General features: G+C 66.1%; 51 protein-coding genes (2 of these 51 running past the window's edge). 11 read left to right on the plus strand and 40 right to left on the minus strand.

The genetic code is table 11. From position 1 onward, the window contains the following. Both AB4850_RS23585 and AB4850_RS23590 read left to right on the plus strand, forming a co-directional pair. Positions 1–272, plus strand: the 3' end of a protein-coding gene (locus AB4850_RS23585) for a phospholipase A (RefSeq protein ID WP_414445595.1). It extends 1,066 nt beyond the left edge of the window; only the last 272 of its 1,338 coding nucleotides appear in the window; its start codon lies beyond the left edge, outside the window; it ends in the stop codon at positions 270–272. A 47-nt stretch (positions 273–319) separates the two neighbouring features. Next, positions 320–523 carry a DUF1289 domain-containing protein gene (locus tag AB4850_RS23590; RefSeq protein WP_414445389.1) on the plus strand — a complete coding sequence of 68 codons (204 nt, stop codon included), beginning with the start codon at positions 320–322 and terminating at the stop codon, positions 521–523. A 102-nt stretch (positions 524–625) separates the two neighbouring features. On the opposite strand, the gene AB4850_RS23595 is transcribed toward AB4850_RS23590, so the two are convergent. The 4 genes from AB4850_RS23595 to AB4850_RS23610 all read right to left on the minus strand — a co-directional run bounded on the left by AB4850_RS23595 (position 626) and on the right by AB4850_RS23610 (position 6,825). Beyond that, entirely contained in the window at positions 626–1,267 is a 642-nt protein-coding gene (locus AB4850_RS23595) for an OmpW/AlkL family protein (RefSeq protein ID WP_414445390.1), read from the minus strand. A gap of 66 nt (positions 1,268–1,333) precedes the next feature. Beyond that, a complete protein-coding gene (locus AB4850_RS23600) occupies positions 1,334–2,524 on the minus strand; it encodes an NAD(P)H-dependent flavin oxidoreductase (RefSeq protein WP_414445391.1) in 1,191 nt (396 codons plus the stop codon). A gap of 215 nt (positions 2,525–2,739) precedes the next feature. Further along, positions 2,740–4,332: an ABC-F family ATPase gene (locus tag AB4850_RS23605; RefSeq protein WP_414445392.1), complete on the minus strand. Its 1,593-nt coding sequence runs from the start codon at positions 4,330–4,332 to the stop codon at positions 2,740–2,742. 177 nt (positions 4,333–4,509) lie between these two features. After that, entirely contained in the window at positions 4,510–6,825 is a 2,316-nt protein-coding gene (locus AB4850_RS23610) for an AsmA family protein (protein ID WP_414445393.1), read from the minus strand. A 131-nt stretch (positions 6,826–6,956) separates the two neighbouring features. Between AB4850_RS23610 and AB4850_RS23615 the strand changes: the two genes are divergently transcribed. Both AB4850_RS23615 and AB4850_RS23620 read left to right on the plus strand, forming a co-directional pair. Continuing rightward, the gene (locus tag AB4850_RS23615) at positions 6,957–7,706 is read left to right on the plus strand and encodes an ATP-binding cassette domain-containing protein (protein WP_414445394.1); all 750 of its coding nucleotides are present in this window, start codon (positions 6,957–6,959) and stop codon (positions 7,704–7,706) included. After that, entirely contained in the window at positions 7,703–8,521 is an 819-nt protein-coding gene (locus AB4850_RS23620) for an ABC transporter permease (protein ID WP_414445395.1), read from the plus strand. Before AB4850_RS23615 ends, AB4850_RS23620 begins: the two co-directional genes overlap by 4 nt. A gap of 25 nt (positions 8,522–8,546) precedes the next feature. On the opposite strand, the gene AB4850_RS23625 is transcribed toward AB4850_RS23620, so the two are convergent. After that, positions 8,547–9,092: a DUF6013 family protein gene (locus tag AB4850_RS23625; protein WP_414445396.1), complete on the minus strand. Its 546-nt coding sequence runs from the start codon at positions 9,090–9,092 to the stop codon at positions 8,547–8,549. Positions 9,093–9,359: 267 nt separating this feature from the next. After that, positions 9,360–10,376, minus strand: coding sequence for a zinc-binding alcohol dehydrogenase family protein (locus AB4850_RS23630; RefSeq protein WP_414445397.1), 1,017 nt, complete (start codon positions 10,374–10,376; stop codon positions 9,360–9,362). 117 nt (positions 10,377–10,493) lie between these two features. Here AB4850_RS23630 and AB4850_RS23635 point away from each other — a divergent pair, with 117 nt between their 5' ends. After that, a complete protein-coding gene (locus tag AB4850_RS23635; protein WP_414445398.1) occupies positions 10,494–11,456 on the plus strand; it encodes a LysR family transcriptional regulator in 963 nt (320 codons plus the stop codon). A 177-nt stretch (positions 11,457–11,633) separates the two neighbouring features. Further along, on the plus strand, positions 11,634–12,479 hold the full coding sequence (serB, locus tag AB4850_RS23640; RefSeq protein WP_414445399.1) for a phosphoserine phosphatase SerB: 846 nt from the start codon (positions 11,634–11,636) through the stop codon (positions 12,477–12,479). A gap of 97 nt (positions 12,480–12,576) precedes the next feature. Here the strand turns inward: serB and AB4850_RS23645 are convergent, their stop codons facing one another. The 5 genes from AB4850_RS23645 to rimO form a co-directional block, all read right to left on the minus strand. Beyond that, entirely contained in the window at positions 12,577–13,755 is a 1,179-nt protein-coding gene (locus tag AB4850_RS23645; protein ID WP_414445400.1) for a cystathionine beta-lyase, read from the minus strand. Positions 13,756–13,992: 237 nt separating this feature from the next. Beyond that, positions 13,993–14,625 (minus strand): hypothetical protein, encoded by a 633-nt coding sequence (locus AB4850_RS23650; RefSeq protein WP_414445401.1) that lies wholly within the window; start codon positions 14,623–14,625, stop codon positions 13,993–13,995. Positions 14,626–14,659: 34 nt separating this feature from the next. Then, the gene (gene bktB, locus AB4850_RS23655; RefSeq protein ID WP_414445402.1) at positions 14,660–15,847 is read right to left on the minus strand and encodes a beta-ketothiolase BktB; all 1,188 of its coding nucleotides are present in this window, start codon (positions 15,845–15,847) and stop codon (positions 14,660–14,662) included. Between the two features lie 254 nt (positions 15,848–16,101). Further along, the gene (locus AB4850_RS23660; RefSeq protein ID WP_414445403.1) at positions 16,102–17,040 is read right to left on the minus strand and encodes a sugar kinase; all 939 of its coding nucleotides are present in this window, start codon (positions 17,038–17,040) and stop codon (positions 16,102–16,104) included. Beyond that, positions 17,037–18,404, minus strand: a complete 1,368-nt coding sequence (gene rimO / locus AB4850_RS23665; protein ID WP_414445404.1) for a 30S ribosomal protein S12 methylthiotransferase RimO — start codon at positions 18,402–18,404, stop codon at positions 17,037–17,039. The genes AB4850_RS23660 and rimO overlap by 4 nt, the downstream gene beginning before the upstream one ends. A gap of 547 nt (positions 18,405–18,951) precedes the next feature. Between rimO and AB4850_RS23670 the strand changes: the two genes are divergently transcribed. After that, positions 18,952–20,055: a response regulator transcription factor gene (locus tag AB4850_RS23670; protein WP_414445405.1), complete on the plus strand. Its 1,104-nt coding sequence runs from the start codon at positions 18,952–18,954 to the stop codon at positions 20,053–20,055. 89 nt (positions 20,056–20,144) lie between these two features. On the opposite strand, the gene phaR is transcribed toward AB4850_RS23670, so the two are convergent. The 6 genes from phaR to AB4850_RS23700 form a co-directional block, all read right to left on the minus strand. Continuing rightward, positions 20,145–20,714: a polyhydroxyalkanoate synthesis repressor PhaR gene (gene phaR, locus AB4850_RS23675; RefSeq protein WP_414445406.1), complete on the minus strand. Its 570-nt coding sequence runs from the start codon at positions 20,712–20,714 to the stop codon at positions 20,145–20,147. A 128-nt stretch (positions 20,715–20,842) separates the two neighbouring features. Then, positions 20,843–21,583, minus strand: coding sequence for a 3-ketoacyl-ACP reductase (locus AB4850_RS23680; protein ID WP_414445407.1), 741 nt, complete (start codon positions 21,581–21,583; stop codon positions 20,843–20,845). A gap of 101 nt (positions 21,584–21,684) precedes the next feature. Further along, entirely contained in the window at positions 21,685–22,866 is a 1,182-nt protein-coding gene (locus tag AB4850_RS23685; protein ID WP_414445408.1) for an acetyl-CoA C-acetyltransferase, read from the minus strand. A 103-nt stretch (positions 22,867–22,969) separates the two neighbouring features. After that, positions 22,970–24,862: a class I poly(R)-hydroxyalkanoic acid synthase gene (gene phaC, locus AB4850_RS23690; protein WP_414445409.1), complete on the minus strand. Its 1,893-nt coding sequence runs from the start codon at positions 24,860–24,862 to the stop codon at positions 22,970–22,972. A gap of 414 nt (positions 24,863–25,276) precedes the next feature. After that, entirely contained in the window at positions 25,277–26,122 is an 846-nt protein-coding gene (pgeF, locus tag AB4850_RS23695) for a peptidoglycan editing factor PgeF (protein ID WP_414445410.1), read from the minus strand. A gap of 5 nt (positions 26,123–26,127) precedes the next feature. Continuing rightward, on the minus strand, positions 26,128–27,318 hold the full coding sequence (locus tag AB4850_RS23700) for an RluA family pseudouridine synthase (protein ID WP_414445411.1): 1,191 nt from the start codon (positions 27,316–27,318) through the stop codon (positions 26,128–26,130). 52 nt (positions 27,319–27,370) lie between these two features. Between AB4850_RS23700 and AB4850_RS23705 the strand changes: the two genes are divergently transcribed. Then, entirely contained in the window at positions 27,371–28,198 is an 828-nt protein-coding gene (locus tag AB4850_RS23705) for an outer membrane protein assembly factor BamD (RefSeq protein WP_414445412.1), read from the plus strand. Between the two features lie 100 nt (positions 28,199–28,298). Here AB4850_RS23705 and AB4850_RS23710 read toward each other — a convergent pair whose 3' ends face one another. The 3 genes from AB4850_RS23710 to AB4850_RS23720 form a co-directional block, all read right to left on the minus strand. After that, entirely contained in the window at positions 28,299–30,575 is a 2,277-nt protein-coding gene (locus AB4850_RS23710; RefSeq protein WP_414445413.1) for an ATP-dependent DNA helicase, read from the minus strand. Positions 30,576–30,633: 58 nt separating this feature from the next. Continuing rightward, positions 30,634–30,849: a DUF465 domain-containing protein gene (locus tag AB4850_RS23715; RefSeq protein ID WP_414445414.1), complete on the minus strand. Its 216-nt coding sequence runs from the start codon at positions 30,847–30,849 to the stop codon at positions 30,634–30,636. Positions 30,850–30,972: 123 nt separating this feature from the next. Next, on the minus strand, positions 30,973–31,731 hold the full coding sequence (locus tag AB4850_RS23720) for a colicin transporter (protein ID WP_414445415.1): 759 nt from the start codon (positions 31,729–31,731) through the stop codon (positions 30,973–30,975). Between the two features lie 141 nt (positions 31,732–31,872). Here AB4850_RS23720 and AB4850_RS23725 point away from each other — a divergent pair, with 141 nt between their 5' ends. After that, complete coding sequence (locus AB4850_RS23725; RefSeq protein ID WP_414445416.1) at positions 31,873–34,212, plus strand: Tex family protein; 2,340 nt, start codon at positions 31,873–31,875, stop codon at positions 34,210–34,212. Positions 34,213–34,380: 168 nt separating this feature from the next. Here AB4850_RS23725 and AB4850_RS23730 read toward each other — a convergent pair whose 3' ends face one another. From AB4850_RS23730 to ndk, 17 genes are all read right to left on the minus strand, one after another. Continuing rightward, complete coding sequence (locus tag AB4850_RS23730; RefSeq protein WP_414445417.1) at positions 34,381–36,273, minus strand: potassium transporter Kup; 1,893 nt, start codon at positions 36,271–36,273, stop codon at positions 34,381–34,383. Between the two features lie 215 nt (positions 36,274–36,488). After that, complete coding sequence (locus AB4850_RS23735; RefSeq protein ID WP_414445418.1) at positions 36,489–37,094, minus strand: phosphoribosyltransferase; 606 nt, start codon at positions 37,092–37,094, stop codon at positions 36,489–36,491. A gap of 14 nt (positions 37,095–37,108) precedes the next feature. After that, positions 37,109–38,455, minus strand: coding sequence for an adenylosuccinate synthase (locus tag AB4850_RS23740; RefSeq protein ID WP_414445419.1), 1,347 nt, complete (start codon positions 38,453–38,455; stop codon positions 37,109–37,111). A 112-nt stretch (positions 38,456–38,567) separates the two neighbouring features. After that, the gene (locus AB4850_RS23745; protein WP_414445420.1) at positions 38,568–39,716 is read right to left on the minus strand and encodes an ATP phosphoribosyltransferase regulatory subunit; all 1,149 of its coding nucleotides are present in this window, start codon (positions 39,714–39,716) and stop codon (positions 38,568–38,570) included. Between the two features lie 174 nt (positions 39,717–39,890). Beyond that, positions 39,891–40,082: a DUF2065 domain-containing protein gene (locus AB4850_RS23750; protein ID WP_414445421.1), complete on the minus strand. Its 192-nt coding sequence runs from the start codon at positions 40,080–40,082 to the stop codon at positions 39,891–39,893. A 43-nt stretch (positions 40,083–40,125) separates the two neighbouring features. Continuing rightward, the gene (gene hflC / locus AB4850_RS23755) at positions 40,126–41,028 is read right to left on the minus strand and encodes a protease modulator HflC (RefSeq protein WP_414445422.1); all 903 of its coding nucleotides are present in this window, start codon (positions 41,026–41,028) and stop codon (positions 40,126–40,128) included. A 15-nt stretch (positions 41,029–41,043) separates the two neighbouring features. Beyond that, positions 41,044–42,447 (minus strand): FtsH protease activity modulator HflK, encoded by a 1,404-nt coding sequence (gene hflK / locus AB4850_RS23760; protein ID WP_414445423.1) that lies wholly within the window; start codon positions 42,445–42,447, stop codon positions 41,044–41,046. A 46-nt stretch (positions 42,448–42,493) separates the two neighbouring features. Further along, the gene (gene hflX, locus AB4850_RS23765) at positions 42,494–43,693 is read right to left on the minus strand and encodes a GTPase HflX (protein WP_414445424.1); all 1,200 of its coding nucleotides are present in this window, start codon (positions 43,691–43,693) and stop codon (positions 42,494–42,496) included. A gap of 57 nt (positions 43,694–43,750) precedes the next feature. Beyond that, a complete protein-coding gene (gene hfq / locus AB4850_RS23770; RefSeq protein ID WP_206126773.1) occupies positions 43,751–43,993 on the minus strand; it encodes an RNA chaperone Hfq in 243 nt (80 codons plus the stop codon). Positions 43,994–44,124: 131 nt separating this feature from the next. After that, a complete protein-coding gene (gene der / locus AB4850_RS23775) occupies positions 44,125–45,462 on the minus strand; it encodes a ribosome biogenesis GTPase Der (protein WP_414445425.1) in 1,338 nt (445 codons plus the stop codon). A gap of 271 nt (positions 45,463–45,733) precedes the next feature. Then, positions 45,734–46,879 (minus strand): outer membrane protein assembly factor BamB, encoded by a 1,146-nt coding sequence (gene bamB / locus AB4850_RS23780; RefSeq protein WP_414445426.1) that lies wholly within the window; start codon positions 46,877–46,879, stop codon positions 45,734–45,736. A gap of 43 nt (positions 46,880–46,922) precedes the next feature. Continuing rightward, a complete protein-coding gene (locus AB4850_RS23785) occupies positions 46,923–47,552 on the minus strand; it encodes a tetratricopeptide repeat protein (protein WP_414445427.1) in 630 nt (209 codons plus the stop codon). 49 nt (positions 47,553–47,601) lie between these two features. Further along, positions 47,602–48,939: a histidine--tRNA ligase gene (hisS, locus tag AB4850_RS23790; protein WP_414445428.1), complete on the minus strand. Its 1,338-nt coding sequence runs from the start codon at positions 48,937–48,939 to the stop codon at positions 47,602–47,604. 18 nt (positions 48,940–48,957) lie between these two features. Further along, positions 48,958–50,262, minus strand: coding sequence for a flavodoxin-dependent (E)-4-hydroxy-3-methylbut-2-enyl-diphosphate synthase (gene ispG, locus AB4850_RS23795; protein ID WP_414445429.1), 1,305 nt, complete (start codon positions 50,260–50,262; stop codon positions 48,958–48,960). A gap of 89 nt (positions 50,263–50,351) precedes the next feature. Continuing rightward, positions 50,352–51,374, minus strand: a complete 1,023-nt coding sequence (locus AB4850_RS23800; protein ID WP_414445430.1) for a helix-turn-helix domain-containing protein — start codon at positions 51,372–51,374, stop codon at positions 50,352–50,354. A 131-nt stretch (positions 51,375–51,505) separates the two neighbouring features. Then, positions 51,506–52,642: a 23S rRNA (adenine(2503)-C(2))-methyltransferase RlmN gene (gene rlmN, locus AB4850_RS23805; RefSeq protein WP_414445431.1), complete on the minus strand. Its 1,137-nt coding sequence runs from the start codon at positions 52,640–52,642 to the stop codon at positions 51,506–51,508. Between the two features lie 42 nt (positions 52,643–52,684). Next, a complete protein-coding gene (gene ndk / locus AB4850_RS23810) occupies positions 52,685–53,110 on the minus strand; it encodes a nucleoside-diphosphate kinase (protein WP_414445432.1) in 426 nt (141 codons plus the stop codon). Positions 53,111–53,382: 272 nt separating this feature from the next. Between ndk and AB4850_RS23815 the strand changes: the two genes are divergently transcribed. Then, entirely contained in the window at positions 53,383–54,081 is a 699-nt protein-coding gene (locus AB4850_RS23815) for a Bax inhibitor-1/YccA family protein (RefSeq protein WP_414445433.1), read from the plus strand. A gap of 69 nt (positions 54,082–54,150) precedes the next feature. On the opposite strand, the gene rlmD is transcribed toward AB4850_RS23815, so the two are convergent. Next, on the minus strand, positions 54,151–55,545 hold the full coding sequence (gene rlmD, locus AB4850_RS23820; RefSeq protein ID WP_414445434.1) for a 23S rRNA (uracil(1939)-C(5))-methyltransferase RlmD: 1,395 nt from the start codon (positions 55,543–55,545) through the stop codon (positions 54,151–54,153). Positions 55,546–55,618: 73 nt separating this feature from the next. Between rlmD and AB4850_RS23825 the strand changes: the two genes are divergently transcribed. Next, a complete protein-coding gene (locus AB4850_RS23825) occupies positions 55,619–56,479 on the plus strand; it encodes an endonuclease/exonuclease/phosphatase family protein (RefSeq protein ID WP_414445596.1) in 861 nt (286 codons plus the stop codon). Between the two features lie 28 nt (positions 56,480–56,507). On the opposite strand, the gene AB4850_RS23830 is transcribed toward AB4850_RS23825, so the two are convergent. Beyond that, entirely contained in the window at positions 56,508–57,287 is a 780-nt protein-coding gene (locus AB4850_RS23830) for a 3'-5' exonuclease (RefSeq protein ID WP_414445435.1), read from the minus strand. Positions 57,288–57,294: 7 nt separating this feature from the next. Then, a protein-coding gene (gene rpoS, locus AB4850_RS23835; RefSeq protein WP_414445436.1) for an RNA polymerase sigma factor RpoS crosses the window boundary here: on the minus strand, positions 57,295–57,480 show its 3' end. It continues 912 nt past the right edge of the window; the window shows 186 of its 1,098 coding nt (coding positions 913–1,098); its start codon lies off the right edge, out of view — the gene reads right to left on this strand; the stop codon is at positions 57,295–57,297.

Genomic DNA, 57,480 nt, shown 5'->3' on the forward strand with positions numbered 1-57,480 from the left:
GCGACATCGCCGACTACCGCGGCTACATGGATCTGGTCATCAAATACGGCAGCCCCGACGGCTGGCAACTGGCCACCACGCTGCGCAAGGGCACGCACCACTGGTACGGCAGCGTCGACAGCCAATTGTCGTACCCGCTCGCGAAACTGCTCGGCGATGCCTGGGGCGGCTACGTGTGGCTCGGCTACTTCAATGGCTACGGCGAGGATCTGCTCGACTACAACCGGCGCCAGCACTGGATCGCGCGCGTGGGCGTGAGCATTGCGCGCTGATGCTTTACCATAGCGCTTTTGCCGCACCGAACCGATACCGCACCGCCATGAGCTCGAACCTTCACGACAAGCCCGACAGCCCCTGCATCGGCGTCTGCTCGACACTGTTCGACGACGTCTGCAAGGGCTGCGGCCGCACCGCGCTCGAAGTCGCGAACTGGGTGTTCATGAGCGAGGAAGAAAAAGCCGCGGTGTGGGAGCGCATCACGCGCGAAGGCACCGCCAAGCGCTTCCAGCACGACAAGCTTTGAGCACGCCGCGCCAGCGGCATCTGCCGCCTCCCTAGCCGCAGACGAAAAAAAGCGGCACGCGAACCGCCGTGCCGCTCAACCCCAACGCTTGAATTCCGTTCGTCAGAACTTCATGCCGACCCCGACCCCGACGATGATCGGGTCGATATGCAGGCGCCCGATCGACTGGCCGCCGAGCGTGGCGTCGGTGTGCATCCAGAGCTTCTTCAAGTCGACGTTGACGAAGAATTGCTTGGTGACCTGAACGTCCACGCCGAACTGCAGGGCCGGCCCGAAGCTGCTCTTGTGCACCGCCACGCCTTGATCGCCGACGTGCAGGCCGTCGTTGTAGAAATACGTGTAGTTCAGGCCCGCGCCAACATACGGCCGCACCTTGCCCGCATGATTGAAGTGGTATTGCAGCAGTAGCGTGGGCGGCAGCACGTTCACGCCGCCGAGCGGGCCGAGATTCGAATTGACCTGATGACGCGAGGTGCCGAGGATCAACTCGACGCCGAGATAGTCGCGAATCATGTAGGTGAAATCGAGTTCGGGCACCACGGCGTTGTTCACGCCAGCGTTAATGGCGGACAGCGTGCCGCTGCCGCGATCGTTCGGCGCGATCTCGATCGCGCGCAGGCGCATCAGTATGTCGCCCTGATTGATACCCTCGCCCGGCGACGCCGCGTGCGAGACGGAAGGCGTCAGCGCGACGGCGGCGGCGCAGGCGAAAGCGGACACAACGCAACGAGCTTTTACTTTCATGGCAAGAATTCCCCTGAGAACGATATGGATTGTCGTGGGGGGCCGTCGGCGTCGACTTGACGCGCATCAAGCGAGAGAAAACGTGGGACGGTTTGTCGCAGATCCCGGCTCGCTGCCCGTCAGCAGCAGCGTGAGCAGGTCGCGCACACTGCGAATCGCGGTGCCGAACGGCAAGGCTTCGCGGCCGCGGAAGAACAGGCCGTTGGCCACGTCGCCACGCAGGGCCGCCGCGAGCCGCGTGTCGATGCAGAAGTGGCCGAAACGCTCGACGCCATCGCGCAGGCCGCACACCGACAGGCATTCGAGCGCCGTCGGGCAGCGCTGCCGCAGCGCGCCGAGCCTGGCGCGAATCCGCGCCTCGTGACGCAGATACCGCTCGAGCCATGGCGTGCGCACTGCGCGCGCCGGCAGCCCTGTCACGCTGATGAAATCGACGATGTCCTCGGGCCGCGCCTGCGCCAGCACCTGCTTGAATGCCGGATGCGCATCGCCCTCCTCGGTCACCGCGAACGGCGTGCCGACCTGCACGCCGTTCGCGCCCAGTTCGAGCGCCGCGCGCACCGCCGCGTGGCTGTTGATGCCGCCGCCCACGATCAGCGGGATCGCCTCGCGCGCCAGCCCCAAGGAGCGAATCGTCTCGCCGGCCTCGCCGAGCACGCGCGCGAAATCGAAGCGAGGGTCGTTCGCGTCCTCGATGCGCGCCACGCCGAGATGGCCGCCCGCATGAGCCGGATGCTCGATCACGATCGCATCGGGCAGGCGCCCCTTCTTCATCCATTTCTTCAGCACCAGCGCGATGCCGCGAGCATCCGACAGGATCGGGATCAGCGCGATGTCGTGCCCGTCGGTCAACTCCGGCAGATCGAGCGGCAGGCCCGCGCCCATCACGATCGCGTCGGCGCCCGACTCGCAGGCCACGCGCACGTAATCGGCATGCGTGCGCACCGCCTTCATGACGTTGACGGCAATCATGCCGCGCCCCTCGCTCCAGCTTCGCGCGCGGGCGATCTCGCGACGCAGCGCGTCGAGGTTCGCCGCATCGAGCGTCTCGCGGCCCGGCTGCGCGCGGCAGCGTTCGAGCAGATCGCCATGGTGATGACGCAGATCGATGCTGGCGATCGTGCCGAGCGCCCCTTCGCGCGCGACGCTGCCAGCCAGCCGATGTGCCGACACGCCGACACCCATGCCGCCCTGCACGACGGGAAGCAGCGAACGACCGCGAATCGTCAGCGGCGGAAAGGAACGGGACAGACTCATCGGAAACCTCTTATGGGCGGCGTCGGAAAGGTTCGATGATCGGGGAATGGCAAATGCGGAGGGTTGATGCGGGTCAAATGCTTGGTGCGGGCGGGAGCGGAAAGCGAGGGAATGGCGAATGCCACGCCGAAAACGACAAGGGCGCGGCGATCATCGATCGCCGCGCCCTGCGCGTATGAGTTGCCGGCTTCAGCCGGCGCAGCTTGCCCGAAGGCTTACGCCTTTTCCTGCGTCGCCAGGAAATCCTCGTAGTTGCCGCCGAAGTCGTTCAGCGAGCCATCGGTACGCACTTCGATGATGCGATTGGCCAGGCCGTTGACGAACTCGCGGTCGTGCGACACGAAGATCAGCGTGCCTTCGAACTGTTCGAGCGCGATCTGCAGCGACTCGATCGATTCCATGTCCATGTGGTTGGTCGGCTCGTCCATCAGCAGCACGTTGTGGCGGCCCAGCATCAGCTTGCCCCAGATCATGCGGCCCTTCTCGCCACCCGACAGCACCTTGACCGATTTCTTGATGTCGTCCGCCGAGAACAGCAGGCGGCCGAGCGTGCCGCGCACGGCCGTTTCGTCGTCGCCGTCCTTGCGGTAATCGTCGATCCAGTCCATCAGCGTCACGTCCTTCGGGAATTCCTCGTACGTGTCCTGCGGCATGTAGCCGATGTTCGCGTTCTCGGCCCACTTCACGGTGCCGTGATCGAGCTCCAGCAGGCCGCGCAGCGCGCGCAGCAACGTGGTCTTGCCCGCGCCGTTCTCGCCGATGATCGCAATGCGCTCGCCCGGCTGCACCGACAGGTTGAAGCGGTTGAAGATGGTGCGGTCGTACTTCTTCGTGATGTCTTCCGCCACCACCGCCACGTTGTGCAGCTTCTTCTCGAACTCGAAGCGAATGAACGGGTTCTGGCGCGACGACGGCTTGAATTCCTCGATCTTGATCTTGTCGATCTGCTTGGCGCGGCTGGTGGCCTGGCGCGCCTTCGACTTGTTCGCCGAGAAGCGGCGCACGAAGTCCTGCAGTTCGGCCACGCGCTCCTTGGCGCGCGCGTTCGCGTTGGCCTGGCGTTCGCGCGCCTGCGCCGACGCGAGCATGTAGTCGTCGTAGTTGCCCGGCCACACCTTCAGCGTGCCGAAATCCATGTCGGCCATGTGCGTGCAGACCGAGTTCAGGAAGTGGCGATCGTGCGAGATGATGATCATCGTCGAGTTGTACTGGTTCAGCGTGTCTTCCAGCCAACGGATCGAGTTGATGTCCAGGTTGTTGGTCGGCTCGTCGAGCAGCAGCACGTCCGGCTTGGAGAACAGCGCCTGCGCGAGCAGCACGCGCAGCTTCCAGCCCGGCGCGACTTCGCTCATCAGGCCGTTATGCAGATGTTCCTCGATGCCGATGCCGAGCAGCAGCGAACCGGCGCGCGCCTCGGCGTCGTAGCCGCCGAATTCGGCGAACTTGGCTTCGAGTTCGGCCGCGTGCATGTAGTCGTCGTCGGTGGCTTCCGGGTTCGCGTAGATCGCATCGCGCTCGGTCATGGCCGCCCACATTTCGGTGTGGCCCTGCATCACGACGTCGAGCACGCGCACGTCTTCGTACGCGAATTGATCCTGGCGCAGCTTGCCCAGGCGGACGTTCGGCTCGAGCGTGACGTTGCCGCCGCTCGAATCGAGGTCGCCGCCGAGAATCTTCATGAAGGTCGATTTGCCGCAGCCGTTCGCGCCGATAAGGCCGTAGCGGTTGCCCTCCCCGAACTTGACCGAGATGTTCTCGAACAGGGGCTTCGGCCCGAATTGCATCGTGATGTTGGCGGTAGAAAGCACAGCGAGGCCCGTAATGTGTTGGATCGACGTAAACCCGACATTTTAGCAGGTCTCGGTGAATGCCTGGGACGCGCCGCCAATACCCCACCCACGGGCGCCGGGCGATCCGGCCCCGTGGACGGCCGGCCGGCGGGGTCGGCGGAGCCGGTGCGCCCCGCCCGCCTTGCCCGCCGCCGCTTACTTCTTCGAGGTCGCGGCAGCAGCCGCCTTCTTCGCGGCCGGCGCGTTGAGCTGCGAGAACAGCTCCGAGCACGGCACGTCGCGGTTGTGGCTCGGCGCGATCAGCGGAATCAGCGCCGCGAATGGGTTGAGCAGGCCGAGGCCGACCGCCGCCCCCGCGCGCAGGGCCAGCGCGCCCACATTCACGCCCACCTTCGGGTTCTTGAACGTGCCCTTCACGTAGAGCGGCGAGCGCAGCGAGAACACGCGGAAGCCCTTGGTCTGCGGGTGGATCTGCAGGTCCATGCCCTCGTCGCGCAGGTTCACGTTGCCGTCCACGCGGATCACGGCGTCGTCGGTGTCGAGCGCGAACAGCTTCGAATTCATCAGCCCGTCGTTGGCGACGAAATCGACGGCGGCGCAATTGATCTTCACGTCGCGGTTGCCGAACAGCTTTTCGTAGACGACGTTCGCCACGTTCAGCCCGGCCGCCTCCATCAGCAGGCGGCTGATCGCGCCGTCGGTGACCAGCGCCTTGACCTCGCCGGTCGAGGTGGCGGCCAGCGCGGCCGGCGAATTGCCGCGCGCGGCGAGCGTCGCGTCGCCGTTGATCTCGCCAAGCGCCGATTGCATCACCTTGTCGCTCGGGAACAACTGCTTGAGCTTCAGGTGCCGCGCCGACACCGTGAAGCGCCCCTTCAGCGGCGTGCCGCTGCCGTCGAGATGCGCCTCGGTGGACAGCGTACCGCCCGCCACGCCGAAACGCAGCGGCGTGAGCGCCAGCACGCCGTCCTGCATGACGACATGCGTGTAGAGATCGGTGATCGGCAGGCTCTTGCTCTTGATCAGCTTGCGGCCGGTGAACTTCACGTCGGCGTCGAGCGCCTTCCAGCGGTCGGTGCGGAACGCTTCGACCGGCAGCACGCGGTCCGACGGCTGCTTCGAGGTGTCGCCGCGCGCACGCTTGCTGGCGGCGCTGTCGGCGCCGACGACCGGCGCGAGATCGGAGAACTGCAGCAGGTTCGACACCAGTTCGCCCGACAGCAGCGGTCGCGGCGAGCGCTGCGCGAACGTCATGGTGCCGTGCAGGTCGCTGCCGCCGACGCGGCCGTCGAAATTCTCGTAGCGGAAGGTGCTGGCGTTCGGGCGGAACTGGCCGATCAGCCGGCCCTCGGTGGCGTACGGCGGCGTGTCGGGCAACGTCACGCCGGTCAGCGCGTACAGATGCGACATGCTGGTGCCCTGCAGCCACAGCCGCAGGTCGATCGCGGCCAGTCGCATCGGGTCGGTCAGCGTGCCGACGATCGCGAGCCGCGTGTCGCCGGCCTTGACGTCGGCCTGCAGCGGGAACGGCTGGGCCGCGTCGCGCAGCGCGAGCACGCCGCCGATCTTGCCGGTGCCGGAGATCGGCACGCCCTTGTAGCGGCCCTTGACGACCAGGCCGAACGCGTAGGTCGGCGCGGGCGGACGCGCGGCGGCGGCGCTGGCGGCCGAAGCCGGGCTCGCGGCGGACGATGCGGTGGCGATGGAGCCGGACGAGGCTGCCGCCGTAAGGCCGGATGCGGCTGCCGCACCCGAAACACCGGAAGCCCCCGAATCGGCCTGCGCGGCGGATGCCGCCGAAGCAGCCGAAGCCGCTTCCGCCGCCGATGCCGCCTCGATCTTCTTCGTCAGTTGCGCGGCCCCGGCCTTGCCGACGCGCTGCGCTGACGCGGCACGCGAGGTGGCTTCCTGCTGCTTGAGCACGTCGCCGAGCGGGATCGGCTGGCCGAGCGTGTCGATCGCCACGTTCAGATCGGCCTTGGTGATCGCGTCGCGATACGTCACGTTGCCCTTCGCGAACCCGAAGTTGTGCAGCTCGACCTTCCAGGTGGACGGCTGGCCCGATTGCTTGATGGAGAACGTCCAGTTGTTGCGGCCATCGGCGAGCCGCTCGATGTCGATCGCGGGATTGACGATGTCGATCGACGGAATCACCACGCGATGCGCGAGCAGCGGCAGCACGGCGAGATCGAAATGCGCGGCGTCGAGCGAGGCGAAATGCGGGGATTGAGTCCAGTCCGGATTGCCGATCACGATGTTGTTGGCCGTGAAGCTCGGCCAGGGCACCCAGGATCGCCAGCCGGTTTCGCCCTCGGGGCGGCGCCAGCCTACCTTGAGATCGCCCTGAATCGCGAACGGCCGCCCGATCTCGGTGCTGACGCGCTCGTTGATGTACGGGCGCGCGCGATTCCAGTCGAACATCAGAACGAAGACGACGAGCGCGGCGATCAGCACTACGAGGATGCCGACGATCCAGGCCGCCGATTTGCCGATGACTCGGGTAAGCGTCATGCCGGGCTCCAGTTTTTCTTTTCGAGACGAGCAATCGGCCGCACAGCCTTGGCGGAACGACTCAAGCTCAGGTTTCGGTATTATGGCACCGCGCTTCGGCACCCCAGCCCCATTTACCTTTTCTTGCATCTATGACATCTGCCGGCCTGATCGAAGCCCGCGGCCTGACCCGCCGCGACCCAGTCGCCAAGCGGGATCTGGTCGCACCCACCGATTTTCTCGTCGAGCCGGGCATGCGCATTGCTGTCACCGGCCCGTCCGGTTCGGGCAAGAGCGTGTTCCTGCGCGCGCTCGCCCTGCTAGATCCGCTCGACGGCGGCGAATTGCGCTGGCGCGGCGCATTGGTTGCGCGTGCATCGATCACGCAGTACCGCCGCAGCGTCGCCTATGTTCGCCAGCGGCCCGCCGTGACCGATGCCGGCGTGGTCGAGGACATCCTGCGCTATCCGTACTCGCTGGCCGTGTATCGCGATGTGCGTTTCGACCGCGCGCGCGCCGTCGATCTGGCGCGCCGCGCGGGCCGAGCCGACGATTTCCTCGACAAGGCGGCGAGCGAGCTGTCCGGGGGCGAGGCGCAGATCGCCGCGCTGCTGCGCGTGCTGCAACTCGATCCCGACGTGCTGCTGCTCGACGAACCGACCTCGGCGCTCGACCCCGAATCGGCGCACGCGATCGAGGCGCTCGTGCAGGCCTGGTTCGAAGCCGCGCCCGAGGCGCGCGCGTACCTGTGGATCTCGCACGATCCGGCGCAGGCCGCGCGCGTCGGCACGCGCCACGTGACGATGCGCGCGGGCGTGCTCGGTGAAGACGAAGGCGACCGCGGCCGCGGCATCGATAAGCCGTCCGCCGCAAGCCGGCACGCGCCCGGAGCCACGCAATGAGCCCCGTGCTGCAGGACCTGAGCCTCGGCGACGTGGCGATCGCCGCCGCGCTGGTGGCGATCAACGGCGCGCTGTCGTTCGCGCTGTCGCTCGGCCTCGGCCGCCAGCTCGCGCTGGCCGCCGTGCGCACCGTCGTGCAGTTGCTGGCGATCGGCTACGTGCTGGGCTGGGTATTCGGCAACCCGCGCTGGTACGTGGTGCTGCCGCTGATGATGCTGATGACGCTGGTGGCCGGCTTCGCGGGCGCGGGGCGCGGCGAGCGCACCTACGCGGGCCAGCGCATCGACAGCATCGTGTCGATCTGGGCCGGCACCTGGGCGGTCGGCGCGATCGGGCTGTTCGTCGTGATCCGCATCCATCCGTGGTACGAGCCGCAATACGCGATTCCGATCCTCGGCATGATGCTCGGCAACGCGCTGACCGGCGTGGGCCTCGGCGTCGAGCGGATGACGGGCGAGCTGACCGCGCGCCGCGACCGCATCGAAACCGCGCTCGCGCTCGGCGCGACGCGCTGGGAAGCCGCGCAGGTAGCGGCCCGGCAAGCGGTGCGCGCCGGCATGATGCCGACGCTGAACCAGATGGCGGTGGTCGGCATCGTCAGCCTGCCCGGCATGATGACGGGCCAGGTGCTGGCCGGCCAGCCGCCGTTGCAGGCGGTGCGCTATCAGATCGTGATCATGTTCCTGATCGCGGCGGCCTCGGCGCTCGGCACCGTCGGCGCGGTGCTGATGACCTATCGCCGGCTGTTCTCGGCCGATCAGCGCTTTCTCGCGCACCGGCTCATCGAGCGCAAGCCGCGCAAGCGCGCGCGGTAACGCCCGACGCGTCACCGCCCGGCACTCACGGCTGGATCGACACCGTCACGTGCGTGCCGTCGCGCATCGCGAGGGTCTTCGCGCCGCCCCGGGTCGAGATCGACACGCGCTTGACCTCGCTGACGGTGACCGCCTTCGGGCACTGCAGCGTCTTGCCGCCGGCCGTGACGGCCACGCTGCCGTCGGGCGCGCTGGCCTGGAAGCTGACCTGCACGGTCGCCATGCCCTTGGCGTCGACCGACGGCGCGAGCCGCACCTGGGTCTGGCGCACCATCGCGCCGTTGGCGTCGCGCGGGGCGGAATCGGTATCGGGGCAGCCATCCGGCATCGCGACCGCGCCGCTCGGCGGCACCGATTTCCAGTTGAAGTCGTCGGTCTCGCCCGAGCGGATCTTGCGCGTTTCCTGCGACGCGCCGAAGCGCTTCGAATCCACCTTCACCGTGTACTGCAGCTGGCCGTCGTTGCCGCCGCTGTTGCTGCCCTCGACGGGCGGCGCCGCGTGCGCGGCAGTGCTGGCGATTGCCGCGAGCGCGGCGAAGCAGACGACGACGGACGGATTGCGCAGGCTCATGCTGTCCTCCTGAGGTCTCGACGCCAAGGCGGCGCCTGGTTGTGATGGCGATGGCACGACACGATGCACGCGGTTATCCAGTCTAGTCGCAAGCGACGCATTCGGCGGGTTTGCCGGTGCGGCGGCGCAGCATGCGCGCGGGTTGCAGGACGGTTCGATCCCGGCGGCGGGCCGTAAACGGCAGCGGCCGCCACGCATTGCCGTGGCGGCCGCCGTGTGCAACCGGTGGCGACGGCGTCATCGGCGCCGTCGCCACCCGGCTTCCCGTCAGAACCCGCTCAACACCAGCTTGCCGATCGCGCGGCCGGCTTCGAGCAGGCGATGCGCCTCGCGCACGTTGGCCGCGTTGATCGTGCCGAGCTGCTGGCCGACCGTGCCGCGCAGCGTGCCGGCATCGACCAGCCGCGCCACCTCGGTCAGCAGCTTGTGCTGCTCGACCATGTCGGGCGTGCCGAACATCGCGCGCGTGAACATGAATTCCCAATGGAACGCGCCGCTCTTGGCCTTCAGCAGCTCGACCGGCACCGGTTTGGCGTTCTCGACGATCGAGCAGATCGCGCCCTGCGGCTTGACGATCTCGGCGGCGGCCGGGAAATGGCGGTCCGTATCGTTGAAGATCAGCACGTAATCGACCGACTCGAAGCCGGCCGCGCGGACTTGCGCCGGCAAATCGCCGAAGTGGTCCACCACGTGATCGGCGCCCAGCTCGCGCACCCACTGCGCCGATTCGGGGCGCGACGCGGTGGCGATCACCTTCAGTTGCGCCAGTTGCTTCGCGAGCTGGATGCCGATCGAGCCGACCCCGCCCGCGCCGCCGATCACCAGCACCGATTTGCCGGCGTCGCGGCCCTGCGGCGACACCTTGAGCCGGTCGAACAGCGCTTCCCACGCCGTGATCGCCGTCAGCGGCAGCGCGGCAGCCTCGGCGAAATCGAGCGTGGCCGGCTTCAGCGCGGCGATCCGCTCGTCGACCAGATGGAATTCGCTGTTCGCGCCGGGGCGCGTGATGCTGCCGGCGTAGTACACCGGGTCGCCCACACGAAACAGCGTCACGTCCGGGCCGACGGCGGCCACCGTGCCGGCCGCGTCCCAGCCGAGCACGCGCGGGGCCGTCTCGACCTTGTCCTTGGGCGCGCGCACCTTGGTGTCGACCGGGTTCACCGAGATCGCCTCGACCTTGACGAGCAGGTCGCGGCCGGTGGCTTCGGGCTTGGGCAAATCGACGTCGACGAGCGATTGCGGATCGTCGATCGGCAGGTAACGGGTCAGGGCAATGGCTTTCATGCGGTTCTCCGGGTTGGGTCGGATGCAGCGTCGTGCATCGATGACGAGATCCTACGCGGCCCGATCCATCCGAAAAACCGACATAATCCAGGAAACATTTTTTGGGTTTTCCTGATAATGAGCGATGCAACGAGCACTTCCCCTGCCGCCGCCCCCGACAAGCCGCTCGATCTGCTCGACGTGGCGTTGTTCGTGCGCGCGGCGCTGCTCGCCAACGTGTCGGCGGCGGGCCGCGAGTTCGGCGTGTCGGCGACGGTCGCCAGCGCCCGGCTCGCCCAGCTCGAACGCCAGCTCGGCGCGCGGCTGCTGCACCGCACGACGCGCCGCGTCACGCTGACCCAGGACGGCGAGCTGTTCCTCTCGCGCGCCCAGGCGCTGCTCGACGCCGCCGAGGCCGCGCGCGCGGCGGTCGGGCGCGCCCGCACCGAGCCGCAAGGGCGGCTGCGCGTGTCGATGTCGTCGTCGTTCGGGCGGCAGCACGTCGCGCCGGTGATCCCCGCGTTCCTGCGCCGCTATCCGCAGGTGTCGCTCGACCTGCGGCTGTCCGACGAGGTGATCGATCTGGTCGACGAGGGCATCGACGTCGCGATCCGGGTGGGCGCGCTGCGCGATTCGACGCTGGTGGCGCGGCGGCTGGCCGTCAACCGGCGCACGGTGTGCGCCTCGCCGGCCTATCTGGCCGCGCACGGCACGCCGCATCACCCGGCGGAGCTGGCGCGCCACGAATGCGTGGTGCTCGGCGAGCAGCGCGACTGGGCCTTCGAAACGCCGGCCGGGCCGCTGACGGTGCGCGTGGGCGGCCGGTTGGTGGCCAGCAACGGCGAGGCGATCCGCGAGGCGCTGGTGGACGGCTTCGGCATCGCCGTCAAATCCACCTGGGATGTCGGGCCGAACCTGCGCGACGGCTCGCTCGTGCCGGTGCTCGCCGATTACCCGCTGGCCGAGCCGTCGGCGATCTGGGCCGTCTACCCGAGCCGCGCGTTCGTGCCGCTCAAGCTGCGCGCGTTCATCGACTTCATCGCCGAGCACTTCGGCGATCCGCCTTATTGGGATCGCGATCCACCCGGCGGGTCGCGGTGATCGCGGGCTGATCGTGGACCGACGTCGCGCCGATGTCGGACCGATGGGACCCGCACGCCGGGCCGATGCCTGACCGAAGCCCCCCGCCGAAACCGGCCGGGCGGTCATGCCGACCGGCTACAATACGGCCTCTTCCGGCGCGCCTGGCCGCGCCGCTTTCGTCCCACGCGACACGTCATGACCACGAATCTCGTCATTCAAAGCCCCGCGCCGCTGTCCCCCACCCATCACAAAACGCTGTTCGCGCTGTCGCGCGGCACCCGCCTCGTGACGATCGACGATCACGCGATCCGTTTCGACGACGCCAAGCCGGCCCAGCAGCCCGATATTTCGGTGTACTGCGGCACGCACGGCCTCGATTACGCGTTCGTCGACGCGGGCCGCCAACTCGCCGATTTCGGCCTGCTGGCGATGGACATGGATTCGACGCTGATCACGATCGAGTGCATCGACGAAATCGCCGCGTTCTGCGGCCTCAAGGAACAGGTCGCGGCGATCACCGAAGCGTCGATGCGCGGCGAGATCAAGGATTTCAACGAAAGCCTGACGCGCCGCGTGGCGCTGCTGGCCGGGCTCGATGCGAGCGCGCTGGAGCGCGTGTACGACGAGCGCCTGCAACTGTCGCCGGGCGCCGAGGCAATGCTGGCCGGCGCAAAGGCCGCGGGCCTGAAGACGCTGCTGGTGTCGGGCGGCTTCACGTTCTTCACCGAGCGGCTCAAGGCGCGCCTCGGCCTCGATTTCACTTACGCGAACACGCTCGAGATCGTCGACGGCAAGCTGACCGGCAAGGTCGTCGGCGAGATCGTCGACGCCGAGGTGAAGGCGCGCACGGTGCGCGAAACCTGCGCCGCGCTCGGCATCGACACCTCGCGCGCGATCGCGATGGGCGACGGCTCCAACGATCTCAAGATGATGGCGACGGCCGGCCTGTCGGTGGCGTTCCGCGCCAAGCCGGTGGTGCGCGAAGCGGCCAGCGTCGCGTTCGATTACGTCGGGCTGGACGGGCTGCTGCGCCTGTTCTGAACGCATCGGCGACGCACGTGAAAACAGCGCATCGGCCCGAGCGGCCGATGCGCTGTTTCGTTTTTGACGACAGCCGGTTCGTTCTATTCGACTGCGTTCAGCCGAGCGTCGCCGCGAACGCGCGTTCGATGTCGGCGCGCAGGTCGGCTTCGTCTTCCAGGCCGATATAGAAACGCACCAGCGTGCCCTGCGTCCAGCTCGGACGCATCGCCGCGACGTCGTACGGCATCGCCAGGCTGTGCGCGCCGCCCCAGCTCCAGCCGATCGCATACAGTTCCAGCGCCTCGACGAAACGGTCGATTTGCGCAGCGTTGTAGCGTGCATCGAACACCACCGAGAACAAACCGCCCGCGCCCGTGAAATCGCGCGTGAACGCTTCGTGGCCCGGGCAATCGGGCAATTGCGGATGCAGCACGGTGGCGATTTCGGGGCGCGTCTTGAGCCACTTCGCAAGCGACAGCGCGGTACGGCTGTGCGCCTCGAAACGCACCTTCATGTTCGGCAGGTTGCGCAGCACGAGCGAGCAATCGTCGGCCGACACGCCGATGCCGAGCCGCATGCGCGCGAGCTTGAGCCGCTCGTGCAGCGCGCGTTCGGCCGTGATCGTCGCGCCCATCAGCACGTCGCTGCCGCCCGACTGGTATTTGGTCAGCGCCTGCACCGAGATGTCGACGCCGTGCTCGAACGGCTTGAACGCGAGGCCGGCCGAATAGGTATTGTCGATGGCCGTCACCACGCCGCGCGCGCGCGCCACCGCCGTGAGCGCGCGCACATCGGGCACTTCCATCGTCACCGAGCCGGGGGCTTCGAGCCACAGCAGCTTGGTCTCGGGGCGGATCAGCTCGGCGATGCCCGCACCGATCAGCGGATCGTAATAGCGCACGCCGAGGCCGAAATCCTGGGCCAGCCAGTTGCCGAGGTCGGCGTTCGGGTTGTAGATGTTGTGCGGGATCAGCACGTCGTCGCCGGCCTTCGTGATGCCGAAGTAGACGTTCGTGATCGAGGCGAGCCCCGACGGCTGCAGCAGCGTATGCGCGCCGCCTTCGATCACGGCGAGCTGGCGCGCCAGTTCGAGCGAGGTGGGCGTGGCGTGCAGGCCGTAGCGCCAGGCGTTGTCTTCGCGCCAGTCGAGCGCGCGCATCGTGGCGAGATCGGGGAACACGACGGTCGAGGCGCGCGCCACCGGCGTGACGAACGACGCCCAACCGGGCGGCAGTTCGCCTTCGGGCTGGACGATGCGGGTCTGGAGCGCGCGTTGCTGAGGGGTATCGGTCATGTCGGAAGCGATGGGCCGGATGGGCCGCGTGGTGAAAAACGGTCCGCACAGGGTAGCCCGATTCGCGCGGCTTGGCCCGGTACAGTCGGCGGCGGGCGTGCCGAGCCGGTGCCCGGACGGCCGCCCGGTACGTCATGTACGTCATGGGCCATCGTCGAAAAGCATCGGGCCTCGCGGCGCGGTACGCTGCGCGGCGAGGCCCGACGGGGGATGACCGAGACGGTATGCGGCGTTGAATCAGCCGCCGGTCGAGAGATTGCCGACGCCGCCGACCGGACGCCCCGGCGAGCGGGCCGCCGGGGCCGAAGCGGCCGGCGCTGCCGCGCCGTGGGCCGCCTTGGCAGACGCCGACGGATTCAGCACGACCGGCTGCGGGTCCGATTCGTCGGCGTTCATGCGGTCGGCCGACAGCGCGCCCGACGCGTCGAAGTGCCCCGTCCAGACGCCCGTGATGTTGGTGCCGTCGTTCGACTCCTCGATTTCGAGCATGTCGCCGTCGCGGTCGCCCGCGAGCAGGATCACCTGGCCCGTATCGACGTAGCGGTATTCGCCGTGCACGCCCGACCCATTCGCCTTCGGGCCGAGATGCACGACGATCGCGCGGCCGCCGAGCGTGCCTTCGTAGCCGGGCAGCTTTTCGAGCGCCGGGTCCGGCTTCAACGGCTTGGCCGGCGCCGTGTCGTCACGCTCGGGCGGCGCGGCCGCTGCTGCCGCCGCGGCGGCGGTCGTCGAGGCGCCCGAGGTAGCCGGCGCGGCCGGCTGGCGGGACGGCTGCGACGTTTGCGCATGCACCGCGCCGGCCGCCAGCGCGGCCGTCAACGCCGCCGCGAGGTGGAGTCGAAGGAATCGGATTCGGCTTGCTGCTGCCACGTCGGGGTACTCCTTTTTTACCGGGGAATTGAAATCAGTCCATGCGCTCGAACACGGCGGCAATGCCCTGCCCGCCGCCGATGCACATCGTCACGAGCGCATAGCGGCCCGCGACGCGGTGCAGTTCGTAGAGCGCCTTGACCGTGATCAGCGCGCCCGTCGCGCCGATCGGATGGCCGAGCGAGATGCCCGAGCCGTTCGGATTGAGGCGAGCCGGATCGAAACCGAGTTCGGCCGCCACCGCGCAGGCCTGCGCCGCGAATGCCTCGTTCGACTCGATCACATCGAGATCAGCAACCGCGATGCCTGCCCGCTCCAGCGCCTTGCGCGAGGCCGGCACGGGGCCGATCCCCATGTAGGCGGGATCGACGCCCGCATGCGCATACGACACCAGCCGCGCGAGCGGCTTCAGGCCGCGCGCCTCGGCCACGCGGCGCTCCATCAGCGTGACCGCCGCGGCCGCGTCGTTGATGCCCGATGCGTTGCCGGCCGTGACCGTGCCGTTTTCCTTCGCGAACACCGGGCGCAGCTTGCTGAAATCCTCGGCGGCCGCATCGTGACGCACGTGCTCGTCGGTATCGAATAGGACCGTGCCCTTCTTCGAGCCGATCTCGATCGGCAGGATCTGGCTCTTGAAATAACCGGATCTCGTGGCGTGCGAGGCGCGACGGTGCGATTCGAGCGCGAGCGCGTCCTGCGCCTCGCGCGTGATGCCGTATTTGGCCGCGACGTTCTCGGCCGTCACGCCCATGTGGATCGACTGGAACGGATCGTGGAGCGCGCCGAGCATCATGTCGATGATCTTCGCGTCGCCCATGCGCTGGCCGAAGCGCGCGGCCGGCATCGTGTACGGCGCGCGGCTCATGTTTTCCGCGCCGCCGGCCACCGCGATCTCGGCATCGCCGAGCAGCACGGCCTGCGCCGCCGACACGATCGCCTGCAGGCCCGAGCCGCACAAGCGGTTCACCGTCAGCGCCGGCGTGTGCTGGGCGATGCCGCCGTCGATCGCCGCGACGCGGGCGAGATACATGTCTTTCGGCTCGGTATGCACCACGTTGCCGAACACCACGTGCCCGACCTCGTCGCCCTTCAGCGCCGCGCGATCGAGCACTTCGCGCACCACGCGCGCGCCGAGCTGCGTCGGCGAGAAATCCTTGAGGCTGCCGCCGAACCCGCCGATTGCGGTACGCACCCCGCTGACCACCACCACTTCGCGTTGCATGTTGCCTCCGATGTCGTTTGTGAGTGATCCGCAGGGTAATACGGATGCCGGGCGCGGCAATCGAGGATTCCCTCGACGGCGGGGGCCCGGCAGCCGGCAGGTCGCGACGGCGGGCGGATCGGCCGTTCGGCGACTGGCCGAGTCGGGTCTTTCAATCAGGCCCTTCCGTCAGACGGTTATTCGGCCCTTCGTCAGCCGCTCAGTCAGCCGCTCAGTCAACCGGCCATTCGGCAGCCGCTCGGCCAGCCCGCCGCTCAGCCGTTCAACAAGGCACGGACCGCGTCCGCATCGGGAATCGGCGCGACCGCGCCGTAGCCACGCGTGGACAGCGCGGCGGCCGCATTCGCGTAGCGCGCGGCCTCGAACGGATCGTCGCCCGCGACGATCCGCGCGACGAACGCACCGCCGAAGCAGTCGCCCGCGCCGGTCGCATCGAGCGCGTCCACGGCGAAGCCGGGCACGACGCGGCGCTCGTCGGGCGTCGCGACGTAGGCGCCTTCCTTGCCGAGCTTCAGCGCCACCACGGCCGGGCCACAGTCGAGCAGCGCATCGACGATCGCGTCGCGTTGCTCGTGGCCGGTCAGCAGCGTCACGTCGTCCCAGCTCGGCAGGCAGATGTCGGTGCGGCGCAGCGCCTCCATCATCACCGCGCGGGCACGCGCCAGCGGCCAGAGCTTGAGCCGCAGGTTGGTGTCGAAGCTCACGCGCACGCCGTTCGCGCGCGCATGGTCGATTGCCGCGAATGCGGAATCGCAGGCGCTCGCACTGATCGCGAAGCTGATGCCGGAAAGATGGATGACCTGCGCCGCCGCGATCGCGTCGAGCGGTAGATCGCCCGGCGCGTAGCGGCTCGCGGCCGAGCCCGCGCGCAGATAGTCGAATGCGTGACCGTGCTCGCCGTGGGAGACGAAATACACGCCGGTGGGCGCGGCCGCGTCGATGCGCACCAACGCCGTATCCACCTGCTCGCGCCGCCACAGGTCGAGCAGCAGCCGGCCGAAATGATCCTGGCCGACCGCCGACACGAAGCCGGTATGCGCGCCCTGGCGGGCCGCCGCGATACAGAAATTGGAGGTGTCGCCGCCGAAGCCCTGCAGATACTGCGGCGAGCCGGGCTGCGACTGGTTGAATTCGACCATCGCCTCGCCGAACGCGAGGATGGCGGGCGATGGTGCGGACAACGCCTGCGTCATGCCGCGCCGACCTCGCCCCACAGGTCGTGGCCGTCCGCGCCGGTGATCTTCACCGACACGAAATCGCCGACCTTGTAGCGCTTGCCGCCCTGCACCGGGTCGACGTACACCACGCCGTCGATTTCGGGCGCGTCGGCGGACGTGCGGCCGATGCCGCCGTCGGCGTTCACTTCGTCGATCAGCACCTTGAGCGTCTGGCCGACCTTGCGCTCGATGCGCGCCGCCGACACTTCCTCTGCCACTTCCATGAAGCGCGCGCGGCGCTCCTCACGCACCTCGTCGGGCAACGCGCCGCCGAGTTCGTTGGCCGTCGCGCCTTCCACCGGCGAGTAGGCAAAGCAGCCGACGCGATCGAGTTCCGCCTCGCGGATGAAGTCGAGCAGCGTTTCGAACTGCGCTTCCGTCTCGCCCGGGAAGCCGGCGATGAACGTGCTGCGGATCGTCAGGTCCGGGCAGATCTCGCGCCACTTGCGCACGCGGTCGAGCACCTTTTCGGCGTTCGCCGGGCGGCGCATGCGCTTGAGCACTTCGGGATCGGCGTGCTGGAACGGCACGTCGAGATACGGCAGCACATGGCCGCGATACGCGCCTTCGGCCATCAGCGGGATGATTTCGTCGACGTGCGGGTACGGGTACACGTAATGCAGGCGCACCCACGCGCCGTATTGCGCGGCCAGCTCGCCGAGCGCCGCGACCAGCTCGGTCATGCGCGTCTTGAGCGGGCGGCCGTTCCAGAAGCCCGTGCGGTACTTGACGTCCACGCCGTAGGCGCTGGTGTCCTGCGAGATCACCAGTAGTTCCTTGACGCCCGACTTGAACAGGTTTTCCGCTTCGAGCATGACCTCGGCGACGGGGCGCGACACCAGGTCGCCGCGCATCGACGGGATGATGCAGAACGTGCAGCGGTGGTTGCAGCCTTCGGAAATCTTCAGATAGGCGTAGTGGCGCGGCGTGAGCTTGATGCCGGCGGCCGGCACGAGGTCGACGAACGGATCGTGCGGCTTCGGCAGGTGGTTGTGCACCGCCTGCATGACTTCGCCGAGCGCGTGCGGGCCGGTCACGGCCAGCACCTTCGGGTGGACTTCCTCGATCAGGCCGGCGCCGCTCGCGCTCTTTTTCGCGCCGAGGCAGCCGGTGACGATCACCTTGCCGTTCTCGGTCAGCGCTTCGCCGATCGCGTCGAGGCTTTCCTGCACGGCATCGTCGATGAAGCCGCAGGTGTTGACGACCACGAGGTCCGCGCCGTCATAGGTGCCGGAAATCTCGTAGCCTTCGGCGCGGAGCTGGGTGAGGATTTGCTCGGAATCGACCAGCGCTTTCGGGCATCCGAGGCTGACAAATCCGACTTTCGGGGTATGGGACATCTGGAATAGGTATGGGGTGTGGCGCAAAGGCGAGAGTTTACAGTGATTTAGACCCCGGCGATTCAAAATCGGTAGCGGTGCCGGCGCCATTGGCTCACGCCGGCGGAACCACCCGAAAACCCGCCCAGGCGCCACGCGGTGGAACTTGCGCCAGCACGCGACCGGGTTCGAACAAACCGCCGCCCGCTTCCCCCTCGCCGTATCCACCCCTGTTATTTCTGCCTGAGACTGCAACGATTCGTTACAGCGTCCCGAACAGGTGCGATTGCTACGCCAGACGCCCCGTGCCGCGGCGCAACAGACGTACCTGCCACCACCACCATGGCTCACAGCCAGTTCTTACAGGGCCACACAATTATTCATACCAATTAAATTACTCAAAATTTTCGTGGGAAATTTCAGGGTCTGATGCACGCAACGCGTTGTATCTTTTTGTTACAAATTACGACTCAAGTTTCGGAAAGTGCACGGGATACTGCTTTAAACGGCCTCCCTCGCTCGGGGCCTGTCCTTAACCGAATCAATAAACCGAACGAGGCGAGAACCGATGAAAGTCGCTATTCTCGGCGGTCCGGCCAATCAAGCCAGGCAACTTGAACTCTGGTTGCGCAATGGCGGGCACCAACCCGAATGCTTCAAGACGGGGAACGCGTTCTTCAACGCGCTGCGGCGCACCGATTTCGAATTGCTGATGGTGGATGTCGCGCTGCCCGACATCGGCGGCATGGACCTGATCGCCTGGGTACGCCAGCATTTCGAATGGCATATGCCGGTGATCGCGATGATGGCGCGCGAAGCGTGGCATCAGGCGGCCGACGCGCTGAAGGCCGGCGCCGACGACTATCTGGTGCGCCCCGCACGCGAAGCCGAGGTGCAGTCGCGCATCGTCACCGTTGCGCTGCGTCACGCGACCGAGCCCGAGGAACTGGTGGATTTCGGTGCCTACGCGATCGACGTGAAGGCGTCGAAGGTCCGCCTGCATGGCGAGGCCGTGAACCTCACACGCAAGGAATTCGAGCTCGCCACCTATTTCTTTCGTCATCCCGATCAACTGATCTCGCACGAGACGCTGCTGAACCGGATCTGGAAGCTGCAAAACGATATCGATACGCGTACCGTCGCCACCCACGTCAGCCGAATCCGCAAGAAGCTGCAGCTTGATGGCACGCATGGCTGCGAGATCACGTCGCTGTATGGCTATGGCTATCGCTGCCTGATCAATCTGCCGGAACCGGCGGCGGCCGACATGGCCGATGAGCCGGACGAGCACGCCACGGCGCACCGGCCCGATCGCTCGCAGGACAGCCCGCTGGCGGCTGGCGCGACAGCCGGCCCGGCCCTCACCCTCGCGCCATTCCGTCCCGCTGCAGCACAAGATACGGCGCGGGTGGCCCTCGCGTCACCCGCCCCGAACTCGGCGATGAGCGTGGCCTACGGCCCGCCCACGACGCGCTCCGACAGCCTCCCGGCCGATGATCACCGCGATCTGGCAAACCTGCTGCGGCAGCGCCAGGATGCCGAGGAGCAATTGCGCAAACTGCGCGACGCGTACTGCGAGGTCACGCTCGAACTGCGTGCATTGAAACGCCAGGGTGGACGGCGTCTGCACGAAGTCGAAACCAACTCGGATTACCGCGAAGACGCCGCCTGAGCGCAAGCGGCCACCCCCAAAAGCAAACGGCCCGCACAAAGGCGGGCAGTTTGGTCGCGCGGGCCGCCACCTGGCGGCCCATCGCGCAGTTACTTGTTCTCGGAACCGTCGGTCGGCGTCGGCTGCTTGAACGGAAACGTGCTGAACATCGATTTCGCCTGAGTCTGCATCTGTTCCTGCATCTGCACGAACATGTTCTTCGACTGCTCGATGTAGCTGGTCATCATGCCCTGCATCATCGGCGCCTGCATGTTCATGAATTGCGACCAGACTTCGGGATTCATCGCATTGGAATCGTAGAGACCCTTCGACTGATCCGACAGCTTGTTCTGGATATCGATGAACGCCTGGATGTTCTTTTCCAGGTACGTGCCCATCATGCCCTGCATCGCGTGCCCGTAGAAACGGATGATCTGCGAGAGCATCGACGACGAGAACATCGGCACGCCGCCGCTTTCCTCTTCGAGAATGATCTGCAGCAGGATGCTGCGCGTGAGATCTTCGCTGCTCTTCGCATCGACGACCTTGAAATCCTCCTGCTCGAGCACGAGCTGCTTCACGTCGGCAAGCGTGATGTACGTGCTCGTTTCGGTGTCGTACAGCCGACGATTCGGGTACTTCTTGATGAGTCGTTCGGCAGTCTTCTTTGTAGTAGTCATGGAACACCTGTGAGCGCCGAAACGGCGCGATGACAACGTTCCGGCGCCGCAACGTGCGGCTGCCCGAAACGCACTCGGAATCTCCGTCGAACCCGTGCACGCGGCCGGCCCGGCCGCGCGCGCGGCGTTCAGCCCATGTGCAGGCCGCCGTTCAGCGAGAAATCGGCGCCCGTCGCAAAGCCGGATTCTTCCGACGCGAGCCACGCGACGATCGAGGCGATTTCGTCGGGCGAACCGAGACGGCGCACCGGAATCGTGGCGACAATCTTCTCGAGCACGTCCGGGCGGATCGCCTTGACCATGTCGGTGCCGATATAGCCCGGCGAGATCGTGTTGACGGTCACGCCCTTGGTGGCCACTTCCTGCGCCAGCGACATCGAGAAGCCGTGAATGCCGGCCTTGGCCGTCGAATAGTTGGTCTGGCCGAACTGGCCCTTCTGACCGTTCACCGACGAAATATTGATGACGCGGCCCCAGCCACGTTCGACCATGCCGTCGATGACCTGCTTCGTGACGTTGAACAGGCTCGTCAGGTTCGTGTCGATCACGGCCTGCCAATCGTCCAGCGTCATCTTGCGGAACACGACGTCGCGCGTGATGCCGGCGTTGTTGACCAGCACGTCGACTTCGCCGACTTCAGCCTTGACCTTGTCGAACGCCAGCTTGGTCGATTCCCAATCGCCGACATTGCCCTCGGATGCGACGAAATCGAAACCGAGCGCCTTCTGTTCCTCGATCCACTTCGCACGACGCGGCGAGTTCGGGCCGCAGCCCGCCACCACCCGGAAGCCCACCTTGTGCAGGCGCTGGCAGATGCCGGTTCCGATGCCGCCCATGCCGCCGGTCACGTAAGCAATACGCTGAGTCATGCTGAACACTCCATTTATCGTTGTCGGGGCGCCGAAGAGCGCCGCCTTGTTCGTCTGCCGCTAACTGCGGAGCGCGCGCTCCCGACGCGCTCCGCCCAGCATTACGGACGCTCGACCGCCAGCGCCACGCCCATCCCGCCACCGATGCACAGCGAGGCCAGGCCGCGCTTGGCATCGCGCTTCTGCATTTCGTGCAGCAGCGTGACGAGAATCCGGCAGCCCGACGCGCCGATCGGGTGACCGATCGCGATCGCGCCACCGTTCACGTTGATCTTCGAGGTGTCCCAGCCCATCTGCTGATGGACGGCGAGCGCCTGTGCCGCGAACGCTTCGTTGATTTCCATCAGGTCGAGATCGCCGACCGACCAGCCCGCGCGCTCCAGGCAGCGACGCGACGCCGGCACCGGGCCCATGCCCATCACCTTCGGATCGACACCGGCGCTCGCGTAAGCCTTGATCCGCGCGATCGGCGTAAGGCCGAGCGCTTCGGCCTTCTTGGCCGACATCACGAGCACGCCGGCCGCGCCGTCGTTGAGGCCCGATGCGTTGGCGGCCGTGACCGTGCCTTCCTTCGAGAACGCGGGCTTGAGGCCCGACAGCGAATCGGCCGTCACGCCGTGGCGCACGAATTCGTCAGTGGCGAAGCGGATCGGATCGCCCTTGCGCTGCGGGATCTCGACCGGCACGATTTCGTCGTCGAAGCGGCCGGACTTTTGCGCGGCTTCCGCCTTGTTCTGCGACAGCGCCGCGAATTCGTCCTGCGCTTCGCGCGAGATGCCGTATTCCTTGGCGACGTTCTCGGCCGTGATGCCCATGTGGTACTGGTTGTAGACGTCCCACAGGCCGTCCACGATCATGCTGTCGACGAGCTTGGCATCGCCCATCCGGAAGCCGTCGCGCGAGCCCGGCAGCACGTGCGGCGCGGCGCTCATGTTTTCCTGGCCACCGGCGATGATGATGTCGGCGTCGCCCGAGATGACGGCATTGGCGGCCAGCATCACGGCCTTCAGGCCCGAACCGCACACCTTGTTGATGGTCAGCCCCGGCACCGCGGTCGGCAGGCCGGCCTTGATCACCGATTGACGCGCCGGGTTCTGACCCGAGCCGGCCGTCAGCACCTGGCCCAGAATCACTTCGCTGATCTGGTCCGCCGCGAGGCCGCTGCGTTCGAGCAGCGCGCGAATCACCGTGGCGCCGAGTTCCGGCGCAGCCAGCTTGGCCAGCGAACCACCAAATTTGCCGACCGCGGTGCGCGCGGCCGATACGATCACTACATCAGTCATGTCCACATCCTCCAGGCCCGCACCGCGGCCCGCTCAGTTGAAAAATGCCGAAAGACAGACGGCGAGCGTGCGCCGCCTGCCACGATCCGTCAATGTCCCTGCGTCAATTGCGCACCATCACGTAGCGGCCCGGCGCCGGCTCGATCACCGGAAACTGCGCCGAGCCGAGCGTGGCGCGCGGCTTGGTCTTGCGGCCGCCGTACTGATCGAGCCAATCGATCCATTCGGGCCACCAACTGCCCGGATGCTCGGTGGCCGCCTCGAACCAGTCCTGCGCGTGTTCGGGCAGCTCCTTCGCGTCGGGCGAATCGAACGTCCAGTAGCTGCGTTTGTTCTTGGCCGGCGGATTGATCACGCCGGCGATATGGCCCGACGCGCCGAGCACGAAGCGCAGCGGCCCCGTCAGCAGCGAGGTGGACGCATAGGCGGTTTGCCACGGCACGATGTGATCCTCGCGCGAGCCGTAGATGAAGGTGGGCACGTCGATGCGCGTCAGGTCGACCTCCTCGCCGCACACCGTCAGCGAACCGGGCTCGCGCAGGCGGTTCTCGAGATACGTATGGCGCAGATACCACGCGTACATCGGGCCGGGCAGGCTCGTCGAATCGCTGTTCCAGTACAGCAGGTCGAACGGCGCCGGCGTGCGGCCCTTCAAGTAGTTGTCGACCACGTAGTTCCAGACCAGATCGTTCGGTCGCAGGAACGAGAACGTGTTCGCGAACTCCACGCCATGCATCAGGCCCGGCGTCGCGCCGTTCTTGCCGCCGATGGTCTGCTCGCGCATCTGCACGTGCGCCTCGTCGACGAACAGATCGAGAATGCCGGTATCGGTGAAGTCGAGCATCGCGGTCAACAGCGTCATCGACGCGACCGGGTGTTCGCCGCGCGCGGCCAGCACGGCCAGCGCGGTGGCCAGCATCGTGCCGCCGACGCAGAAGCCGAGCGCGTTGATCTGCTCGCGCCCGCTGATCTGCCCGGCCGCCTCGATCGCGGCGAGCACGCCGTCGTTCGTGTAGTCGTCCCAGGTCTTGCCGGCGATCGACGCATCGGCGTTGCGCCACGACACCAGGAACACCTGGTGGCCGCTCGCAAGCGCATGCGCGACCAGCGAATTCTCGGGCTGCAGATCGAGGATGTAAAACTTGTTGATGCAGGGCGGGACGATCAGCAGCGGCCGCTCATACACAGTCGACGTAACAGGCCGGTACTGAATCAGTTGCATCAGTTCGTTCTCGAACACCACGGCGCCTTCGGTGCTCGCGAGGTTCTTGCCGACCACGAACTGCGATTCGTCGGTCTGGGAAATCTTGCCGCGCTGGAGATCGCCGAGCAGGTTCATGATGCCCTGCCGCAGGCTCTCGCCCTTCGTGTCGAGCAGGTTCTTCTGCGCTTCCGGATTCAGCGCGAGAAAGTTGCTCGGAGCAGTGGCGGCGGTCCATTGCTGCACCGCAAAGCGGATTCGCTCGCGCGTTTTCGGGTCGGCCTCGACCGCCTCGGCAAGCGATTGCAGATATCGCGCGTTCAACAGATACCAGGCCGCCGTGAAGGCGTGCGCGGGCGACGATTTCCATGCCTCGGCGCTGAAACGGCGGTCCTTCAGTTCGGGCGACGCAAGCTGGGCCGAACCGGCCTGACGGAACAGCTCGGCGCTGTCGCGGGCGTAATCGGCCTGCAACTGCTGGAGCTTGGCAGGCGGCACCGAGGCCATCGGCAAGGCCACGCCGGGGAGCGCCGCGCCGCCGGCAGGCGGCCAACCGGCAGCCCATTCGGGCGGCTTCGGCATCGCGAACGGAAAGGGAAACGGGGTGGAAGACGGGCCGGTTGCAGCGGACTGGGCTGCCTGGCCTGCGGCCGCACGCAGCGGTTCCGCGAAGCGGCCCCATGCGTCGAGCCACGTCTGGAACATCTGCTGCATCGGCTGGGACGCATCGGCCGTCTGGCGTCCCGGGGAGGAGTCCGCTTGTGAGGAAGTCGACGAATTTTTCGGTGCTGTCATACCTGCGTTACCGGTGATTCCTGGCGGTGCATCTGGACATGCTGCGTCAACAACCTGCGTGCGGCGAAAACTGCGCGCCGTCACGCGTTAGAGGCTGGCTTCCAGATTCTGCCGCAGTGCAGTAGATTTATCATTATCGTTTTCCCCATGTGAAGCGGCGGGAGAAAACGCACGTGGCCGCGACGTGGCGGCAATCCATCGCAATCGCCGCCGAAAGCCCGGCCGCAAGCGCAACAGACGTTTGCTTGGAGCCGAATCAGCCTATCCGGGTTCCGTGACGGCAAGCATGTCACGCGGCGCAGCAATCCGGCATCGCATTTATGACGGGGCGCAGTAAAAAACCTCATCGGCATCCAAGCGCGCGCCCGGTATCCCTGCACACGATACGCCACCCCGCATCGCGTCGCACCGCCTTCAGCCGTCGATCCAGATCATCGCGCTCATGCGGCCCGTCACGCGATCGCGCCGGTACGAATAGAAACGCTCGCGCTCGGTCAGCGTGCAGGCGCCGCCGCCCAGCGGCTGCGCCATGCCGAGGCGCGCCGCGCGCAAGCGCGCCAACGCGTAGAGATCGGCGTGGTACTTGCCCGGTGCGCCATCGATGGCGACGAATGCGCGTGCGGTGGCGTCGCGCTCGTCAGGCGTGGCCGCGTCGTCGAACGCCGCGTGAACATCCTCGCCCACCTCGAACGCGGCCGGCCCGATCGCCGGGCCGAGATAGGCATGCAGCCGGCTCGCCTCGACGCCGGCCAGTTCCGCCACCTGCGCCGCGGTCTTTTCGACGATGCCGCCCACCAGCCCGCGCCAGCCCGCGTGCGCGGCGCCCACCGCGCGCCCGGCCTCGTCGCAGAACAGCACCGGCATGCAGTCGGCCACCATCACCACGCAGACCGCGCCCGGCACATCGGTGACGCTCGCGTCGGCGCGCACCGGCGGCGCATCGAGCCCGCCCGCCAGCACCGCATCGGCCCGCACCACCGTGGTGGCGTGCACCTGCTCGAGCCACGCCGCGCGCGGCCGGCCGGTCAACGCCAGCAGCCGTGCGCGATTGGCCGCAACGGCTTGCGGATCGTCCCCGGCACGAAAGCCGAGATTGAGGCCGCCCGGCGCATCGCCCTCGCCCACCGACCAGCGGCCGTAGGGCGCGACGCTCACGCCGCCGTTACGCGTGGAGACCAGCGCACGCACGCGCGGCGAGACGCGCCAAGCCGGTTGCAGGCAGTCGTCCCAGCTCAGTTCCGGCAGCATCGTGGTGGGCATTCGCATCAGTCCTCGTCGGGATCGTCGTAGACATAGAAGATCTCGCCGTCGTAATCGTCGTCTTCGTCATCGTCGTCGAAATCGGCTTCCTCGGCGCCGAAGCCGAGCGCGGCCATCAGCTCGACGATGTCCGCCGGCGGCGCGCAGCGCCACTGCATGTTGCGGCCCGTGGCCGGGTGGACCAGGCCGAGCCGCCAGGCATGCAGCGCCTGCCGCGCGAAGCCGCCCGGCAGCGCCGCAACCGAACGCTTGCCGCGCGCGTGACCGTAGACGGGATCGCCGAGCAGCGGATGGCCGGTCGCCGCGCAATGCACGCGGATCTGGTGCGTGCGGCCGGTTTCGAGATCGCAGTGAATCGACGAGATGGGCTGGTTCTGCCACAGCACGGTTTCGGTGGTGCGGAAGTGCGTGCGCGCCGGCTTGCCCGATGCGCTCGTGACGACCGCCATGCGCGTGCGCTCGCGCGGATCGCGCCCGATCGGCGCATCGATCGTGCCGCTCTCGCGCATGCGTCCCCACACCAGCGCGAAGTAGCGCCGCTTGACGGTGCGGGCCTGAAGCTGGCGCACGAGATCCGTTTGCGCGGCCAGCGTGCGCGCCACCACCATCAGGCCCGAGGTCTCCTTGTCGAGACGATGCACGATGCCGGCGCGCGGCAGCCCCGCCGCGGACGGGCCGTAGCGATGCAGCAGGCCGTTGAGCAGCGTGCCGCTCCAGTTGCCGGCGGCCGGATGCACGACCAGGCCGGCGGGCTTGTCGATCACGACCAGCGTGTCATCTTCGTAGATGATCGACAGCGGCACGGGTTCCGCCGCGAACGCGAGTTGCTCGGGCAGCAGATCGGGCACCAGCTCGATCGACGCGCCGAGCGGCACCGGCTGGCGTACCTTGGCCGGCGCGCCGTCGACGCGCACGCGCCCGGCCTCGATCCAGCTTTGCAGGCGGTTACGGGAAAAATCCGGAAACAATTGCGCGAGCACCTTGTCGAGGCGGTCGCCGGCAAGCGAGTCGGGAACCGAGACGATACGTGGCGCTTCGTCGGCGGATGCGGGGGACGCTGGCGCGACAAGCCCCTCGCCCGACAGGTCGTCGTCGAGCGAATCGCTCCCCGATACGTCGGACGGAGTAGCGCTTGGGCTATAATCGTCGCTATTTGCCGTGCCCGGCTGGGCACGGAACGAACTTGAACGGGTCATTTAGACTGGGTCACCGAGACTGAAAGCTTAGGACATGCGAGCCACATTCACCATGATGATTTCGACCAAACGCGTGGCAAAACCTGTGGCCGCGTGGGTTGCGCTGGCTGCGGCCGCCGCCCTGATTGCGGGCTGCCACGGCTTGCCGCAGAAGACCGACGAAACGGCGACCTGGTCGAACAACAAATTATACTCAGAGGCCGAGGATTCGCTGAACGGCCGCGATTGGGGCAAGTGCGCGAAGTACTTCGAGGCGCTGCAAGGCCGCGATCCGTTCGGCCATTTCGCACAACAGGCGCAGATCAACGTCGCCTACTGCAACTGGAAGGATAACGAAGCCGCCGCCGCCGACCAGGCCGTCAACCGCTTCATCCAGTTGCACCCGGATCACCCGGACATCGCCTACGCGTATTACCTGAAGGGGATGATCCACTTCAACGACGACCTGGGCCTGTTCGGCCGCTTCTCGGGTCAGGACATGAGCGAGCGCGATCCGCAGGCGCTGCGCGAATCGTACGATGCGTTCAAGATCGTCGTCGACCGCTACCCGAAGAGCAAGTATGCGCCCGACGCGGCCGCACGCATGCGCTACATCGTCAACGCGCTGGCCTCGCACGAAGTGCACGCCGCCGATTACTACTACCGCCGCGGTGCCTACGTGGCCTCCATCAACCGCGCGCAGCTCGCGATCACGCAGTACAAGAACGCGCCGGCGATCGAAGACGCACTGCACATCATGATGCTGTCGTACACGAAGCTGAACCAGCCGCAGCTCGCCGACGACACCAAGCGCGTGCTCGCCAGCACGTTCCCGGACAGCCCGTACATCACGGGTCATGCACGCCCGGGCACGGCCAAGCGCGCGTGGTGGCAGTTCTGAGCCTGCCCTCGGGCAACGATAAAAAACCCGGCCTCGGCCGGGTTTTTTATTGGCGGCGCGCCGCGCGCCGCGCTCTGCGCGTGACGAGCGGCGTTACCGCTCAGGGCCGAATTCCGCGCCCGCCTTCCTCGAAGAACTCGCGCACGACGTCGATCTCGCGCGTGCGCTTGAACGGCGGCAGGCTTTGCCAGATCCGGCGCCCGTAGGGTTTGTCGACGAGCCGCGTATCGCAGATCATCAGCACGCCGCGATCGGTTTCGGCACGAATCAAACGCCCCGCACCCTGCTTCAGCGTAATCACCGCCTGCGGCAACTGATGCACGGCGAACGGGCTCAAGCCCTTTTTCGTGAGCGCATCGAGCCGGGCGGCCAGCACCGGATCGTCCGGCGGCGCGAATGGCAGCTTGTCGATCACGACCAGCGACAGCGCATCGCCGCGCACGTCCACGCCTTCCCAGAAGCTCTGGCTGCCGACCAGGATCGCATTGCCATAGGCGCGGAAACGGTCGAGCAACTCGGTGCGGCTCGCATCGCCCTGCACGAGCAGCGGCAGGTTCCAGCCGCGCGCCTCGATCGTCTCGCGCAGCTTGGTGGCGATCCGGTCCACCGCGCGCAGCGTGGTGCACAGCATGAACACGCCGCCGCCCGCCGCCTCGATGGCCGGCAGCGCCGCATCGAACACGGCGTCGGTAAACAGCGGCGACGACGGCTGCGGCATGTCGCGCGGCACGTACAGCAGCCCCTGCTGCGGATAGTCGAACGGGCTCGGCAGCGTCATCGAGCGTCGCGAGCTGAGCCCCATCTGCGCCGCGTAGTGCGCGAAATCACCGCGCACCGACAAGGTTGCCGACGTGAAGATCCATGCGCGCGGCACGCCGGCACGCTGCTTGGCGAAGATCGGCGCGACCGACAGCGGCGTTTCGTGCAACTGCACCGTCTGCGAAAACACCTCGACCCAGCGCACCTTCTCGCCGGGATCGTCCTTCAGTTTCGCTTCGGCCGGCTCGCCGTCGTCCGCCTTGGCGGATTTGTCCTTGCCGGCGGATTGCGCGGCCACGGCCGCGGCCGCATCGGGCGCCACCCAGCCCGCCAGAATTCCTTGCAGCTCGCGAGCGCGGCGCAGGCAAGCGCCGATCGATTCGGCCCGCTCGGACTGGCTCGCCAACGCCGATGCGAGCGCGTCGAGCGCGGCATCGACATCGTCGAGCGCCGCGAACAGCGCATGATCGTCGCCAAGTTGCGCCAGCGACATGCGCACGATGCCGGTGTCGGCGAACGCGAGCCGCACATCGCGCGCGGCACGCTCCAGCGCGGCGCCGAGCTTGACCCACTCCACCGCGTCGCGCGCATGCGCGAGGCCCTCGACCACGCTGTCGCGCGCGAGTTCGAGGATCTGCGTGGTCGACAAGGTTTCGCCGAAGAACAGCGTGGCCGTTTCGGGCAACTGGTGCGCTTCGTCGAAGATGATCGTGTTAGCGCTGGGCAGCAGTTCGGCCATGCCGGTGTCGCGCAGCATGATGTCGGCGAAGAACAAATGGTGATTGACCACCACCACGTCGGCCTGCTGCGCCTCGCGGCGAGCCTGCATCACGAAGCATTCCTTGTACTGCGGGCAATCCTGGCCGAGGCAGTTGTCGCGCGTCGAGGTGACCATCGACCAGACCGGCGCCGTTTCGGGCACGCTCGCGAGTTCGGCCTTGTCGCCGCTGCGCGTGATCTTGGCGAAACGGATGATTTCCTGCAGATAAGCCGTGTCCTGCCGCGTCGGCATCCGGCCACTGTCGGCGGTGCGCTGCAGGTAATAGTGGCAAAGGTAGTTCGAGCGGCCCTTCAGCATCGCCACCGTGACGGGCACCGCCAGCGTGTCGCGCACGGTCGGAATGTCGCGGGCGAACAGCTGATCCTGCAAGTGCTTGGTGCCGGTCGAGACGATCACCTTGCCGCCCCAGAGCATGGCCGGCACGAGATAGGCGTAGGTCTTGCCGGTGCCGGTGCCGGCCTCGACGATCAGGGTGTTGTCGGCACTGTCATCGGCCGCGGGGGCGCTGTCGCCGCGCGCGTCGTCGGCCGCGGCGCCCTCGCCTTGCAGCTTGCGGGCCGGGCGCTTGCGCGCATCGAAAATTTCCGGCTCGGGCAGCTTGCGGGCCGAGGCTTCCATGGCAGCGGCCACGGCGCGGGCCATGTCGAGTTGCGACGCACGCGGGCGATACCCGTCGAGCGCGCGCGCGAGCAGGCCGCCTTCGCCGAAGATGGCGTCGAGTTCGCCGACGCGTTTGCGGCTCGGCATCGCGAGCGGTTGAGCGGCAGACGCGCGCGGCGCCGACGCGGACGAATCGTCGCGTCGCGCGTCGGCAGATGCTTCTAACGGTGAATTCACGGCAAGCGGTTCCTCAGTTCCGGTACCCGATGCGGCGCCGGCGCTTGCCAGGCCGCAATCAGGCTTGCTGATCCGGTTCGAGCTGCGATTGCAGCATGATGATTTTGTCCTTGGCCAACAGCTTTTCCTTCTTCAGCCGGTGCAGCGCCAGGTCGTCGATGTCGGATCGGTTTTCCTTCAACTCGATCTCGCGGGACAGTTGGGTGTGTTGCTCCTGCAACGACATCAGTCGGTTACGCAACTCCTGCTTCAGCTCCGTTTGACGGGTTTGCATGCTCGCCTCCTTGAAAAGAACCGACGCATCGCAAGGGCCTGACCGTACCGCTCGCGATATGCCGGATTGGCTGTCCGAACGAATTACCCACCCCGAATTCGGCGCGACGACCTGTGACGCGCCTTATTGCTGTTGCTGCTGTTGCTGCTTTTCCTGGGCCTTCTGCGCGGCCTGGCGTTGCCGCTCTTCGACATCGGCCTTGTGCTGCGCGGCCTCGCGTTGCTTGTCGTCGTAGCGCTCGGCATTCTGCGTGCGCTGCTGCGCATCCTGCGCCGCCTGGGCATGGGCCTGATCGAGCTTGCGCTGGAAATCGGCCTGCTTCTGGTCGTACGCCTGCTGGCTCGCCGCGTGCTGCGGCGCCTCGGCACCGCGCTGCGCACGCTGGAGCGCGTTTTGCTGCTGCTTGTCCTGGTACGACGCTGCATTCGCCTGTTCGTTCGCGGCGCGCTGCGGCGCGTCGGCCTGCTGTTGCGCGGCCTTCAGCGCCTGCTGATCGTCGCGGCGCTGCGCGCGTGCGGCACGCTGCTCGTCGTCGAGGGCAAGCTGCTGCTGGCTGACGCTCGACCGTTCGACTCGCATCTCGTCACGCGCTTTGATCAGACAATTATTCACGAAGAATCGGCTGTAGCAGTCGTGCTGGGCCACCCCATAACGATAATTGTTTTCCGCCGTGCGTTGATTGAGCACTTTTTGGCGGGCATCGAAATCGGGATTCTGTGCCGCGGCAGCGGCATCGCCCGTGGCGGACGCATTGGCCTGCGCGGCCGGCTCCGCTTGCGCGAAAGCAACGGACGGCACGGACGAAATGGCACCGAGCGCGAGGACCAGCGCGGCAAAAGTGAGTCGGGAGATTGGCAACGTCGTAGGAAAGCTGCGGGACATGGCGCAAATTCTAACACCGCAGGAAACCCCTCGCGGCGGCCCCCAAACGCATTTATGGCAAAATGCCCCGCTCCATTCACCCGCCCGGCCCGGTTCGCCGGCCACGGGCGCTCCAGCAGGCCGTAGACGCTCTCAAATCCCATGACGGAAACCGTAGCACTCAAGATCGTTCAGCGCATCGCCACCGAACTCTCGGTGCAACCGCGGCAGGTCGCGGCCGCCGTGCAACTCCTCGACGAAGGCTCCACCGTTCCGTTCATCTCGCGCTACCGCAAGGAAGTGACGGGCAATCTGGACGACACGCAACTGCGCCAGCTCGAAGAGCGCCTGCTGTACTTGCGCGAACTCGAAGACCGCCGCGCGACGATCCTCGCCAGCATCGACGAACAGGGCAAGCTCGGCGACGAACTGCGCGCCGCCATCGAGGCCGCCGACAGCAAGCAGGTCCTGGAAGACCTGTACCTGCCCTACAAGCCGAAGCGCCGCACCCGCGCGCAGATCGCCCGCGAAGCCGGACTCGAGCCGCTCGCGCTGGCCCTGCTCGCCGATCCGTCGCTCGATCCGCAAGCCGAAGCCGCCGCCTACGTCGACGCCGAAAAGGGCGTTGCCGACATCAAGGCCGCGCTCGACGGCGCGCGCGACATTTTGTCCGAGCGATTCGGCGAAACGGCCGAGCTGCTCGGCAAGCTGCGCGACTACCTGCACAACCAGGGCGTGGTGTCGTCGGCTGTCGTGGAAGGCAAGGAAAGCGAGGAAGGCGAGAAATTCCGCGATTACTACGACTACTCGGAAACGATCAAGACCGTGCCGTCGCACCGCGCGCTGGCGCTGTTCCGGGGCCGCAACGCCGGTGTGCTGACCGTCAAGCTCGGCCTCGGCGAGGAACTCGACGCGCAGGTGCCGCACCCGGGCGAGGCGATGATCGCGCGCCATTTCGGCATCGCGAACCAGAACCGCCCGGCCGACAAATGGCTGTCTGATGCGTGCCGCTGGTGCTGGCGCGTCAAGGTGCAGCCGCACATCGAATCCGAACTGCTGACGCAGTTGCGCGAGGATGCCGAAGGCGAAGCGATTCGCGTGTTCGCGCGCAATCTGAAGGACCTGCTGCTGGCCGCGCCGGCCGGCCCGAAGGCCGTGATCGGCCTCGATCCGGGCCTGCGCACCGGCGTCAAGGTGGCCGTGGTCGATCGCACCGGCAAGCTGCTGGCGACCGATACGATCTACCCGCACGAACCGCGTCGCGACTGGGACGGCTCGCTGGCCCGCCTCGCACGCATCGCCGCGCACACGCAGGCCGAACTGATCAGCATCGGCAACGGCACGGCCTCGCGCGAAACCGACAAGCTCGCCAGCGAGCTGATCGCCAAGCATCCCGAACTGAAGTTGCAGAAGATCGTCGTGTCGGAAGCCGGCGCGTCGGTGTATTCGGCATCCGAAACGGCCGCCAAGGAATTCCCCGAACTCGACGTGACGCTGCGCGGCGCCGTGTCGATCGCGCGCCGCCTGCAGGACCCGCTCGCCGAGCTCGTCAAGATCGAGCCGAAGGCGATCGGCGTCGGCCAATATCAGCACGACGTGAACCAGCGCGAGCTGGCGCGCTCGCTCGACGCGGTGGTCGAGGATTGCGTGAACGCGGTCGGGGTGGATGCCAACACGGCGTCGGCTGCCCTGCTGTCGCGCGTGTCGGGCCTGAACGCCACGCTGGCGCGCAATATCGTCGATTTCCGCGACGCGAACGGCCCGTTCCCGTCGCGCGAGCATCTGCGCCGCGTGCCGCGCCTCGGCGACAAGACGTTCGAGCAGGCCGCGGGCTTCCTGCGCATCAACGGCGGCGAGAACCCGCTCGACCGTTCGTCGGTACATCCGGAAGCCTATCCGGTGGTCGAACGCATGCTCGCCAGGATCAGCAAGCGCATCGACGACGTGCTCGGCAATCGCGAGGCGCTGTCGGGGCTCGCGCCCACCGAGTTCGTCGACGATCGTTTCGGTCTGCCGACGGTGCGCGACATCCTCTCCGAACTCGAAAAACCGGGCCGCGACCCGCGCCCCGAATTCAAGACGGCCACGTTCCGCGACGGCGTGGAAAAAGTGTCGGACCTGATGCCGGGCATGACGCTCGAAGGCGTGGTGACCAACGTGGCCGCGTTCGGCGCATTCGTCGATATCGGCGTTCACCAGGATGGCCTGGTGCACGTCTCGGCCATGTCCACCAAGTTCATCAAGGATCCGCATGAAGTCGTCAAGGCGGGCCAGGTGGTCAAGGTCAAGGTGCTCGACGTCGACGTGAAGCGTCAGCGGATCGCGCTGACGATGCGCCTCAACGACGAGCCGGGCGTCGCCACCAGCGGCAGCCGCGGCGGCGCATCGAGCGGCGATCGCAACGGGCAGCGCGGCGGCGGCGCAGGCGGCCGCCCGCAGCGTTCGCGTGACGCGGAGCCGGCCGGCGCGATGGCGACGGCGTTCGCGAAGCTCAAGCGCTGACGCGAGGCACCGAGGCCGGCGGGAGGAAGCCAGCCCCCGCGCGTTGTTCCGCAAGCCCGAAAGCCCGCATCGAACGATGCGGGCTTTTTCATATCCGCCGTGGTCCCAAAGAAAAAGCCGCGCAATGCGCGGCTTGTTTCCTCCGATAAAGGCGCGCCGCCTTCCCGGTCAGATCTCGATTTTGGTGCCCAACTCCACCACCCGGTTGGCCGGGATCGCGAAGAAGTCGGTCGGCTTCGCGGCGTTCTGGTGCATCCAGGCAAACACGCGTTCGCGCCACAGCGACATGCCGGGCAGATGGGTCGGCACCACGGTTTCGCGCGCGAGGAAGAACGACGTATCCATCAGCTCGAACGACATGTCGTGCTTGCGGCCGATATCCTCGAGCACGGCCTTCACGTCGGGAGTTTCGTTGAAACCATACTCGGCCTTGACGATATACAGGCCGCCGCCCGCTTCCTGCACCGTCATGCGCTCGTCGCCGCGCACATACGGGATGTCGCGCGTCACGAACGTCAGGAACAGCGTGCGCTCGTGCAGCACCTTGTTGTGCTTGAGGTTGTGCAGCAGGCTGACCGGCACGAGCCGGTCGTTGCCGGTCAGGTAGATCGCGGTGCCCGACACGCGATGCGGCGGATGCGCCAGCAGGCCCTGCAGGAACGGCGTGAGCGGGATACCGTCGGCGGCCGTACGCTCCTTGACGATATGGCGGCCCTTGAACCACGTCGTCAGCAGGAAGAACAGCAGCCCGCCGATACAGAGCGGCAGCCAGCCGCCCTGCGCGACCTTCAGCAGATTCGCGCCGAAGAAGCCCAGATCGACGATCAGGAACACACCGATGATCGCCCCGACCAGGAAACGGTTCCACTTCCACACATTGATCATGACGACGCAGGCCAGCACCGTGGTGATCACCATCGTCGCCGTCACGGCGATACCGTAGGCCGCGGCCAGATTATCGGACGACTTGAAGCCGATCACGATGAAGATGATCACGCACAGCAGCAGCCAGTTCACCACCGGCACGTAGATCTGCCCGATCGCCAGATCGGACGTGTGCAGCACCTTCATGCGCGGCACGTAGCCGAGCTGGATGGCCTGGCTGGTCAGCGAATAGGCGCCCGAGATCACGGCCTGCGAGGCGATCACGGTGGCGACCGTCGACAGCACCACGAGCGGCAGCAGCGCCCAATCGGGGGCCAGCAGGAAGAACGGATTTTCGATCGCCTTCGGGTTCTGCATCAGCAGCGCACCCTGGCCGAAGTAGTTGAGCACCAGCGACGGCATCACGAGCGCGTAGCCGGCAAGCCGGATCGGCTTCACGCCGAAGTGGCCCATGTCGGCATAGAGCGCCTCGGCACCGGTCAGCACCAGCACCACCGACCCCAGCACGACGTAGGCCTGCAGCACGTGGTCGGCCATGAACGAGAACGCGTAATACGGGTTGATGGCCGCGATCACCATCGGCACGCGCGCGATGTGATAAACGCCGAGCACCGCCAGCGTCACGAACCAGAGCACCATGATCGGGCCGAACAGCTTGCCGACCGTGGCCGTGCCGTGCCGCTGGATCCAGAACAGCGCGATCAGGATCACGACCGTGATCGGCAGCACCAGGTGAGTGAGTTGGGGGGTGGCGATTTCGAGGCCTTCGACAGCCGACATCACCGAGATGGCCGGCGTGATCACCGCATCGCCGTAGAACATGCAGGCGCCGAAGATGCCGAGCGCCATCAGCACCTTGGTCAGATGCCGGCGCGATTCGACCGAGCGCAGCGCCAGCGCCATCAACGCGAACGCACCGCCCTCGCCGTTGTTGTCGGCGCGCATCACGAACATCAGGTACTTGATGCCGACCACCAGCATGATCGCCCAGAACAGCAGCGAGATGACGCCGAGGATGGAGGCCTGCGTGAGCGGAATGCCGTGAGCCGGACTGAACGCCTCGCGCAACGAATAAAGCGGGCTGGTGCCGATATCGCCGAACACCACACCGATCGCCGCGACGGAGAGAGCCTGCAGGGAGGTTTTTTGGGTGTTCGAATGGGTCGTGTCGGTCATGGAAGCGTAACGTTCCGTTCTGGGGTCGGAAAAACGAGCGCTATTCTAGACTGCTCGCGTCGCCATGCCATCACGTAGTGTTGCCGTGAAGCGACGAGGGCGAGCCAGTGTAGCATGCGGCCCCGATTAAACAGGTAGCAGACGGGACGCAGCCCGAAATGCAATCGGCGCCCGCAGGCGCCGATTGCGAATGCCTTGCGAAGATCTCGCAGGCCTTATTGCTGGGGCGTGCCGTCGTCGCGCAATGCGCGGCCACGCTTGGTCCACGCCACGAGGTTATGCGGGCGCAACGTGTCCCACTCCTCAAACGGCTGGTGAATCCACGGGTTCGTCTCCAGATGCTGGACGAAGTAATCGGGCTTCACCTTCGAACACGCCTTGTACCAAAGCACGGCGGAGCGCACGGCCGTGACCGACGGATAACGCTCCTTCAGATGCTGCTGCACGCGCGCCAACGTGACGCCCGAATCGACCAGATCGTCGACCAGCAGCACGTTGCCGGACAGATTGCCGCGCGTCATCGTGATGTACTGCGCGATGTCGAGATCGCCCTGCTGCGTGCCGGCGGCCTCGCGATACGAACTCGTCGCGAGGATCGCGAGCGGCAGATCGTAGATGCGCGACAGTTGATCGCCGACGCGCAGGCCACCGCGCGCGAGACACAGAATCTGGTCGAACTTCCAGCCCGATTCGTGCACCGCGAGCGCCAGCAGTTCGACGAGACGGTGATACTCGTCCCAGCCGACCCACAGGTTCCTGTCGTCATTGCGTGGATCGGACATCTCGATCGGCGCGCCGTGATGATTCTTTGCTTGCGTCATCGTGCGACCAGGCCTCAGACCTTGAACGGATGACGCAGCAGGATCGTTTCGTCGCGGTCCGGGCCGGTCGACACCATGTCGATCGGCACGCCGGCCACTTCCTGCACGCGCGTCAGGTACGCACGTGCGGTAGCGGGCAGCGCGTCCCACGTATTGATACCGACCGTGCTTTCCTTCCAGCCCGGGAAGGTTTCGTACACCGGCTCGCAACGGGCGACATCGGCGGCGCCACGCGGCAGCAGATCGATATCCTTGCCGTCGATCTTGTAGCCCACGCAGAGGTGCACTTCATCGAAGCCGTCGAGCACGTCGAGCTTCGTCATGCAGAGGCCCGACACGCCGTTGATCTGGATCGAGCGGCGCAGCGCGGCGGCGTCGAGCCAGCCGGTACGACGCGGGCGGCCCGTGACCGAACCGAATTCCTTACCGACGTTGGCGAGCGTCACGCCGATCTGGCTCTGGCGAGCGGGGTTATCCGCGTCGTACAGTTCGCTCGGGAACGGGCCGGCGCCAACGCGCGTGCAATAGGCCTTGGTGATGCCGAGGATGTAGTTGAGCTTTTGCGGGCCGACGCCTGCGCCTGCCGCGGCCGCACCGGCCACGCAGTTGCTCGAGGTGACGAACGGATAGGTGCCGTGATCGATGTCCAGCAGCGTGCCTTGCGCGCCTTCGAACAGCAGGTTCTGGCCTTCGTGGTTCGCGTCGTACAGTCGACGCGAGACGTCCGTGACCATCGGCTTCAGACGATCGGCATAGCCGAGCATCGTGTCGAGCGTGGCCTGGAAATCGACGGCTGCGCCACCCAGGTACTGGGTCAGCACGAAGTTGTGGAAATCGAGGTTTTCGCGCAGGCGATCGGCGAAGGTCTTGGCGTCGAACAGATCCTGCACGCGCAGCGCGCGGCGGCCGACCTTGTCTTCGTACGCCGGGCCGATGCCACGGCCGGTGGTGCCGATCTTGTCGGCACCGCGGCGTGCTTCGCGCGCCTGATCGATCGCGACGTGGTACGGGAGGATCAGCGTGGCGGCTTCGGAGATGAACAGGCGCGACTGGACGTCGAGGCCCGCTTCTTCCAGCTCACCGATTTCCTTGAACAGCGCTTCGGGCGACAGCACGACGCCGTTGCCGATGTAGCAGGCGACGCCTGCGCGCATGATGCCCGAGGGGATGAGACGCAAGATGGTTTTCTTGCCGCCGATGATCAGGGTGTGGCCGGCATTGTGACCGCCCTGGAAACGCACGACGCCGTGAGCGTGGTCCGTCAGCCAGTCGACGATCTTGCCCTTTCCTTCATCACCCCACTGGGTTCCCACGACGACGACATTGCGCCCGGGAGTCACATTCACTGCGCTGGCAGACATGTTGATTCGTTAGCTGGTTAAAAACGTATTCTACCTAGGTTCGGCGCGGGTTCCGAATTTTTCCGTTTCGCGTCAACGGTATGGGCTCCGAAACAGCCGCGCCGCCGATATTTCAGCGGGGTTCGACGACCCACGCGCCGCCGCGCTCGACCAGTGTCCGGTCGCACGCGAACTCGTCGAGCACGTGATCGTGCCCCGGCAGTGCCTGGATCACGACCTCGCCCGCGTCGCGCAGCGCACCGACCGCCACGCGCAGCGCATCGTCCTGACGCCACGGCGCGAGGATCGCCGTGCCGCGCGCCTCGATCGGCGAAATCCGCGCGATTTCGCGCAGATCGAGCGAGAAGCCGGTAGCCGGACGCGCACGACCGTAAGCCTGGCCCACGTGGTCGTAACGGCCGCCGCGCGCAACCGCGTTCGGCACGCCGTCGACATAGGCCGAGAACATCGCACCGCTGTGGTACGCATAGCCGCGCAGGTCGGCCAGGTCGATCGCGACCTCGGCGCCCTGCACCTGCGCCGCGAGCTGCGCCAGATCGTCGAGCGCGCGCGTAATTTCGGGCAGCGCCGGCAACTGGCGGCGCGCTTCGTCGATCACCGACGCGTCGCCATACAGATGCGGCAGCAAGCGCAGCGCGGCACGCGTATCCGCCCCCAGATCCTCGGTCAGCTCATTGATCAGCGGCACGTCCTTGCCGGCCAGCGCGCCATACAACAGCTCGCCGCGCGACGCCGCCACGGCGTCGCGCGCGAACAGCGCGTTGAGCACGCCGGCATGGCACAGATCGAGACGGATCGTGCCGATGCCGGTCAGGCGCAGCGCGTCGAGCAGCAACTGCTGCACTTCGAGATCGGCTTCGAGGCCGGCATGGCCGTACAGCTCGGCGCCGATCTGGATCTGTTCGCGCGTGGCGTGCAGGCCGCGCGGGCGCGTATGCAGCACGTTGCCGGCGTAGCAAAGGCGCGTCACGCCCTGGCGATTCAGCAGGTGCGCGTCGATCCGCGCGACCTGCGGCGTCATGTCGGCGCGCACGCCGAGCGTGCGGCCCGACAGTTCGTCGACGAGCTTGAACGTGCGCAGATTCAGATCGTTGCCGCCGCCGCTCAGCAGCGACTCGAGATACTCGAGCAGGGGCGGCATCACCATTTCGTAACCGTACGAACGGAAGCGGTCGAGCAGCCTGCGACGCAGCTCCTCGATCTTGCGCGCTTCCGACGGCAGCACGTCGGCGATATTCTCGGGAAGTAACCAGGTCGACATCGTTACGGTCCTACGACAGGAAACAGCGGCGCGCACGGGCGCGCCGGATTTTGGAATCGGTAAGTGCCTGCGCCACGCGGTTCGGCAAGCGCCATCCAGGCGCCGACAAGGCGGTTCGGGCAGGAACCGCGCCCCCGGGGCGGGCGGAAACGGGCCGGATCGGCGGCCGCGAAATCAGGTCGCGAAGACGAACAGCACGAGGCCGATCACCATCACGATCAGGCCGCCGATCCGGATATGATGCGGCGGCCGCTCCGCTATTCTACGAAACGTATCGCGCCACGCGACCGGAAACACGAACGGGAACGCGCCTTCGACGATCAACATCAGCGCGAGCGCGAGCAACAGCGAACCGGCAATATCCATGCGGTATCGATGACGCCGCGCGTGGCGGCGCCCCTTCTCAGCGTCAGTGTTTGCGGGGAGCGGGAGCCGGCGTCGCGGCGCTGCCGCCCGTCGGACTGCGCATGAAACGGAAGAACTCGCTGTCCGGGTCGACGACGATCACGTCGTTGGCATGGAACGTGTTCCGGTATGCCTGCAGGCTGGCGTAGAACTGATAGAACTGCGGATCGCGGCCGTACGCATCGCCCGCGATCGATGCGGCCTTCGCATCGCCCTCGCCCTTGATCGACTGCGCCGATTGATAACCGTCGGCCAGGATCTGCTGTTGCTGGCGCATCGCATCGGCCTTGATCTGCTCGGCGCTCGCAGCACCTTCGGCACGCTGCGTATCGGCGCGCTCGCGTTCGGCGGCCGACATGCGGCGATAGGCAGCCTCGGATGCGGCGGCAGGCAAATCCACACGCAGCAACGAGACATCGACGATCTCGACGCCGTAAGGCGCCACGGCGGCCTGCAGCGAGGCCTTCGCCTCGTCGGCGATGGCCTGCTGCGCGCGGATCGCATCGGTCAGCGTGCGCGTCGAGAACGCCTGCGTCAACGCCCCCTTCAGCGACGACAGCAGCGGATCGACCACGTCGCGCGAGCCGGCGTCGGTCTTTGCGTAATACTTGAGCGGATCGGTGATGCGGTAGCGCACGGCCGGGCTGACCAGCACGTCCTGCTTATCCGAGGTCGTGCAGCTTTGTGCATCGGCCCATTCGAGCGTCTGCAGGCGAGTGTCGACCAGCGCCGCGGTTTGCAGCGGTGGCGGCAGCTTCACGTGCAGGCCGGGGCCGAGCAACGTGGGCTCGCCCTCGCCGCGTGCGGACAGCACGGCCGCGTGACGCGGATCGACGACGAACACGGTGGACGACGCGGCGAACGCGACGACGACGAGCGCAATGACAAGCGCGATGATTCGATTCATGTCTGGCGGTCCCCGTTACTGCAAATCGTCTTCGCGCGACCGGCTGCGGAACCCTTCGCGCGATCGCAGCGAATCGTCGCCGGCCGTGGCGCTGGCGGCACGCGCCGCGCTCGCGGATGCCGCGGCAGAGACGGCGGCGGACGAACCGGCCGACGACACTGAATTGGCCGCGCCGGCGGTAGCACCCGGATCGGATGCTCCTGCGGCCACCGAAGCCGGCACCGCACCGCTGGCAGCGGCCGCATCGGCCGCGCGCTGACGTTGTTGTTCGACGATCTTGTCGATCGGCAGATAGACGAGGCTGTTGCCCGACTTGTTGCCGACGTAGACCTTGGTCGCCTTCGAATAAATTTCCTGCATGGTGTCGAGATACATGCGCTCGCGCACCACGGCCGGCGCCTTCTCGTACTGTGCATAGACCTGCTGGTAGCGGTCGGCGTCGCCCTGCGCCTGCGTGACCACGCGATCGGCATACGCCTTGGCCTCGTCGACCAGCTTGGCCGCATCGCCACGTGCGCGCGGCAGCAGATCGTCGGCATAGGCCTGCGCGGCGTTCTTCGCGACTTCGCTCGCCTGACGCGCCTTCGCCACTTCGTCAACCGCCGATTGCACTTGCTCGGGCAATTGGGCGGCCTGAATCGTGATGCCGGTGACCACCAGGCCGGTCTGATCACGATCGAGATCGTGCTGGATCTGCGTGGTGAGTTGCGTGCGCAACGCATCACGATCGACGCCAATTACGTCGCTGGCCGCTTCCCCGCCAACGATGCGGCGAATCGCGGCTTGCGCCGACTGGCGCACGGCGAGTTCGGGATCGGCCGCGCGGAACAGATAATCAGCCGCCGAGCGGATCCGGTACTGAACGATGAAACGCACGTCGACGATGCCGCCGTCGCGCGTGAGCATCGACGCATCCTTGACGTTGGCGATGCGCACCACGTTGTTGCGACCGATTTCGGTGGAATGCACCTGCGCCGTATCGACGATTTCGTGCGACTCGAACGGATACGGCAGGCGCCAGTGAGCGCCCTGGCCGACCGTGCCGTGGTATTCGCCGAACTTCAGCACGACGCCCGTCTGGCCGTCCGGCACCATGAAGATGCCACTGCCCGCGTAGACCGCGACCAGCACGCCGATGACGATACCGACGCCGACGCGTGCGGCGCGCCCGTTATCGGGACGCATGCCGCGATTGCCGCCACCCTTGCCGCCGAACAGCCCGGACAGGCGGCGGTTGAAGTTGCGCCACATTTCGTCGAGGTCGGGTGGGCCGTCGCCATCGCGATCGGGTTGCGGGCGTTTCGGTTCGTTCTTGCGGGACTTGTCGCCATTGCTTTCGCCACGCCCCCAACGGGGATCGTTGATCGACAGCATCGGGCGCTTGCGCAGCCAGGAACTCCGCTCGTTGTAATCGTTCACCTGAGTTTGTTCACCAGAGTGGGTGCGACTGTCCGGCTGGCGCCGGCTAGTGCCCGTGTTCGGAAACCGTGTGGTCGTCGTGCGGTTCGTTCAGCGCGTTGCTGTCGAACCGAATGTCGCGCTCGGGCAGCGCCGTGCCGGACAGCGCATCGCTGGTCGCGATTTCGGCAATGGCGGCACGCAGCGTATCGAGTCCCTGGCCGGTGCGCGCGCTCAAAAAGACGCGCGAAATATTACCATACTCGTCACGCTCGACCGCGTCGCCGCGAGCCGCGAGTTCGGGCACCGCGTCGATCTTGTTGAATACCAGCACCTGCGGAATCGAATCCGCGCCGATCTCGTGCAGGACATCGTTGACCTGCTCGATCTGTTCGAGGCGCACTGCGCTCGACGCATCGACGACATGCAACAGCAAATCGGCGTGGATGGTTTCCTCGAGCGTGGCACGAAACGCCGCGACCAGTTGGTGCGGTAGCTCACGGATGAAGCCGACCGTATCCGACACGACGATCTGCCCGACCTCGTCGCCCAGATACACACGGCGGGAGGTGGTATCGAGCGTGGCGAACAGCTGGTCGGCCGCGTAGGCTTGCGCTTTCGTCAGCGCATTGAACAGCGTGGACTTGCCCGCGTTCGTATAGCCCACCAGCGACACCGACACGGTGCGGTTGCGTTCGCGCTGACGGCGCTGCGTATCGTGCTGGCGACGCAGCTTTTCGAGCCGCGTCTTCAGCATCTTGATGCGTTCACCGATCAGCCGGCGGTCGGTTTCGAGCTGCGTTTCGCCGGGGCCGCGCAGGCCGATACCGCCCTTCTGGCGTTCGAGGTGGGTCCAGGCGCGGATCAGCCGCGTGGAGAGGTAGTGCAACTGCGCCAACTCGACCTGCAGCTTGCCTTCGTGGCTGCGAGCGCGCTGCGCGAAAATATCGAGAATCAGGCTCGTGCGATCGACCACGCGACGGTTCAGCGTGCGTTCGAGATTGCGCTGCTGCGCAGGGGCGAGCGGGTGATTGAAGATGACGATGTCGACGCCGTTGGCATCGCAGGCGAGGCGCAGTTCTTCGGCCTTGCCGCTGCCGATGAACATGGCCGCATCGGGGCTGGAACGCTTGCCGGTCAGGGTGACCACCGGGAGGGCGCCCGCGCTGGAAGCGAGCAGACTGAGTTCTTCGAGGCTGGCTTCGAAATCGGTCTTGCCGAAATCGATGCCGACTAACGCTGCGTTGATCAAATTATCAGGTGTCAAAGTAAGGCGGCTGGCGTGGATCGCCGGCGGCGAGCAACGCCAGCCGCAGCAATCGGGTTAGGAGGCCGCGCCTTCCGCGTCCGGGTGGAAGTTCACCGGGCGCGCCGGAACGACCGTCGAGATAGCGTGCTTGTAAACCATCTGGGTAACCGTGTTACGGAGCAACACGACGTACTGGTCGAACGATTCGATGTTCCCTTGCAGCTTGATGCCGTTGACGAGGTAAATCGACACCGGCACATGCTCCTTACGCAGTGCGTTCAAAAACGGGTCTTGTAACAATTGCCCTTTGTTGCTCATGGCTTACTCCATCTTTTTTGCAGGTTGATCTTGTAGATTGTCGGCGAAGAAAAAGAGATCCGCCGTCAATCGCTACACTATAGCCGATTTCGTTGCCCCCGCTCGGGAGCCGGCCATTCGGTCTAATCCCCTCAATCCTTGTCCGCATAAGGGTTCGTCGAGGATCGGAACTCTATCCGCAATGGAGTGCCGGTCAGCTCGAAAGTTTCCCGGAAACGGTTTTCGAGGTAACGCCGGTAGGTATCCGTGATCGCGTCGAGCGCATTGCCGTGCACCACGATGATCGGCGGATTCTGGCCGCCCTGGTGGGCGTAGCGCAGCTTCGGCCGAACCGGGCCGCGACGGCGCGGCTGCTGAAATTCCACGGCCTCGATCAGCGCGCGTGTGAGCTTCGGCGTCGGCAGCTTCTTCATGGCCGCCGCGTAAGCATCGTCGACCGAGCGCAACAACGGGCCGATACCGGTTTTCTCGGCAGCCGAGATGAAATGGAATTTCGCGAATTCGAGGAATTTCAGCTTGCGGGTCAGGTCGGCCTTGGTGCGCTCGCGTGTGTGCGAATCGAGCCCGTCCCATTTGTTCACGCCCACCACCAGCGCGCGGCCCTGCTCCACCACGAAGCCCGCGATATGCGCATCCTGGTCGGAAATATCCTGCTGGGCATCCAGCAGAAGAATGACGACGTTCGCGTCCGAAATCGACTGCAGCGTCTTCACTACCGAGAACTTCTCGATCGCCTCGAACACCTTGCCGCGGCGGCGCAGGCCGGCCGTATCGATCAGCGTATAGGGCTTGCCGTTGCGCTCGAAATCGACATAGATCGAATCGCGCGTGGTGCCCGGCATGTCGAACGCGATCACGCGGTCCTCGCCGATCAGCGTATTGACGAGCGTCGACTTGCCGACGTTCGGGCGGCCGACGATGGCAATCTTCACACCGCGCGTCTGCGCCGCGTCGTCCGATTCCTCCGACTGACCCGCGTAGGCCACTTCGAGCGCCTCGCTGATCATGTCGTGGACACCATCGCCATGCGCGGCCGAAATCGCGCGCGGGTCGCCGAGGCCGAGCTCGTAGAAATCGCTGGCCACCGCCGTGTACTTCATCCCCTCGGCCTTGTTGACGACCAGGAAGATCGGCCGGCCCGTCTTGCGCAGGTAGTCGGCAATCGACTTGTCCTGCGGGGCCAGGCCGTTACGGCCATCGACGATGAACACGACGATATCGGCTTCCGCGACGGCCTGGCGTGTCTGGCGCGCCATTTCGTGCAGGATTCCGTCCTTGGCGACCGGCTCGAAACCGCCCGTGTCGACCACGAGATAGGGGCGCTCGCCCACCCGGCCCTCGCCGTAATGGCGATCGCGGGTAAGGCCCGGCAGGTCGGCGACGAGTGCGTCGCGCGAGCGCGTGAGCCGGTTGAACAGCGTGGATTTCCCCACATTGGGGCGCCCGACGAGGGCAATGACCGGTTTCATTTGATGTCGTTTACGGTATTACGCAGGAGCGGGATGCCTGCCGCGCGGAGAACCGGCTGCGACGGGTGGCTGCGTTGAATGAAAATTAGCACGAATTCCGCGCCGCAATGGGCGCGCGCGTGCGACTCGCGCGACACGCGAACTCGGCGGCTGACCGCCGGGGCAGCGCGCCGGACCCGCCCGCTCGGGAGCGCCGGCGACAATTGCCGCACAAAAAAACACGCGCGGCCCGCGCCCTGAGGCGCTGGACCGCGCAATTCCAGCAAATCGATCAGCGCGGACGGAAGCCGTAGACTTCGCCGTCATGCGTTTGCACGACCAGCGTATCGCCAGCCAGCACCGGCGCTGCCGTGATCGCGCTGCCGTCCGTCTTCATGCGTGCGACGAACGTACCGTCGTCGCGGGACAGGAAGTGGACAAAACCCTTGTAATCGCCCATCACCAAGGCGTGGCCCAGCAGATAAGGCACGCCGACGTCGCGGCTCTTGAGCTGATCATTGCGCCAAAGCTGCTTGCCCGACATCACGTCGTAGGCTGTCACGACCGACCAATCGTCGCCACCAGCCATCACGGTGTCATCCTGCGCCACGCCGCTGCGGCTCGAGAACGATTTTTCCCAAAGCGGGCGGCCCGAATTCGCATCGAAACAACCGATCTGGCCCTGGAACGTGACGGCACAGGTTTGTGCGCCGACCAGCGTAGGCGGCCCGCTCACGTCATTGATGCGCTCGACCTCGGTCACGCCCTTCGGATAGGACACCGGCGTTTGCCAGTAGGCCTCGCCCGTCTGCAGGTTGATCGCCACCAGACCACCGCCCGGGAAACCGGCCAGCACGGCCGCGTCGCCCGCGAACGTCATGCCGGCCGAGACCCGCAGGTTCAGCGGCACCGCGCGGCTGCGGTACACCCACTTCTGCTCGCCCGTTTGCGCGGCGAATGCGATCACCTGGCCGTCGATCGTACGCACGATCACGAGACCGTTGCCGACCAGCGGCGGCGAGAAGATCTCGCCCTGTATGTTGGTCTGCCAAAGCTGCTTGCCGTCCGCGCCAAGCACGAACACGCCGCCCTTGAGCGCACCGACCGCCGTCAGGGTGCCATCGCTGCCCACGCCGGCCGACAGGTCCGAACGCAGCTTGGTGTGCCAGACGGTCTGGCCGGTCTTGGCATCGATCTTCTCGACCGAGCCGTTCGCCGCGGCCACGAACACCGCATCGCCAACCGCAACCGGCGAGAACGAATAGCGCCCGCCCTTGCCCACGCTCGTCTTCCATGCCTGCGTCACATTGAGCGCGGGCTTGATCTCGGTGAGCGGCGTCGGCACGCGGCGCGCATCCTTGGTGGACGAGCACGCCGCCAGCGCGAGGACGGCAACTGCGCAGGCGATCGGAAGAACGTTACGTTTCAGCAAATTCATCGGTGAGCGAAGCTATCTAGAGTTGTGGAACGAGCGCGGACGCTCAGCTACCGAGCGCGTCGAGCTTGAACTGAACGAGCTGACGCGTGGACGTGTCTTGCTTCGGCAGGGATTCGAGCGCGAGCTGGTACGCTGCACGCGCATCGTCGCGTTTGCCCTGGGCGGCAAGCAAATCGCCACGACCATCCGCCACGAGAGGCTTGAAACTGTCGACGGGCGTGCCGCTCAACAGCGCGAGACCGGCGTCGTAGGCCTTTTCGTCGAGCAGCAACGAAGCCAGGCGCAGCTTCGCGACCTGCTTGTACGAATCGTCCTTCGCGTTGTCGATGGTCCATTGCAGCTGGGCTTTCGCACCGGCCGAATCGCCCGCATCGTACAGGCCCTTGGCGGCGGCCAGTGCCGTCATCGGCCCGTACGCCGTGCTGCCGTACTTGCTTTCCATGTCGGACGCGGCGCGCGCAATCTTGGCCTTGTCGCCGGAGCTGATGGCCTGCTGCACGGCCTCGTAGAACACCGAAGCCTCTGCCGCCTGATGGCGCTGCCAGTAATTCCAGCCGTTCCAGGCGGCGGCGACGACGAGCGCCGCAGTCAGGACCCAGGTCGTCAGGTTGCCCCAACGGGCCCACCAGGCTTTGACGCTTTCAATCGATTCTTGTTCGTCGTGATAACTCATCGGCTAGCGATTCCTTCTTCCTGCTTGTTGTCGAGCGAATCCGCTGCGATCAGTCGTCGCCGTCTTCGGCGGATGCAACCATCGCATTGATTAGAAATTCGGTCAAGTTCTCGACCGTTACCGTCTGCTGCTCGCTCTTCTCGCCCTCGCCGGCACCGCGCAGCGCCTTCACGCCCACCGTGCCATTCGCGACTTCGTCTTCGCCGAGGATCACCGCGTAAGCCGCGCCGCTCGCGTCCGCACGCTTCATCTGCGACTTGAAGCTGGCGGTGCCGCCGTCGGGGCTGCAGTGGAAAATCACGTCGAGGCCGGTGTCGCGCAGGCGCTCGCCGATGATGAACGCCTGCTCGCGTGCCGCATCGCCCTGGTGAACGATGTAGACATCGACGCCTTCCTGCTCCGGCACGAGCTGATCTTCCTTGAGCAGTTCGAGGATCCGCTCGACGCCCATCGCCCAGCCGCAAGCGCCCGTGGGCTTGCCACCGAGCTGCTCGATCAGCGGATCGTAGCGACCGCCTGCGGCCACCGTGCCTTGCGCGCCGAGCTTGTCGGTCACCCACTCGAACACGGTCAGGTTGTAATAGTCGAGGCCGCGCACGAGACGCGGGTTGATCGTGAACGGCACGTTGTTGGACTTCAGCAGACGCTGCAGGCCCTCGAAATGCGCGCGCGAAGATTCGCCGAGGAAGTCGATCAGCTTCGGCGCGTTCTGCGCGATTTCCTGCAGCGCCGGGTTCTTCGTGTCGAGCACGCGCAGCGGGTTCGTATATAGGCGACGCTTCGCATCCTCGTCGAGCACGTCGGCGAACTGCTCCAGGTACTTGATCAGCTCGACGCGGTGCGCGGCACGCTCCTCGGCCAGGCCGAGCGAGTTGATTTCGAGCTTGATGCCCATCAGGCCGAGGTCGTCCCACAGGCGCTGACACATCATGATGATTTCGGCATCCGCATCGGGGCCGGCGAAACCGAGCGCTTCCACGCCGACCTGATGGAACTGGCGATAGCGGCCGCGCTGCGGACGCTCGTGGCGGAACATCGGGCCGATGTACCACAGACGCTTCGGGCCGTCGTACAGCAGGTTGTGCTCGATCGCGGAACGCACCACGGCAGCGGTGTTTTCCGGGCGCATCGTGAGGTGCTCGCCGTTCAGCGCGTCGGTAAAGCTGTACATCTCCTTCTCGACGATATCGGTCACTTCACCGATGCCGCGCGTGAACAGTTGCGTATGCTCGACGATCGGCGTGCGGATGTTCTGGTAGCCGTAGGCGCGCAGCAGCGACTTCACGGTCGCCTCGAAGAATTCCCACAATCCGGCATCCTGCGGGAGGATGTCGTTCATGCCCTTCACGCCCGTCAGTTTTTCGAGCTTTCGCTTGGTTTCGGTCATCTGATTTCGGTTGACGATTTATTGCTCGGCCGTTGCCTGGCCGTAGTTGCGCGCGACGTAGTCACTCACGATTTGCTGGAATTCCTCGGCGATGCGCTCGCCGCGCAGGGTCTTGACCTTCTCGCCATCGATGAACACCGGCGCGGCCGGGTTCTCGCCCGAACCCGGCAGGCTGATGCCGATGTTCGCGTGCTTCGACTCGCCCGGGCCATTGACGATGCAGCCCATCACCGCGACGTTCATCTTTTCGACGCCCGGGAAGGTCTTGCGCCATTCCGGCATCTGCTCGCGCAGGTAGGTCTGGATCTGCATCGCCAGCTCCTGGAACAGCGTGCTGGTGGTGCGACCGCAACCGGGGCATGCGATCACCATCGGCGCGAACGAACGCAGGCCCATGGTTTGCAGGATTTCCTGGCCGACCACCACTTCGCCCGTGCGCGGCGCGCCCGGCTCCGGCGTCAGCGAAATGCGAATCGTGTCGCCGATGCCTTCCTGGAGCAGCACGCCGAGAGCGGCCGTGGAAGCGACGATGCCCTTCGAACCCATGCCGGCTTCGGTCAGGCCCAGGTGCAGCGCGAAGCCGCAACGCTTGGACAGCTCGCGATACACGGCGATCAGATCCTGCACGCCGCTGACCTTGCACGACAGGATGATCTTGTCACGGCCAAGGCCCAGTTCGACGGCACGTTCGCCCGAGCCGATCGCCGACTGGATCAGCGCTTCGTACATCACGCTCTGCGCATCCCACGGCGTGCTGCGCGCGGCGTTCTCGTCCATCATGCGCGCCAGCAGGTCCTGGTCCAGGCTGCCCCAGTTCACACCGATCCGCACCGGCTTGTCGTACTTCACGGCCGCTTCGATCATCTGTGCGAACTGCGTATCGCGCTTCGCGCCCTGGCCGACGTTGCCGGGATTGATCCGGTATTTCGACAGCGACTCGGCACAGGCCGGATGATCGCGCAACAACAGATGGCCGTTGTAATGGAAATCGCCGACCAGCGGCACCGACACGCCCATCCGGTCGAGCTGCTCGCGAATCGCCGGCACGGCCGCTGCCGCCTCGGGCGTATTGACCGTAATCCGTACCAGTTCCGAACCCGCGTTCGCCAGGTCCTTGATCTGGATAGCCGTGCCGATGGCATCGGCCGTATCGGTGTTCGTCATCGACTGCACGCGCACGGGCGCGTCGCCGCCGATCGTTACCAGATTCCCGCCCCACCGGACATCCACCGCATGCGAACGGCGACGCGGCGCGAAGCCGCCAAACACCGGCTCGGTTGAACAAATCTGACTGCTGCGTGGGGATTGAGCTTCGGATTGCATCGTTGGATCCATTTACGCCGGAAGCGCCACCCCTCGGGCGGCGCACGAATTGAAAAAGTGTCGTGCCCGGTCAGCCACGACACTTGCCGTCAGGGCAGCGCGAACCGCGCGACATTGCCCCGACCCGCAGAGTATTTTGCCGGATCGACGGTTTTTCCGTCGAACGTCACCGCGTCGAGGCCGGCCCGATTGCCGATGGTGATGCGCAGCGGCGCTTCACCCGCGCCCTGACGCGTCTCGCCGGCCTTGACCAGCCCCGACACGATTTCCTTGCCGTTCTTGTCGCGCACGCTGACCCAGCAATCCTGCTTGACCGTGATGCCGATCGTCGACTGGCCGGCAGCCGCCACGACGCTGGCGCCGTCGGCGCCCGATGCCGTAGCGGGCGCGGCCGGAGCAGCAGCAGGCGCGACCGATGCCGGCTGTGCCGGTGCTGCGGCCGAAACGGCACCGTCGATGCCAGCCGGAGCACTCTCGGTTGCGCTCGACGCCACTTCACCTGCCACCGTCGAACCGCCCACGGCAATCGCGGTGGAATCGGACGTCGCCGCGGCCTGAGCGGCCACCGACGAGGCTTGCTGTGCATCGGACGCGCCGACGCCGGCATTCGACTTGAAACGCGAGAGCCAATTTGCCGAATCGCCACCGGAATGCCACATGGCCGCGGCGATCACCGCCACGATCACGGCCAACACCGCCCACAGCCATGAACGGCTGCGTGTGGAAGCACCAAGCGGAATCGATACCCGGCCGCGCGGCAGGCCCGTGCCGGCCGATGCCGGCATCGACAGATCGACTTCGGGGATGCCTTTTTCACGGCGCAACGCCTGCGCAAACGGCTCCGGATCGACACCAAGCATCTTCGCGTAACTGCGCACCACGCCGGCCGCGAACGTCGAACCCGGCATCTGGCTGATATCGCCGGCTTCGAGTGCGCGCAGCTTCGGCACGGCAACCTTCAAGCGCGACGAAACATCCGCGACCGACCAACCCTTCGCTTCGCGAAGCTGCGCGAGGCGCGCCCCGACCGCCGCCAACGACTCCAACCCCGCCGATGCCGGCTTGTACTCGGCGTTCGTGTCTGCGCCTCTTGGCGGTTGCGGTTCGCTCATCCTATTCCTCGCGTCGATTCTTCTTCACTTGCGCAACCGCGCCGACACATCGCCGACGCCGAAGCGCAACCTTTAAACAGAGGCAGGCCTGGCCTGCCCCGGATCGCTTTCGCGTTGCCCGGACCTCCCCGTCAGACGGCCCGGACCTCGATGATTTTCCCCGTTCCGGTCCGTTCCGCCAGGCGCGTGCGGTCTTTCACTGCGCCGGCGAGCTGCCCACAGGCCGCATCGATATCATCGCCGCGCGTCTTGCGCACGGTGGTGACGACGCCGGCTTCGAGCAGAACCTGCGAGAACTGCTTGATCCGCTCGTTCTTCGAGCGCAGCAGCCCCGATTCCGGGAACGGATTGAAGGGGATCAGATTGAATTTGCACGGCACGTCGCGTGTGATGGCGAGCAGCTCGCGCGCATGCGCGTCGGTGTCGTTGACGCCGTCGAGCATGCAATATTCGAACGTAATGAAATCCCGCGGCGCGACATTCAAATAGCGCTGGCACGCAGCCATCAGCTCACGCAACGGATATTTCTTGTTGAGCGGCACCAGCTCGTCGCGCAGCGCGTCGTTCGGCGCATGCAACGACACCGCAAGCGCCACCGGCAACTCCGCGCCGAGACGGTCCATCATGGGCACCACGCCCGACGTGGACAACGTGACACGGCGCCGCGACAGCCCGTAGGCGTTGTCGTCGAGCATCAGCCGCATGGCAGGCACCACGGCGCTGTAATTGAGCAGCGGTTCGCCCATTCCCATCATCACGACATTGGTGACGACGCGGTCGGCCTTGCCGTTCGGCCCGGGCGCACGCCCGAGCGATTCACGCAGCGCGAATTCCGCCATGCGCAACTGGCCGACGATTTCGGCCGTCGACAGATTGCGCGAAAAACCTTGTTTTCCGGTCGAACAGAACCGGCAATTGACCGCACATCCCGCCTGCGACGAGACGCATAGCGTGCCACGCGTTTCTTCCGGGATGAACACGGTTTCGACCGCGTTGCCGTTGCCGACGTCGATCAGCCACTTGCGCGTGCCGTCCGACGAGACGTGGTCGCTGGCGATATCGGGCATGCCGATGATCGCGCGACCCTTCAGCTTCTCGCGCAATGACTTGGCGAGATCAGTCATGCCGTCGAAATCGGCGGCATTGTATTGATGAATCCAGCGCTGCAACTGCTTGGCCCGGAACGGCTTCTCGCCCAGGCTGCCGCAATATGCGACGAGGCCCTCGGCGTCGAAGTCGAGAAGATTGACGGTAGTTTCGCTCGTCATGATGCCCTGCCTTGCTGCAAGCGCCGGATTCGCGTTACCCGCTTAGCGCGAGTAGACGTTCAAGCCTGCGAAGAAAAATGCGATTTCGACCGCAGCCGTTTCCGCTGCGTCCGAACCGTGCACGGCGTTCGCGTCGATGCTGTCGGCGAAATCGGCGCGGATCGTGCCGGCTTCTGCCTTCTTCGGATCCGTTGCACCCATCAGGTCACGATTCTTCAGGATGGCGCCTTCGCCTTCCAGCACTTGGATCATCACCGGGCCCGAGATCATGAAATCGACCAGGTCCTTGAAGAACGGACGTGCTGCATGCACTGCGTAGAACTGCTCGGCTTCGCCGCGCGACAGGTGCGCCATACGAGCTGCGATGACCTTCAGGCCAGCGCTCTCGAAACGGCTGTAGATCTGACCGATCACGTTCTTTGCCACTGCGTCCGGCTTGATGATCGACAGGGTGCGCTCGATTGCCATAAAAACTCCAAAAAATTAAGAAGTTACGAATTCAAATGAATCCGCTATTGTAGCACGTTCCGATGTATCATTGCGATTGAACCCTTACACCGCCGCAAGGTCGAAAACCGGGTATGCTGAGGCTTGCGCGTCGCGCGTGTATCAGATATTCGGTGGCCCTTGAAACCTTGGGCCGGCAGACCGATCTTATGCAGTGCGGCGCCCGGATTGCTGCAGCGCATTGCGATGCATCCGGTTCCCGATCGCTGTCACGTTCCATGCTAGGAGAAACCATGAACGACTATCCGTACAACTTCGGTCGCGGCGGCTCGCTGGCGTCGGCCGAGACCCGCAACCGCGTACTGCGCAATACCTACTGGCTGCTCGCGCTCTCGATGATCCCGACGGTCCTCGGCGCATGGGTCGGGGTCGCAACCGGTTTCTCGCTGTTCGCGGCCACCAGCCCGATGATGAGCCTGCTCGCCTTTTTCGCGATCGCGTTCGGCTTCATGTTCGCGATCGAGCGCACCAAGAACAGCAGCGCGGGCGTCTTCGTCCTGCTCGGCTTCACGTTCTTCATGGGCCTGATGCTGTCGCGCCTGCTCAGCTTCATCCTCGGTTTCTCGAACGGTCCGTCGCTGATCATGCTCGCCTTCGGTGGCACTGGCGTGATCTTCGCCGCGATGGCCGCCGTCGCCACGGTCAGCAAGCGCGATTTCTCGGGCCTCGGCAAGTGGCTGTTCGTCGGCGTGATCGTGCTGCTGCTGGCATCGGTCGCCAACATGTTCCTGCACCTGCCGGCGCTGATGCTGACGGTGTCGGTGCTGGCCATCGTGATCTTCTCGGCCTACATGCTGTTCGATGTCCAGCGCGTCGTAAACGGCGGCGAGACGAACTACATCACGGCCACGCTCGCGATCTATCTCGATCTGTACAACGTCTTCACGAATCTGCTCGCGTTGCTCGGCATCTTCGGCGGCAACCGCAACTGATCGCGGAACGCCTCCCACGAAAAACCGGCCCTCGGGCCGGTTTTTTCATGCCTGCTTGAAACGCTCCAGTCAGTCGCGCTCGAACACTGCGATCGATTCGACGTGAGACGTGTTCGGGAACATGTTGACCACTCCCGCGCCGCGCATCCGGTAACCGGCCTCGTGCACCAGCAGCCCGGCGTCGCGCGCCAGCGTAGACGGATTGCACGACACGTAGACGATCCGCTTCGGCAGCGGGCCCTCGCCGCTTTGCGCGATCTCGGCCAGCGCCTTCGATACCGCCAGCGCACCCTCGCGCGGCGGATCGACCAGAAACTTGTCGAACGCGCCCAGCGCGCGAATATCGTCGGCCGTGACTTCGAACAGGTTGCGACAGGCGAACGACGTATGGTCGTCCACGCCATTTTCCTTCGCGTTGGCCAGCGCGCGCGTGGTCAGTGCCTCGCTGCCTTCGATCCCCACCACCTCACGCGAGAGACGCGCCAGCGGCAGCGTGAAGTTGCCGATACCGCAGAACAGGTCGAGCACGCGATCGTTGCGCTGCGGGGCGAGCAAACGCAACGCCCGGCCGACCAGCACGCGATTGATCTGATGGTTGACCTGCGTGAAATCGGTCGGCTTGAACGGCATCCGGATATTGAATTCCGGCAGCGTATAGTCGAGCGACTTGTCGAGCGGATAGAACGGGAACACCGTATCCGGCCCCTTCGGCTGCAACCAGAACTGCACGTCATGCGCATCGGCAAACGCGCGCAGCAAGGCTTCGTCGTCCGAATTGATCGGCTCCAGCACGCGCAGCACGAGCGCCGTGACACTCGACCCGACCGCCAGCTCGATCTGCGGCATGCGGTCGCTGATCGACAGGCCTGCCACCAAGTGACGCAGCGGCACGAGCATGGCCGACACGTGCGGCGGCAACACTTCGCAGCTCGTCATGTCGACGACGTAGCTGCTCTTCTTCTCGTGGAAACCGACCAGCACGCCGCCCTTCTTCGGCACATTGCGCACGGTCAGCCGCGCCCGGTAGCGATAGCCCCAGGCCGGCCCGTGGATCGGCGAGAACATCGTTTCGGCTCGCAGCTTGGCCAGGTGCCACAGGTTGTCTTCGAGCACGCGCTGCTTGATCGCAACCTGCGCGCGCACGTCGAGATGCTGCATCGAGCAGCCGCCGCAGGTGCCGAAGAATGCGCATTTCGGCTCCACGCGCATCACGCTCGGACGCAGAATATCGACGACGGTGGCCTGCTCGTAGCTCGGCTTGCGGCGGTAGCTCGAATACGTGACACGTTCGCCGGGCAACGCGCCCTCGACGAAGATCACCTTGCCGGGCTCGCCGTCCTCGTTCACAAGACGCCCGACGCCGCGCGCCTCATGGTCGAGCGATTCGATCTCGATGGGCGCGCTGACATGCACGACGGGCGCGTTCCGGGATTTGCGCGCGGGAGTGGGGGCGGCTTCAGACACCAGCTTTTCCTGACATTCGTTTGTGGGAAGGCGAGATTGTAGACGAATGGCCGACCGCGATTGGAGATTCGACATGCAACTGCTCAACTGGAACGTTCAATGGGGTCGAGACGCCGGCGGCGTGGTCGATCTGGGCCGCACCGTCGCCGAGGCGCGCGCGCTGGCCGATTTCGACGTGCTCTGCCTGCAGGAACTGACGCGTGGCTTCGGCGCCCTGCCCGGCGGCCCCGGCCCGGATCAATTCGCCGAGCTGGCCGCGTTGCTGCCGGGCTTTGCGGTGATCGAGGCGATTGCCGTCGATCTGCCGCCTATGGCCGCTGGTGGGCCACGGCGTCAATTAGGCAACGTGATCGCGACACGGTTGCCGCTCGGGCGCGTGATGCGCCACACGCTGCCGTGGCCGGCTGACGATCGCGCACAGTCGATGCCGCGCGTGGCGCTTGAAGCCAACATCGAAACCGAGCGCGGACTGCCGTTGCGGATCGTCACCACGCATCTGGAGTTTTACTCGGCGGCGCAGCGGCTCGCACAGGTCGAGGCGCTACGCGATCAGCACCACGAAGCAGCCGGGCACGCGCATCATCCGGCGCGGGCCGAAACGCGCGACGGGCCGTTCGCGGCTTCGGGGCGCGCGCTCGATGCGGTGCTCTGTGGGGATTTCAACAGCGCGTATCGCGACGACGCGTACCGGCGCATGCTCGCACCGATCGATGGCGCACCCGGCTTCGCCGACGCCTGGGTGCACCGGCATCCGGACGAAACGCCACCACCGACCGCCGGGGTCTACGACACGGTGCAATGGCAAGACGGCGCGATGACCTGCGATTTCGTGTTCGTGACGGACACGCTGCTCGATCGCGTCGCGCGCTGTGAAATCGACGGCGCGACGCGTGCCTCCGATCATCAACCGATCCTGCTGGAACTGCACGACTGACCGCAAAGCCACCGATGCCTGCGCAGCGTCACGCCTTCGGGAATGCCGCCAGGTACTCGGCCCAATGCGGCGCGGGTTCAGCGACGAGCGCGTCCTTCACGATCTGCACTTCCTCGGCGTATTCGGCCGGCGCCAGCCCGCCGCGCATCAACTGGAAGCGGCAATAAAGCAGATAGGTATTCACGACGTCGGTTTCGCAGTAACTGCGGATCGCCTCGATCTCGCCCGCCCGAAACGCCTCCCACACCTGGCTGCCGTCCATGCCGAGCTTGCCCGGAAAGCCGCACAGCTTGGCCAGCGCATCGAGCGGTGCGGCGGCGCGCGGCTGATAGAGCGCAAGCAGATCCATCAGATCGGTGTGGCGCGTGTGATAGCGCGACAGGTAGTTGTTCCACTTGAACTCGCGATCGTCCTCGCCCAGATCCCAGTAGCGCGGCGCGGCGATGCCGTGCACCAGCGCCCGGTAGTGGAGCACCGGCAGATCGAAACCGCCGCCGTTCCACGACACGAGCTGCGGCGTGTATTTCTCGATGGTCCGGTAGAACGATTGGATCAGCGCGGCTTCGCTGTCCTGCGCCGTGCCGAGCGAGCGCACGCGAAAGCCGCCCTTGTCGCGAAACACGCAGGAAATCGCGGCGACGCGCTGCAGGTGGTGCGGCAGGAAATCGCCGCCCGTCTTTTCGCGGCGCGCCTCGAACGCATGTTCGGCCACTTCCTCGTCGCTGAGGTCGGGCGGGAGATCTTCAAGACGGCGAATGCCGTCGACATCGGGAATCGTCTCGATGTCAAAAACCAGAATCGGTGTCATCAATGGCTTACAGGACGGCGTCCTTGCGAACGCCATTGGAGGCAAAAAACCGCTTAAGGCGCACCAGCGCTTCCTGCTGGATTTGCCGCACGCGCTCGCGGGTCAGCCCCATCTCGTCGGCCAGCTCTTCGAGCGTGGCAGGTTCGATGTTGTTCAGGCCGAAACGCCGCTCGATCACATGGCGGTGCTTGTC

Origin of the sequence: Burkholderia sp. 22PA0106, from assembly GCF_047497155.1 — a bacterium.
GTDB lineage: Bacteria > Pseudomonadota > Gammaproteobacteria > Burkholderiales > Burkholderiaceae > Burkholderia.

Excerpts from the sequence above, each read along its gene's own strand:
- AB4850_RS23590 (WP_414445389.1), top strand. The coding sequence starts at position 320 with ATGAGCTCGAACCTTCACGACAAGCCCGACAGCCCCTGCATCGGCGTC.
- AB4850_RS23595 (WP_414445390.1), bottom strand. The coding sequence starts at position 1,267 with ATGAAAGTAAAAGCTCGTTGCGTTGTGTCCGCTTTCGCCTGCGCCGCC.
- AB4850_RS23600 (WP_414445391.1), bottom strand. The coding sequence starts at position 2,524 with ATGAGTCTGTCCCGTTCCTTTCCGCCGCTGACGATTCGCGGTCGTTCG.
- AB4850_RS23610 (WP_414445393.1), bottom strand. The coding sequence starts at position 6,825 with ATGACGCTTACCCGAGTCATCGGCAAATCGGCGGCCTGGATCGTCGGC.
- AB4850_RS23615 (WP_414445394.1), top strand. The coding sequence starts at position 6,957 with ATGACATCTGCCGGCCTGATCGAAGCCCGCGGCCTGACCCGCCGCGAC.
- AB4850_RS23620 (WP_414445395.1), top strand. The coding sequence starts at position 7,703 with ATGAGCCCCGTGCTGCAGGACCTGAGCCTCGGCGACGTGGCGATCGCC.
- AB4850_RS23625 (WP_414445396.1), bottom strand. The coding sequence starts at position 9,092 with ATGAGCCTGCGCAATCCGTCCGTCGTCGTCTGCTTCGCCGCGCTCGCG.
- AB4850_RS23630 (WP_414445397.1), bottom strand. The coding sequence starts at position 10,376 with ATGAAAGCCATTGCCCTGACCCGTTACCTGCCGATCGACGATCCGCAA.
- AB4850_RS23635 (WP_414445398.1), top strand. The coding sequence starts at position 10,494 with ATGAGCGATGCAACGAGCACTTCCCCTGCCGCCGCCCCCGACAAGCCG.
- serB (WP_414445399.1), top strand. The coding sequence starts at position 11,634 with ATGACCACGAATCTCGTCATTCAAAGCCCCGCGCCGCTGTCCCCCACC.
- AB4850_RS23645 (WP_414445400.1), bottom strand. The coding sequence starts at position 13,755 with ATGACCGATACCCCTCAGCAACGCGCGCTCCAGACCCGCATCGTCCAG.
- bktB (WP_414445402.1), bottom strand. The coding sequence starts at position 15,847 with ATGCAACGCGAAGTGGTGGTGGTCAGCGGGGTGCGTACCGCAATCGGC.
- AB4850_RS23660 (WP_414445403.1), bottom strand. The coding sequence starts at position 17,040 with ATGACGCAGGCGTTGTCCGCACCATCGCCCGCCATCCTCGCGTTCGGC.
- rimO (WP_414445404.1), bottom strand. The coding sequence starts at position 18,404 with ATGTCCCATACCCCGAAAGTCGGATTTGTCAGCCTCGGATGCCCGAAA.
- AB4850_RS23670 (WP_414445405.1), top strand. The coding sequence starts at position 18,952 with ATGAAAGTCGCTATTCTCGGCGGTCCGGCCAATCAAGCCAGGCAACTT.
- phaR (WP_414445406.1), bottom strand. The coding sequence starts at position 20,714 with ATGACTACTACAAAGAAGACTGCCGAACGACTCATCAAGAAGTACCCG.
- AB4850_RS23680 (WP_414445407.1), bottom strand. The coding sequence starts at position 21,583 with ATGACTCAGCGTATTGCTTACGTGACCGGCGGCATGGGCGGCATCGGA.
- AB4850_RS23685 (WP_414445408.1), bottom strand. The coding sequence starts at position 22,866 with ATGACTGATGTAGTGATCGTATCGGCCGCGCGCACCGCGGTCGGCAAA.
- phaC (WP_414445409.1), bottom strand. The coding sequence starts at position 24,862 with ATGACAGCACCGAAAAATTCGTCGACTTCCTCACAAGCGGACTCCTCC.
- pgeF (WP_414445410.1), bottom strand. The coding sequence starts at position 26,122 with ATGCCCACCACGATGCTGCCGGAACTGAGCTGGGACGACTGCCTGCAA.
- AB4850_RS23700 (WP_414445411.1), bottom strand. The coding sequence starts at position 27,318 with ATGACCCGTTCAAGTTCGTTCCGTGCCCAGCCGGGCACGGCAAATAGC.
- AB4850_RS23705 (WP_414445412.1), top strand. The coding sequence starts at position 27,371 with ATGATGATTTCGACCAAACGCGTGGCAAAACCTGTGGCCGCGTGGGTT.
- AB4850_RS23715 (WP_414445414.1), bottom strand. The coding sequence starts at position 30,849 with ATGCAAACCCGTCAAACGGAGCTGAAGCAGGAGTTGCGTAACCGACTG.
- AB4850_RS23720 (WP_414445415.1), bottom strand. The coding sequence starts at position 31,731 with ATGTCCCGCAGCTTTCCTACGACGTTGCCAATCTCCCGACTCACTTTT.
- AB4850_RS23725 (WP_414445416.1), top strand. The coding sequence starts at position 31,873 with ATGACGGAAACCGTAGCACTCAAGATCGTTCAGCGCATCGCCACCGAA.
- AB4850_RS23730 (WP_414445417.1), bottom strand. The coding sequence starts at position 36,273 with ATGACCGACACGACCCATTCGAACACCCAAAAAACCTCCCTGCAGGCT.
- AB4850_RS23735 (WP_414445418.1), bottom strand. The coding sequence starts at position 37,094 with ATGACGCAAGCAAAGAATCATCACGGCGCGCCGATCGAGATGTCCGAT.
- AB4850_RS23740 (WP_414445419.1), bottom strand. The coding sequence starts at position 38,455 with ATGTCTGCCAGCGCAGTGAATGTGACTCCCGGGCGCAATGTCGTCGTC.
- AB4850_RS23745 (WP_414445420.1), bottom strand. The coding sequence starts at position 39,716 with ATGTCGACCTGGTTACTTCCCGAGAATATCGCCGACGTGCTGCCGTCG.
- AB4850_RS23750 (WP_414445421.1), bottom strand. The coding sequence starts at position 40,082 with ATGGATATTGCCGGTTCGCTGTTGCTCGCGCTCGCGCTGATGTTGATC.
- hflC (WP_414445422.1), bottom strand. The coding sequence starts at position 41,028 with ATGAATCGAATCATCGCGCTTGTCATTGCGCTCGTCGTCGTCGCGTTC.
- hfq (WP_206126773.1), bottom strand. The coding sequence starts at position 43,993 with ATGAGCAACAAAGGGCAATTGTTACAAGACCCGTTTTTGAACGCACTG.
- der (WP_414445425.1), bottom strand. The coding sequence starts at position 45,462 with ATGAAACCGGTCATTGCCCTCGTCGGGCGCCCCAATGTGGGGAAATCC.
- bamB (WP_414445426.1), bottom strand. The coding sequence starts at position 46,879 with ATGAATTTGCTGAAACGTAACGTTCTTCCGATCGCCTGCGCAGTTGCC.
- AB4850_RS23785 (WP_414445427.1), bottom strand. The coding sequence starts at position 47,552 with ATGAGTTATCACGACGAACAAGAATCGATTGAAAGCGTCAAAGCCTGG.
- hisS (WP_414445428.1), bottom strand. The coding sequence starts at position 48,939 with ATGACCGAAACCAAGCGAAAGCTCGAAAAACTGACGGGCGTGAAGGGC.
- ispG (WP_414445429.1), bottom strand. The coding sequence starts at position 50,262 with ATGCAATCCGAAGCTCAATCCCCACGCAGCAGTCAGATTTGTTCAACC.
- AB4850_RS23800 (WP_414445430.1), bottom strand. The coding sequence starts at position 51,374 with ATGAGCGAACCGCAACCGCCAAGAGGCGCAGACACGAACGCCGAGTAC.
- rlmN (WP_414445431.1), bottom strand. The coding sequence starts at position 52,642 with ATGACGAGCGAAACTACCGTCAATCTTCTCGACTTCGACGCCGAGGGC.
- ndk (WP_414445432.1), bottom strand. The coding sequence starts at position 53,110 with ATGGCAATCGAGCGCACCCTGTCGATCATCAAGCCGGACGCAGTGGCA.
- AB4850_RS23815 (WP_414445433.1), top strand. The coding sequence starts at position 53,383 with ATGAACGACTATCCGTACAACTTCGGTCGCGGCGGCTCGCTGGCGTCG.
- AB4850_RS23825 (WP_414445596.1), top strand. The coding sequence starts at position 55,619 with ATGCAACTGCTCAACTGGAACGTTCAATGGGGTCGAGACGCCGGCGGC.
- AB4850_RS23830 (WP_414445435.1), bottom strand. The coding sequence starts at position 57,287 with ATGACACCGATTCTGGTTTTTGACATCGAGACGATTCCCGATGTCGAC.